This is a genomic window from Sphingobacterium sp. SGG-5 (assembly GCF_011043525.1).
Classification (GTDB): domain Bacteria; phylum Bacteroidota; class Bacteroidia; order Sphingobacteriales; family Sphingobacteriaceae; genus Sphingobacterium.
This window is the reverse complement of the sequence record NZ_JAAKGO010000001.1, coordinates 461,371-519,041: the sequence shown is the minus strand read 5'-3', so window position 1 is coordinate 519,041 and position 57,671 is coordinate 461,371. Positions and strand designations below refer to the sequence as shown.

The window sequence follows — 57,671 nt, the reverse complement described above, 5'->3', positions numbered from 1 at the left end:
CTTGTAGAAATGAATGTAGTCAAGGAAACTTACTTGAGTAAGTTTATCGACTTGTGCGCTGAATATATCGATAAGCTGGATGTTTATCGCATGAATCTCAAGAGGTTAATGCAAGATAGCAAGTTTGAAACTGTGTTGAGAGAATTGCAGTCGGCGCAGTATATAGAAGATGAATTCAAATATTTCTTAAGTAATTTTGATGAAACTTTTTTAAAGATTTATCCAAGTTTTGTGGATGAATTCAATAGGTTGTTCCCAGAAGGAGAAAAGCAAGCCTTAAAAAACAACGAGTTATTAAACACCGAATTGCGCATCTTTGCTTTGATCAGATTGGGCATCAAGGATAGCAATAAGATCGCTAAGTTTTTACGGTGTTCAATTACAACCGTATACACCTATCGATCTAAGACTAAAAACAAATCGTTATGCCCAGATGAGTTTGAAGACCGCATAATGGAATGCTCCCGAGAGGAAGTTTTGCTGTAATTTTCGTTATCACATGTCTCCATGTGACGTTTCTGTATTTAGATATTATCCTTCCGTTTGTTTGCAGTATACTGTAATTCAGTTTGTTGTGTTTTTGTTATTTTGATTTTTACTCGGATACTCTGGGAGTGAGATGATTTTTAGTCGAAATTATTGAACTTTAAAATTGTGTTTCGGGACCTGTCAAAATATGAATTAAGGGACTTAAAAATTGATGAGTATTTTATGTTTTTGAATGATGATATATAATTAATCTTTTATGAAGAAAAAACTATTGAATCAAAAACTTTCTGGTGGCATAGGCTTGTCATTGCTGTTGTCGGTGGCACTCCTTTCCTGTAAAGAAGAAGGAGACAAATCCCGGATAGTTGAACATGACCCAAGCAGGCCGGTCGTTTTGACTTCCTTTATGCCTTTGGAGGGTGGGGTGCGAGAGAAGGTCTTGTTGAATGGTGAAAATTTTGGTACCGACCCGTCAGCGATCAAGGTTTATTTTAACCATGCCCGTGCGGCTGTTATATCTTCCAGTGGTGACCGTCTATATGCTCTGGTTCCGAGGTTACCGGGGGAGATATGTAAGGTTGCTGTGGTTGTCGGTGAAGATTCAGTCATCTACGATCAAACGTTTACCTATCATACGACATCCAATGTCAGTACTATAACGGGTAATGGCTCAACGGAATTTCGTGCCGGTACATTAGCGCAAGCTCAGGTTTATGCGCGCTATCTTTGTGTAGATAACGAACAGAATCTGTTTGCCTCCGTGAGGGATGCCGGTTCCTACGGTGTAGTACGTATCAATGAAAAGGAAAATATAGTGTCGCCTTTAATTATGAACACATCGAATAGTCCACTCAATCCCAATGCACCGGCTGTGGATCTCACCACGGGTATATTGACCGTTCCGCACGATGGTGCCAAAGAGGGCTTCTTTAATTTTGATCCCAAGGAAGGGTGGGCTCCTCGACAGCGCAGCATGAAGTTTAGCCCCGAGGACTTGGCTGCTATCACGGTCAATTACAAATATACGATGGCATATAGTGCTCATGACGGCTGTTTTTATGCGAGATATGGGGACGGATCTATTGTCAAAATGAATGCGACGACATATGAGTCTGAGCTGGTTTTTAAAACAAATTCAGGTGCGGGTTATGGTCTGATATTCGACCCGCAACGGCCGTATATTCTTTACATGACTTTTCACAGCAACGTTACGGGCTATCAGAATAGTATCTGTACGTTGGACATACGGGATCCTTCGGCACCGGACGCTTTCAAGAAAATCAGTACACCGCTTACCGGTGCAGGACATCGCGATGGCCCCATCGAAACGGCACAGTTCAACTTGCCAAGGCAGTTGGCATTTGATCAGGACGGCAATCTTTTTATTGCCGACTATGGGAACCATTGTATCCGCATGATGTCATCCGATGGTGTTGTACAGACTGTAGTGGGGCAGCCGGGTGTAGCCGGAATGCAGGATGGAGGTCGGTTGGAAGCTTTGTTTCGCAATCCGTGGGGCTTAGCCGTAGGTCTGGACGGTACGGTATATATATCCGATTATGGGAATGCTCGTATCCGGAAGTTAACAATCGAATAATCAGCATAAAAACAACCTAGATGAAAAGATTGATCCAAATTTTATTGCTTTTGTTGGCGATATCCAGTTTTACACTTTATGCACAAGAGAAAACAGATTTTGTCATAGAGGGAACAACTTATAACGAAAAAGACGAAATATTGTCGGAGGTGACTGTTTTTGTCAAGGACAAAGTTACCATCGGAACATCTTCCAATACACAAGGGAAGTTTAGTATTAAAGCCACCTACGGAGATATGTTGGTGTTCAGTTATGTCGGGTATGAATCAGTAGAGTATCTTGTTACTAAGGAGGAGAAAGAATTGAAGATAACGTTTACGCAACAGGCCCAAGAGGTAGAGGAAGTCATGGTGGTAGGAATTATGGGAAAACAGCGTAAGATCAGTTCTGTCGCGGCTATTACAACGGTCGATGTCAAAGATCTGCAAAGTCCTGCTCCGTCTATCAGTAATCTGTTAGGAGGTCGTGCCGCAGGCGTTATTTCCATGCAGACTAGCGGCGAACCCGGAAAGAGTATTGCCGAGTTTTGGGTACGTGGTATAGGAACCTTTGGCGCCAATAGCGGTGCACTGGTTCTTATCGATGGATTGGAGGGCGATCTGAATTCCGTTGATCCGGCAGATGTGGAAAGTTTTTCTATCTTAAAAGATGCATCCGCAACCGCGGTTTATGGGGTGAGAGGGGCTAATGGTGTCGTATTGGTCACCACAAAGAAAGGGCTGGCAGGAAGGCTACAGATCACTGGACGGGTTAACTCAACCTTATCCCATCTCAATAGAGTGCCCCAATTCCTGAGTGCCCATGACTATGCTTCTTTAGCTAATGAAGCCCGGATGGTACGGGGCGATGCGCCATTGTACAGTGCTATAGAGATGGAGATTATTAAGGATGGGCTAGATCCCGACATGTATCCTGATGTCAACTGGCAGGACCAGATATTGAATCGTAATTCCTGGCGTCAATCGTATTATGCGAGTGGCCGCGGTGGTAGTGAAATGGCACGTTATTTCTTGAGCTTGGGAGGAACTGGAGAGAGTGCTGCTTACAAGGTCGATAAGAATAGTGTGTACAGTTCGAATGTTGGCTATAAGACGTACAACTATCGGATGAATTTGGACATTAATCTGACGAAGACAACGAGTGTGTTTTTAGGAACAGATGGGTACTTGTCGGTGTTAAATCAACCGGGTATGGCTAATACGGATTACATCTGGGAAGCACAGTCACAGATTAACCCGTTGGCATTGCCGACACAGTATTCCAATGGTATGCTGCCTGCCATAGGTGAAGGCGCCGGATCGTCTCCATATGTGCTTATCAACAGAACTGGGACCGCTTCGGATCAAGCTTTCAAGGGTAAGACAACCTTAGCCATTAATCAAGATCTTTCCAGTGTATTGGACGGGTTGAAATTTAGAGTTCAGGGCGCTTACGATATACAGAGTTATTTTGAAGAACGTCGCCGCATACAGCCGGCCCTTTTTCAAGCACTTGGTCGCAGTGCTGCCGGTGAACTGATTATGCAAGAGATGGTGCAGGAACAAAAGGCTTCCTACAGTAGATCAACGCAACAATACCGGAAGTACCATTTAGAGATGGTTACCAATTATGACCGGCTTTTAGGTGCGGACCATCGTGTTTCAGGACTTGTATACTATTATGTCAGTGATGCGAAGCACACGAAAGATGCGACGAGCAATATGGCTGCAATCCCATTACGTTATCAAGGGGTATCAAGTCGCCTGACTTATGGATTTAGAGACACTTATCTCCTGGACGTCAATTTTGGATATACGGGCTCTGAGAACTTCCAGCCCGGAAGACAGTATGGTTTCTTTCCTTCCGTAGCACTCGGGTGGGTACCGTCCAATTATAAGTTTATCCAGGAGACCGCCCCATGGCTTAATTTTTTCAAGATCAGGGCGTCTTATGGTACAGTAGGTAATGACCGTATTACGAATCAGCGTTTTCCATATCTGACCCGCGTGAATGTGGGGAGCGGGTCACCGTGGGGAACCTCTTCGGTCGAGACCATTAGTGAATCCCGTATAGGAGCGGACAATCTTGCTTGGGAACGTGCGATCAAGGCTAATCTTGGTTTTGAAGGCAAGATGTTCAATAATAAGTTCGATTTTGTGGTAGACATCTTCAACGATCAGCGTAATGGTATTTTCCAACAGCGCGTCCAGGTGCCTGATTATGTAGGTGTTGTGACCATGCCATTTGGGAATGTGGGACGTATGAGGAGTTATGGTGCAGATGGGAATGTGAGTTTTACGCAAGAATTGTCGCCGAATTTCGGCATTACGGTAAGAGGTAATTTTACTTATTCCAAGAATAAAGTGCAAAACTGGGAAGAGGCCTATTTGGAATATCCGTACTTAGAAAAATCAGGATATCCATACGGGGTAATACGAGGATACCAAGCGCTTGGGCTATTTAAGGATCAGGCCGATATCGATTACAGCCCTACCCAAACCTTTGGTGATGTGATGCCAGGCGATATCAAATATAAAGATGTCAATGGCGACGGTGTAATCAACACGTTAGATAAAGTTCCTTTGTCTTACAGTTCCTATCCGCTCCTGATGTATGGTTTTGGAGGTGAGTTCAGATACAAGCGGCTAACCTTAGGGCTTTTATTCAAAGGTACGGGTAATACCGATTTCTTCCATGTGGGTCAATCTGTAAAACAGGCTAGCCGTACCTACGACAATGGCATGGGTTATGTGCCTTTCTTTGATGGACCTTCGGGTAATGTATTGTCGCTTTCTTCCGACCCCAGTAGCCGCTGGATACCGCTGGAATATGCACTTGCAAATGGAATAGATCCGAAGTTGGCTGAAAATCGAGATGCCCGTTTCCCGCGTCTTCAATACGGGATGAACAATAATAATGCGCAGCTATCAACTTTTTGGCAAGACAATGCAAGATACTTGCGTCTCCAGGAGATCACATTGAATTACAATTTGAGTAAAGACTTCCTCCGTAGGATAGGTATCGCTTCGATGGATCTGCAGTTTGTGGGAAGCAACCTGCATGTTTGGGATAAGGTCAGATTGTTTGATCCCGAGCAAGCGCAATTTAATGGAAGTGTGTATCCGATACCGGCTACTTACTCTATTCAAGTATATCTTAATTTATAATTTTTGGCTTAAATCCTCGAACATAATATGAAAGCATTGATAAATTTCAAAAATAGATTAAGCATCGTCCTCTTGCTGATACCCTTGGGATTGGTCTTTTCCTGCAAGGACTATTTAAATGTAGACCGGTATTTTGACGATGAATTTAATATTGATTCCGTTTATACCTCTAGCCGGTATTTGGAGTCTTATATGTGGGGAGCGGCTACCATGTTTCCGGATGAAGCGGCTACTTCCCGTGCCAACCATACGCCCGGCGTACTGGCAACAGATGAGGGATTTATGACCTTTAGGGTATCCAATAACTGGTATCCTGGACTGGACTTTTCGGCCGGTTATATCAATCCCGATTTTTATGGTGTATCCTCACCCAACTTAAACCAATGGGGTAACTATTATAAGATTATCCGTAAGTGTAATAATATCCTCAATCATTTGGATGATCCTCATGATCAGACCATCAGTATGAGAAATTATATAGAAGGAAACACGCGGTTTATCCGTGCATATGCTTACTATAACCTCCTCGTGGATTTTGGCCCGCCGATTTTGTTAGGTGACGAAGTCGTCAATACTAATGAAGACCTGTCTTATTATGACAGACCTCGGAGCACATATGATGAGGCGATGGAATATGTATGTGCTGAATTTGAGAAAGCAGGAGGTTTATTGCCTGCCCAGGTCTCGATGTTGGATTTTGGACGACCCACGAAGGGAGCGGCTTATGCATTGGTTGCTCGGTTGCGTCTAATGCACGCCAGTCCGCTTTTTAATGGCGGAGCAGTTGCCCGTTCGTATTTTAGTAACTGGAAACGGAAGACTGACGGTGTGTTTTATGTATCCCAGACCTATGACGAGAGCCGATGGGCGGTGGCAGCAGCGACGGCAAAGCGTGTTATGGATCTGCAAGGACCGGGTGGTCCGCTATATAAACTATATACTGTAGTGGCCGATGCCGAGACAAAGGAATTGCCAACAGGCGTGACGTCTGATCCCAATTATTATGAAACTTTTCCGGCAGGAGCAGGAGGTATCGATGCGTTCAGATCTTACTCCGAGATGTTCAATGGTGAAGCCGTAGCCACTATTGTTCCGGAATTTATCTGGGCAAGGAATACAGATTTTATCAATGATTACCTTAATAAAGGGGCTTTCCCTGTATCTATGGGGGGATGGAGCCGGTTTAGTGTTACCCAGAAAGTAGTCGATACTTATCTGATGGACGATGGGCGCACCAAAGAGGAAGCCATGAGTGACAGTTATTATTCGGAAACAGGGTTTACCACTTCTCCAAAGAACTTTTCAGGCTATCAACTCAATTCGGGGATATATAATATGTATGCAAATCGGGAAATGCGTTTTTACGCATCTGTCGGTTTTTGTGAAGCCGTATGGCAGGCGGGATCGAGTGCTGAAAACAACAACCATGCAGCGAACTATTACTATGGAGGGCCGGATGGGCGTACTGCGGCTACGGATCCGCTGAATTATCCGGTAACAGGCTATGTGATTAAAAAGTTTGTCCATCCTATGGATGCCTATCAAGGATCGGGCAATCGTCGTGTCAATAAAGCTTATCCGATTATCCGCTACGCCGAAATCCTGCTGTCATACGCCGAAGCGTTGAATAATTTAAACGGGAGCTATACGGTCGAAGTAGGGGGTGTTTCACAAACTTTTTCCCGGGATGTTAATGCTATTAAAGAAGCTTTTAATCAGGTACGCTATCGGGCGGGTCTTCCGGGGCTGACGCCGGGACAGTTGAGCAGTGCCAACGTGGTACAGGAACAAATCGAACGTGAGCGTATGGTAGAGTTCCTATGGGAAAATAGAAGATATTATGATGTACGGCGATGGGGTATTTATGAACAAACAGAGCGTGAACCGATTATGGGAATGAACTTAGATGGTGGTAAAGGGACATTCTATCAACGGGTAATTCCAAGTACATCACAGATCCGAGGGCGTCTGGTTGATAAAAAATTAATTTTCGTGCCCATCCCTCGCGCCGAGCTTAATCGTTTGCCTTCTTTGGACCAAAATCCGGGTTGGTAAGTTATGGTTGGATTATTTAGTAAAAAGGAAATGAAAAAACACTATATCATAATATTATCACTGCTCGGTTCCGTTGTCCAGTTCTCTTGCAATGACAACGCTATTTTCGAAAAAGAACTTTATAAAAAGGTATTTGCATTGGTAAGTGATGGAGAATATAACGTCTTTGAACAAACATTCCAGCTCAATGGCGGAGAGTCTGTCGGATACATCGCAGCAGTTACCGGGGGTACAGGCCTTTTAGATGAAGATATTGACATTACACTCATGGAGAGTAGAACACAATTCGATATCTATAACCGGTCCATTTACGACGCAGACGAGTTTCGCTATGCGAAGTTGTTACCGGCAGATCATTATGATATCGACGACTATCATATTCATATACCTGCAGGTGAGCGTCAGGGCAAGATGATGGTACGGGTACGGCCGGAAGGGTTATCTCCCGATTCCACGTACTTTATTTCCCTGATCGTCAAAGATTATTCAACCTCGGAGGTTAATGAAGAAAAGCGGAATGTACTCTATCGAGTCGTGATCGAAAACGAATACGCCTCCCAAGCTACCGAATCACTATACAGGATGAACGGTATATATGATGGTGTAGTGACGGCCGGCAATAAACTTGTGCAACCTCTTGCGTGGAACAAGGTCCGTATTATGGCAGGGACTGAACCTTTTCAGGCAGACCTACCTCTCATCGAGCGGGGAGCGATTGTTCTGGAGGTAGCACATGATAATCGCGTGCGTATTCACCCTTATCGTGACATTACCGTTCGGCAGGTCAATACGGATCCGGATTACCCCAATATTTATAAAAAGGAGGAAATCGACGGAAGAACCTATAATGTGTTTCTTATACATTATGAATACGTATTGGCAGGGACCACCCACACGATGAAGGAAGAGCTTAGAATAGAGGTTAAAAAGTAAAAATTATGGCAATGATAAAAACAAGTATCCGGATATTTTTAATCTGTATTGTGGCAAGTTTCCTTTCTTGTGATAAGGAAAATGAGACCTATGAGAAAGGAGAAAAAGGAACGTTGTCCGTATCGAGGGAAGAGCTAATCATAGAAGCGGAAGGTGCTACGGAATATGTCACCGTGACCTCCGATAAAGCCGTCTCTTTAATTTCTTCAAAAGCATGGTGTTATGTAGCGTATAATGAAGAGCAAGCAGACAACAATTTAACCATTACGGTGGAAGAAAATGTGTTGGAGCGTGAACGTGTTGCAGCACTATTGGTTAAAGTGGAGGGCGGTCCGCTGGCCGAGATAGTTATTCGACAAAAAGGTAAAGCCTCTATACCGGATATAGAAGAAGAGGGTATTCATGTCAAGGCTGCAAGTTACAATATCCGCTATGCGGCAGCTGCGGATGAAGGCACTGGCAACGGGTGGAATAGTCGGAAAACACCGTTGGCGAATCTAATTCGTAACCATGGGTTTGATATTGTCGGTACACAAGAGGGTAATTTTAGCCAGATGGGTGACTTAATGGCACTTTTGCCGGAGTATGACTATATAGGGTACCCCTATGCAGGTAGTACCTCGAGAAACCATACTGCCTCGATCGTGTATAAGAAAGCTGTGCTCGAGGTGGTGAATCAAGGTGTATTCTGGTATAGCGAGACACCTGATGCCGAAAGTATAGGATGGGATGCCACGGATACGCGGATCTGTACCTGGGCCAGAATGAGACATAAAGCTACCGGGCAGGAGTTTTATTTCTTTGCGTCACACTTTTATTATCAATATGTAACGGCCAAACGTAATTCTGGTGAAGTTATGGTACAAAAGATACAGGAGATAGTTACAGATAACCTACCTGTCATCAGTACAGGAGACTTGAATTCGAATCCTTCTACCCCACAGATATTAGATATACTGACTTTGTTGAGCGATTCGTACGATCTGACAGAGACACCTCGTTCGGGGCCTGAAGGTACTGGCTTCGCCGGTGGCGTGTTCGAGGGGACTCCGGGCTCGCGGATAGACTATGTGTTGGTCAATGATAAGATCCGGGTGCTGTCTTACGCCGTATTGACGGATAGCTATAACAACGGACGGCATCCTTCGGACCATTTGCCAGTAAGTTGTGACTTGTTCTTGAAAAAGTAATAAATACGGATAAATACGTCTGAGAAGAGATAAGAAATTTTGAAATAATAAATACATGATGAGAACATATATTCATATATTTTTAGGTGTAGTGATGACCTGCTTTCTGTCCTGCGGATGGATGGGCGCCGCCAAAGGGTCACGAGGAAAACCATCTGCAAAAGAAGGCATACAAGTCAAGGTAGCAAGCTATAACATCCGTTATGCCGCGGCAGCAGATGAGAAAACAGGCAACGGATGGGCTATTCGTAAAGAGCCGTTGGCGAATCTGATCCGTAACCACGGATTTGATATTGTCGGTACACAAGAGGGTAATTTCAGTCAAATGGCTGATCTCATAACACTTTTGCCCGAATATGATTATGTCGGTTATCCGTATGCCGGCAAGACTTCTAAAAATCATACGGCGTCGATTGTCTATAAAAAGGCCGAATTTGAGGTGTTGGACCATGGGGTGTTTTGGTATAGCGAAACACCGGATGTAGAAAGCATCGGTTGGGATGCTACGGATACACGTATCTGTACTTGGGCGAGGATGAAACATAAAGCCACGGGACAGGAGTTTTACTTCTTTACGTCCCATTTCTATTACCGATATCGTACCGCGAAACAAAATTCAGGGAAAGTGATGGTTCGGAAGATAAAGGAAATAGCCGGGAATAACCTGCCGGTGATTAGTACGGGAGACCTGAATTCAAGTCCGAGGACCAGTCAGATTACCGATGTGTTGACGTATCTTGGAGATTCTTACGTTTTGAGTGAGGCACCACGCTCTGGCCCTAAAGGGACGGGTTTTCCTGGTGGTGTATTTGAAGGTGCGCCCGGTTCACGTATCGACTATGTACTCGTCAATGATCGTATACGGGTGCTATCGTATACTGTGTTAACGGATAGTTATAACAACGGTCACTATCCTTCAGATCACTTGCCGGTAGTTTGTGATTTGTTCTTGAAGAAATAAGTATGTTTTATGACTCTGAAACCTAAATGGAATGAAACGATTGTATAAAATAATAGGATATGTATGTAGTATCTGTCTGTTGTTTATAGCTTGTAAAAAAGAAACCGCTGAGCCAGGATTTTTAAATTTGGATGATGAGCAGCTGACGGTGCTTCAACAGCCCTTTATCCAAATGGCGGGCAATAGAATGGTGCCTTTAAACACAAATTTGGATGTAGTAAAGGTATCCTCTTCAGCCGAGTGGTGCAAAGTATCTATCGTTGATGATAAAGGCACTTTTCTTCGTGTAGAAGTGTTTCCTAACGAAGGGTTTGAAGAGCGGATTGCTCAGATTACGGTATCTGGCCGGGATGTACAAGGTTTTACGATCCCGGTGCAGCAATGGGGGACTGAGCCATCGTTGGTCGTGGCAGAGACCGAGGGGATAGATATCATTGACGGTGAGCTGGATTTTACCCTACACATTACGAGCAATGTAGACTTCACATTGGAGCTGCCGGTTTGGGCTACAAATGCAGGAGATAATACACCGTATATAGGAAGTAAACTATACACATTCGTAGCGTCGCCTATAGCTCCGGGTGACCGGATAGGGTATATCAAAGTCATGACTGATGGGCATCCCGATCTGGATCAGATTATTGAGGTGTCGCAACATCAGAATGTCTTGCAGCCTGTTTTGGGCGATTTCGCTCCGCTTTCCGGTGAGAAAGAAAGTACCGTAGTACTGAATGGAGCAAATTTCGGAACGAATAAAGATCTGGTCAAAGTGTATTTCAATGCCTTGGAAGCAGAAGTTGTCAGCGTAGCCGACGATGCAATTACGGTCGTCGTCCCACGTGCGCCGGGTAATCCTTGTACGATAAAGGTGAATATTCTGGGCGAGGAACTGACCTACCCGACCACTTTTGATTATATCAAGTCGTGGGGTTTATACACGGTTACAGGTGATGGGAACGGCACCTTTAGAGGAGGCACATTGGCACAAGGTCGTCTAAAAGCTCGGTACATCAGTCTGGATGGCAATGGTAATATCTTTGCGACGCATAGGGATGAAGGAACTAACCGACATATCGTCCGTATCAACGAAGCTGAAGATATTGTAGAGTCCGTCGGTACTTTTGCTACTCCCAACGGATCTACCGTTGGAGCTAATAATATCGTATATGTTGCGAATGATCAAAAAAACGGTACAAGCTACTACGAGTTAGATCCGGCTAATAATTGGACACCGGTGGAAAGGACAATTACCTATCCGCCGGATGATGGTCCTCCGACAGCAAGTGCATACATGTATCGCTTAGTTTATAACCCGCATGATGGCTATTTGTATGGTGTACTTGGACATGCAACCGGACCTGTATTAAAGGTGAATCCGGATACCCAACAGGGGGAAGTTATTTATAGATTAGGAACAGTGAACCCGACTTGGTATGGGCTTACGATCAATCCTGCCGACGGAACGAAGTTGTATGCCATGACCAATACACAAGCCGTTGGCTATGGGCCATATATAATGGATTTAACCAACCCGGTAGATGGCTTTACAAAATTAAACCATGCAACCACCACACCTGGAAATTCAGGAGTTAGTGGATTGACCAATAATTTAGAGACCAGTGGTTTCGGGCAGGCTTGGGATATACAATTTGGGCCTGACGGATACTTGTATGTATCTGATAATAATAATCATATTATTCGGAAAATTAATTTGACTACCAAGACTATAGAGACTGTTATCGGTGTGGCTGGTCAATCGGGAACTACAGATGGAAAAGCGGATAAAGCCCGCTTAAGCAATCCGAGAGGTTTGGCCTGGAATAGTGAGGGTACGACCTTATACATTTCCGATTTTGGTAGTAGTCGCATTCGTAAATGGACACTCGATTAATATAACATTTGTAAATCAATATTTTTACGATATGAGCGTACTTCGATTATTAATCCCCGTATTTGCCATCATGGCAATATTGGCCTGTTCGAATAAAGAGATCGATCCGATAACAGATCCTATAGATGACGACAATGCTAATAATAAACCGCCGGTTGCAGTCTTTCAGGTTTCCCTCGATAAGTACAAGACAACCTTGTATAAAGGCGAGAGCACAAGCCTTGTATCTCACATTTTTCCGGAAGTAGCCGAGAATAAAAAAATCACATGGGCGAGTAGTGACGAGGCTATTGCAACAGTGGATGAAACCGGCAAAGTAACAGCCGTCGCTGCCGGAGAGGCTACGATTACGGCGACTTCTGAAGATCAAAATAAGACAGCCACCTGTCATGTTGTCGTTACAGATACGTACAACGTTCTCTTTATCGGCAATAGTTTTACCCAAGATGCCATTGAGAACCATTTTCTTTCATTGATTACTACAGCAGGGTTGAAGGATAAGATAAACCTGCATTGGATGCACCTTGGCGGGAGAACCATGGCACAACATAGTGCGGCATATATTATTGGAAGTGCGGACTACTATTACAATATTCCCAATTATAATACGTTGAAATGGACCAATACAGGGCTTACTCCGCTGCCTCAGACAGCTGCGGCGTATGAATGGAATTTGGTTACGATTCAGGAACATACCGGAAATAAAGATGCTTGGGCGTGGGATAAATACCATAAAGATAACATTGAGAGCCTGATAAAAAATATCACAAATGACCAAAAAGGAGCACCTGCATTTATGTACGTGATGGCTGTCGCGTATGGCGATCCGGCATTTCCAGATATTCAGTCGTATAGTGGTAAACAGTCTATTTTACAAAATAACTTTGGATCCGATCAGATACTGATGTACAATACCATCGCCGACCGGGCTAAAAAAGTGCTATCCGAAACCTCGGTCGATGGAGTCATCGCCACCGGTACGATGTTGCAAAACCTGCGGACCACCTCTGTAAACAACAATACATCTCTCCTGCTTCCACGAGCTGATTTGACCCGGGACAGTTACCACATGGACAAAGGTATTTCTCGATTTGGAGCGGCCTGTACATTCTTTGAAAGCATCTTTACTCCGATATTCGGTGCAAAGGTTCCTGTGCCATACACAGATCTGGACGGGTCCGTAAGTCTCACCGTCGATTACCGCACCCCGGTTACAACAGAAAATGCGGCTATTGCTCTTGAAGCTGCTCGGAATGCCGTTGAGAAGCCCTTTGAAATAACAGATATGTCAGATCTTTAATCGAAAAAACATGAAAAATTTGAGTTATGTATGGATACTTTTTACGCTTGTTCTGATAGTCGCTTGCGGAAAAGATCCGGAAACAGAACCATCTGGCCAGGATGACAATATTCCGCAGCCGGCTTTGGTGTCGGGAGTCTCTATCGATCAAAGCGAAGTCACCCTATTCAAAGAGGGAACAGTCTCTTTGGTGGCGACCATTGCTCCCGAAGATGCTGAAAATAAAGCAGTTTATTGGAATAGCAGCGCTCCGGATATTGCCTCTGTTGATGATGACGGAGAGGTAACAGCACATAGTGAAGGCGAGGCCATCATAACTGTATTGACTGCCGACCAAAGCAAATTTGCGACCTGTAAGGTCCTTGTTAAGGGACTTTATAGTGTCCTTTTTATAGGTAACAGCTATACACAAGAGGGAATAGAAACGCATTTTCTGGATGTACTTCGTCAAACAGATGTACGTAATAAGGTACGCATTACCTGGATGCATAAGTTTGGCAAGACGATTAAAGGACACAGCGACACATACGCTTCAGATAAGTCATACAACCGCCACAGATATGCCCCAGGCTCATCGGCATGGACGAAAGACGCAGGAGCGGCCTGCTTGCAGGATGTGTTGCAAGGCACTGAATTTGATCTGGTTGTTCTTCAGGAAAATCCGGTGAGTCAAGAGGGGTGGGTATGGAATAACATCAGAAAGGGCGAAGTGGAGGAGCTGATGAATAAGATAAAAGCCGATCAAAATGGACAACCTAAATTTGCCTGTATAATGGGACAGGCCTACGCCGATCCCGATAAAGTGCAGGCTGGCTATAATACAAATGCAAAAAATATACTGACCAATACTTTCGGAAGTCAACAAATGAATATGTATAATGCGATCGTCGGGCATACGCAGGCCATGGTTATAGCTTTGCCTTTTGAGTTTGTCATTCCTTGGGGTACAACACTTCAGAACCTTCGTACTTCGTCGCTGAACACCACTCACAAAATGGACATGACGACAAATGGCGTATTTGCCGATTTGGGAATAGGGCGTTATGCCGCGGCATGCACTGTATTTGAAAGTATCTTTACGCCTGTTTTCGGGGTAAATCTTGATGGAGTAGACTATACGAATAGCACATCGCTGAGTGAAGATACGGGCAACAGCAAATACAAAACCGCCGTTACCGCCGAAACGGCTCCGATTGCGCTAAAAGCAGCCCGACTGGCAATTCAGAAACCCTATAAAATAAGTGTGGTGGCGGATTAAAATCAACGGTTCCCCACATTTTGTGGAAACTTTCCTTTTAAAAGAATAAGGCAATTGCTGCATATTTGTAAATATTCACATTTTACTTATATCATGTCTTTATCTGATTTCTTTGCCCCGATAGCTATTCCACAAGCCCATTCTTCGAACGGGGAATTTTATAATTCCCAATTTGGACAGGTTATTCGTGCTTTTGTTTCCGAATTCCCGTCATGGGGTAAGGACAATAAACCCAATCTGGCTATTGTCGGTGTGGAAGAGGATCGGGCGGCGGTGGGGAATAAAGGCTCAGCAAAGGCACCTGATGCGGTGCGCAAGCATTTTTATAACCTTTATCAGGGCGATTATGCGGTTCATATCGTTGATCTGGGTAATATCAAAGCAGGAAAGCAGGTTTCTGATACTTATGCGGCGCTGAAATTGGTCGTGGAGGAATTGGTCAAGGAGGATATCGTGCCTATTATTATCGGTGGAGGGCAGGATCTGACGTATGCACAATATCGGGGTTACGAAAATCTGGAACAGCGTGTGGAGCTGGCTGTTATTGATTCCCGGTTTGATTTGGATCAGGATAATGATGAAGGCACGGCATTGGATTCGCAGACTTACCTGAATAAGATTATTCTTCATGAACCCGATTATCTTTTTAATCTGAGTAATGTAGCCTATCAGACCTACCTGGTCAGCAAGGAGTCGATCAATATGTATGATAAGCTTTTTTTTACGACACAACGTATAGGAGCTATTACGGGGCGGCTGGATCAGGCAGAACCGGTAATCCGCGCGGCAGATATCGTGAGCTTTGATATGGGGGCTATCCGGGCTTCCGAGGCGCCCGGCAATGCAAACGCCCAACCCAATGGTTTATATGGTGACGAGGCCTGTCAGTTGGCGCGCTATGCCGGCATGTCGGACAAATGCAGTTCTATCGGTTTTTATGAGTTTAACCCCACGTTTGATCCCATGGAGCATACCGCTATGTTGCTGTCGCAAATGGTGTGGTGTTTTGTGGATGGCTATTATAACCGTAAACACGATGCGCCGCTTTATCCCAAATCGGCCTATATCATTTATCGTGCACCGCTGGAGAATGAAGACCATGAGCTTGTCTTCGTGAAAAGTAAAAAGTCAGATCGCTGGTGGATGCAGGTGCCTTATTTTGGCACAAAATCCGTCAACGAAAGGTATTACATGGTACCCTGCCGTTATGAAGATTATCAGTTGGCCGTCTCCGGCGAAATGCCGGATCTGTGGTGGCGGACACATCAGAAGTTGCAGTAACACATCAACGCAAAAGGATTTTCTATGGAGATTTTTTTTCCTGTCATCGTCGTATTTTTAGCTGTCCTATGTGTCTACCTTTTTTGGCGACTGGGTCAAGGTGTTTCGCGGGAAAAGTACACGTTATTGGATGAGGCAAAACGGGAGATTGATCTGGCGTTGGCCCGGGCACTGCAAAGAGGTGATATGCTGCAGCAAGATGCAGACTATCTAACGGAGCTTCTGAGCAAGGAGACAGCAGCTCGTCAGTCCGTTGAGCGGACATTGGAGAGTACGAATGCCTATTTGCAAGCACAGCAGGAGAAATTTCAAGAACAGAAGGAAGAACTCCATCGAATTCGGACACAGTTCAATACCGAATTTCAAGTCTTAGCCAATAAAATATTGGAAGAGAAATCCCAAAAGTTTACGGATCTGAACAAGCAAAATATCGGTTTATTATTAGACCCCTTGAAGGAACGGATCAAGCATTTTGAAGATAAGGTCGAGAAAACCTATCATCAGGAAGCGGCCGAGCGTCATGTCCTAAAGGGAGTCGTAGAGCAGCTGATGCAGCAAAGTATGCAGATTCAGACGGAGGCGCACAATCTGACGAAAGCATTGAAAGGCGACAACAAGCGGCAGGGCAATTGGGGGGAAGTTATTTTAGAACGCGTACTGGAACGTTCAGGACTGATAAAAGATCAAGAGTACAGCCTGCAGGTGTCACTTCTGCAGGATGGAGGAGGACGGGTACAGCCCGATGCCATCATCCATCTTCCGGACAACAAACATTTGGTCATCGATTCGAAAGTGTCGTTGATTGCTTATGAGAAGGCGGTCAATCATCCCGATGAAGCAGAGCGGGCCCTATTTCTGAAACAACATGTGCTCTCTATTGAGCGCCATATTAAAGAGTTGGCGACGAAAGATTACCAAAGTTTGTATGGAATCCATTCCCCGGATTTTGTCTTGCTTTTTATGCCGATTGAGCCGGCGCTGAGCTTAGCCGTCACGTACAAACCCGAACTCTTTAGTGAGGCTTGGGAACGGAGAGTCGTGATTGTCAGTCCTTCGACTTTGCTGGCTACCTTACGTACGGTAGCTTCTATATGGAAGCAGGAACGTCAAAATAAGAATGTGTTGGCCATCGCTCGTGAGGCCGGGGCCTTGTATGATAAGTTTGTCAGCTTCTTGCAGGATATGGAGCAGATCCAGAGTCATCTCTTCAAGGCTTCTGAAAAACATCAGGACGCCATGAAAAAGCTCTCCTCCGGGCAAGGGAATGTCATTCGGAAGATCGAAAGCTTAAAAGTTCTAGGTGCAAAGGCGACGAAGCAGATTGACGATAAGTATTTGGAGTGAGCTTAGTGCGTGTTTGTTTATTGCAGCTTCTCGTTGTTTTTGTGGCGATCGGCGTCACGCATATTCTTTTTATCTAAGTTTTTTTCCAAAGCCTCCGTAAGATCAATGCCTGTTTGGTTGGCCAGGCATATCAGTACAAATAATACGTCCGCCATCTCATCGGCAAGATTGACTTCCTTGTCTGATTTTTTGAAAGATTGCTCGCCATATTGCCGGGCCATAATACGGGCGACTTCACCGACCTCCTCCATCAGCATAGCTGTATTGGTCAGTTCATTGAAATAGCGGACACCTGTGGTGTTGATCCATTTATCGACGATTGCTTGTGCTTCTTTTATAGTCATTCTATTTTAGTATGGAGTATTTAGATATTAGTATTTAGATTTTTACAGCTTGCCAGTAATTCGTAATTCCTAATTCCTAATTTAAAAGTTATCCTTGTCCCGTGTGTTCATCATAATCGTAACGGGGCCGTCGTTGCGCAGATTGATCTTCATGTCGGCACCAAAGATGCCCAGCTGTACAGGCCTGCCCAACAGGTCCGAAAGTATTTTTGCCGTTGCTTCATACATAGGCTTTGCTTTATCCGGTTTTGCAGCACGGATGAAGGAAGGCCGGTTTCCTTTCTTTGTCTGTGCAAGAAGCGTAAATTGTGATATGAGCAAAATGTTGCCTCCGATGTCTTGTACAGATTTATTCATTAACCCCTGCTCGTCCGAAAAGATACGGAGGTTGACAAATTTTTGGGCCAGCCATTTTAGATCTTCCTCCGTGTCGGATTCTTCTACACCTAATAAGATAAGTAAACCTTGATCTATCGCTCCTGTCACCTTGCCCTCTACGGTGCAAGACGCCTTCGTGACTCGTTGTATGACTGCGCGCATAGGGTTAAAAGTAAAAATTAAATTTCAGACAACAGCGGTATTCTCCCTTTTTATAGCGATGATCTGGCAAAACACCTAAATATTTGATCCCAACACCGCTATGCTTCACTCGGGACGATAGGTGTTTTTTCTTTTTACATAGATGTGCTGACAGTATACCTATGTATCCGACTGGGATACCTATATTTTCTTTCCTACAATAGAAGTGTTCTGTCTTATCCCCTCGGTATTTCAGCAAAATACATAGATGTTTTTTGCCAACACCTATCAAACGGAACAGGACACCTATGTGTTATGTTGGAATGTATAGATGTTTTCGTCTAATGTTTATGTGTTTTTGTTAAACGCCTATCAAATGAGATAGGATACTTATGTGTTTTATCAGAACGTATAAATGTTTTTGTCAAACACCTAGGTGTTTTAACAAAACACATAGGTGTCGTATATCCGGGAATATCGAGTTTATTTCATAAAAAAACAGCCTTAATGATAGTTATAAAGCTGTTTTTCGATCAAAAAAAGTCTTTTTTTTGATCGAAAAAAGTTCGCTTTTGTGCCAAACAAGTTTTTGGGGGTACCCTGAAAGTTGGCACAAAAACGAACCTTTTTATGCTAAAATCTTATATTAAGCCCCAACATAAAGTTCGTGCCCGCCTGCGGAAACAGCATGTTATAGGATAGTGGGGCACCACCGCCCATGTCCGGTTCGTACCAGATATAGCCATTTGTGGCATATTTAGTATTGAGGATGTTATTCACCAGAAGGTTTAACGCGATGTTTTCAATACCTATGGCGCTAAAGCTATAGACAGCCTGTACATCATGTACAAAATAAGGGTTGATGCTCTTGTAATCGGACGACGTATTATCCAGATACATCCGCGACACATATTTGCTCAATAAACTAAAAGATAGCGGCTGTACAGGCTTGTAGGTGAAATTGTTGGACAATATAGTCGAAGGAGACATCGCAATATCCGTTGTTTTATCATCCGTTACGACTTTATTTTGGCTCAATGCGGCTGTAGCCTTCCAGGTAAACTGCGAATTGATTTTCCATGCACCGTCAAACTCAATACCTGCACGGTAGCTGTAAGGTTCATTTTTCCGTATGCCGCCGCCGACATCATCTATGGCACCCGTAAAGATAAGCTGATCTTTATAGATCATTCCATAAAGGTTTGCTCCGATGTTGAACTGTTCGTTACGAAATCGGTATCCCCCTTCAATGTCGTGCAGCTTTTCGGGTTTGGGCAGTGTGCCACCAGTACTGTTGACGTAATCTTTCCGCACGGGTTCCTTGTTGGCAAAAGCGTAGGAGAGGTACACGTTGGAAAGATTGTTCAGGAAGTATGTCACACCGGCTTTCGGATTAAAGAAATTCAGGTTGGCCTCAAAGTCGACCGGATCGTCGCCGTCTTCCACACCGTTCCCTTTGTAATATAAATTCCGGTATTGGAGGTCCAGATTAGCCAACCATTTCCCAAAGCGGTAATCGGCTTTCCCATAGATATTGAAGTCGTTCTTCTTTGCATCGTTGAAGTAATACTTGTCACCCAGATTGCCGTTTGACGCATATTGTGCCCAGATGACTTCCCCATAGTGATCACCTAAGTATTGGTTGTAAGCACCCCCGAGTATGAAATTAAAATTGGCACTCGGCGTATAATTCACTGAATATGTCCCCCCATAAAAATGGTTGTCCAGCCAGCGGCGGCGCACCAGATTAGTCTGCTCGATGGTTTCGCCACCAATATTGATATTGGAAAGCCCGTAGTATGCTAAATCCTCATTCTCGTAATATTCTTCATAGTAGCCTGCCCCTCGGGTGTAGTGCAATGCCGCCTGTATATTCCATTGTTCTGAGAGTGTGCTTGTATAATGAAGGTGAGCGTGTGTCTGGGTATAGTTATCCGTTTGGTTGTCGTATGTAAACATATTGTACGTTCTGCCCGATTCCAGCAAACGAACGTATTCCGGACTGCCTTCTGCATATCCCAAACCGTTGACGGCAAAATCTTTCAATCCGCTTTCATCTCCCTGTACCAACGGCTCAGGAACGCCGTTCCACGCCTGATAGGTTTTTTCCTTACCGGAGAAAATAGTGGCCTTCAAGGTATGTTTTGCGGTGTATAGACCGCCGTCGACATAAAAAGACTTCAAGTCTGAGCTCGCCCGATCCACGTAGCCATCGGAAGTAATGCGGGACAGGCGTGTATTGAAAGCATATTTGTTGTTGATGAGTCCTGTTCCGGCTTTTACGGTGTTTTTCCAGGAGTTGAACGAACCAAAAGAATTGTTGAGTTCAGCATAAGGCTGCTGTTCTAACGCATCCGTCTGTATATTCAACGAAGCGCCGAAAGCCCCGGCACCGTTCGTGGACGTGCCTATACCACGCTGTATCTGTATACTTTCCGCGCTGGAAGCAAAATCCGGGAGATTAACAAAGAACGATCCCATGCTCTCGGCATCATTTAAAGGTATTCCATTCAGCGTCACGTTGATACGCTGGTTGTCGGATCCGCGAATACGCATCGACGTGTACCCAATACCTGCGCCGGCATCTGATCCGATAACAACGCCGGGCGTTTGATCCAACAGATAGGGAAGGTCCTGGCCCAGATTCTGGACCGCTATATCTTCTTTAGACAGGTTTTTAAACGTCGTTGCCGAATTTTCTTTTGCCCGTGTGGCATATACGAACACATCCGCTACCGCAACGAGATTAGGCTGGAGGACAACTTGCACATGGTTCGTGCGCGAGGGGTTAAATTTCAGGTTGTTTTCCCGATAGCCCACGAAAGATACCTGAACGGTATAGTTTTTATTTTCCAGATTCTGGAAAGAAGCCATTCCGTCCTCATTCGTCAATCGTGTCGTGGAATGGATGGTTACATTGGCTCCGGCCAATGGATTTTTGTTCTGATCCAGTACCCGGATCGTTACATGGTCTTGTGCGAAGCCTAGCATCGCAATCAGGCACAAAGCCCAAGTAGCATAAAGCTGCTTTAACATAAAAAATTTTTAATTTGAGTTAAACACAACTACTGCAAGGGGTCACAGTAGCACCTATTTAACCGCCCTTTCCCTACGCTGGCATTATCCAGATCAGGTATGTCTCACCTTTTGCAAATGAGACAGGGTATAATCTCAGCCTTTATTCGTGTTTCGAAGAACAAGGCACCCCTATTTGATGGTGCAAAGTTAATTTATTTTTTTGTTATAAAAAAAATATTCTAATAATTTCAGTTTGGAACCTTTTTTGCTGTGTTAATTTAAAATTAACAGCTATTTTTGATAGGAAACGGAAATAGTAATTGACAACAGGTCATTAAAACTAAAATGTTAAAATATTATTCAGCAGATTATGTATTGCCTATTTCTTCCCCTCCTATAAGGAATGGAATCGTAGCAATCGACCAAAATGGTGTTATAAGAGGTCTCTATAGCAGTGGAGAGGCACCCCTCGATGCCGAAGTTACCAGGCTTTCAGGTGCCCTCATACCCGGTTTTGTCAACGGGCATTGCCATTTGGAATTATCACATTTAAAAGATAAGATTCCGCCAAAGAGCGGGTTGGTAGATTTTATACTTCAGGTGATGCGTCATCGGGACGATGAAAAAAAGGGTGTGGAAAAGGCGATGAAAAAGGCGGACGATATGATGTATGCCAATGGAATACAGGCAGTAGGGGATCACGTCAATTCTTCGGTTTCTGCACCGATTAAAGAAAACAGCAAAATGATGTACCACACGTTTGTGGAGGTGATTGGTTTGCAGGATGATTTGGTGGAACAAAAAATTGATGAGGCAAGAGATGTGGAATATTATTTTGACCCGGACCACTCTTCCATTACACCACATGCACCTTATTCTTGCTCAAAAGCGTTATTGCGGGCTTTTAAACGGTCGGTATCCGAACGTAATATCATCAGTGTCCATAATCAGGAGAGTGAGGAGGAAAATAAGTTTTTCCGCTATAATACCGGCGATTTTCAACGTTTTTACGCGGAGATCGGAATAGATTTGTCCGTTTTTAAAGCACAGGCCCGAAACTCGCTTCAATCTTACCTGCCTTATTTGCCGACCAATAATAAAATTATCTTAGTACATAATACATTTACGACTGTCAAAGACCTGGATTTTGCACAGCGGATGGGCAAAAAGGTTATATTGTGTATCTGCCCGAAAGCAAACCTATATATAGAGGATACGTTGCCGAAGCTGAATCTTTTGCAGCAGGATGCAGATATCATCATGGGTACGGACAGCTTGGCATCTAACGATACGCTGGACATGCTCGAAGAATTGAAAGTACTGCATAAGCACTATCCGGAGCTGAGTTTTGTAACCACCATCCAATGGGCTACCCTCAATGGCGCTAAAGCCTTAGGGATGGACGAACAATTGGGTTCGTTGGAGGTCGGTAAAGCTCCCGGACTTATTTTGTTAAAAAATATGAAACAACTTCGGCTTGTGGATGCGGTAAAAGTAGAACGTGTTGTTTAAAGCGTTACCTTTGTTTTCATGAAGCATTGGAATATTACAGTCCGGGGAAAAGTACAAGGTGTTTATTTTAGATTAACGACGAAGGCTGTAGCTGACCAATTGGGTGTCAAAGGCTTCGTTCGCAACCAAGAGGATGGTTCGGCCTACATCGAGGCTGAAGGCGATGATTTTGCCCTCAATTCATTGCTGGAATTCTGCCGGGAAGGTCCTGAGCGTGCAGAAGTAGATGATATCAGCTGCATAGCGGTGGATGATATTAAGGGTTTTCAGAACTTTGAAGTACGTAAAAGAAAAATTAACTAAATTTTGAAAGGTGTCTAGTGTAAAAAAATTCGTTAGTGATACCGTGATATACGGTTTTACCACCATCGTATCACGTATGCTGAGTTTTTTAATGACGCCCATTTATCTCAAAAAATTCAAAGATGCTGCGGTCTACGGCGTCTATTCGAATTTTTATGCCTGGGTATCGATGTTGAATGCGCTATTGGCATTTGGTATGGAAACGACCTTTTTTCGGTATCTGCAAAAAGTAGAGGAAAAAGATCAGCGTAAGGTCTACAACAACAGTTTTATGGTCACGTTGATGACCTCTATATTGCTCTTGTTTTCTGTATTTTTATGTATAGGACCGTTATCCCGATGGTTTGCCGATGGAGATCCGGTGGATGATTATACACAGTATATTAAATATTTTGCGCTGATACTGGTGACAGATGCTTTGGCCGTGGTTCCCTTCGCGAAGTTGCGCGCACAAGGCCGGCCGATCCGATATAGTTATCTCAAATTTGTCAATATTCTTATCACGGTATTTGCCAATCTGTTTTTGATTGTATTTTTACCCTCCTGGGTGCATCAATCCACCTTTTGGGCCGGATTTGCGGAAGGGTGGTTTATCGAAGGATGGTTGGGGTATGTGTTTCTTTCCAACCTGTTGGCAAGCAGTGTAACCTTGCTCCTGTTGTTGCCGGAAATTTTAACATTACAACTACGAATCGATAAGGTCCTGATGAAAGACATGCTGCGCTACAGTTTTCCTATTCTCGTCGCTAATATATCGTTTATCATTAATGAGAACCTTGATAAAATGTTCTTTCCAAAGCTTTTGCCCGGAGACACGGGCAAGATGGAACTTGGTATTTATGGAGCAGTGGCCAAGATTGCAGTTTTCCTGAGTCTGTTCGTAACGGCTTTTCGCTTGGGATCCGAACCGTTTTTCTTTTCTCATGCCAAGAATAAAGATGCTCCGCGGACCTATGCACAGATTATGGAATATTTCGTCATTTTCATGGTGTTGATTATGGTTGCGGTGACGGTAAATCTGGATTGGCTGAAATATTATATTGAAGGCAATGAAGCACAGCCGGATGTTTATTGGTCGGGACTCAAGATTGTTCCCATACTATTGTTCAATTATGTGCTGCTTGGTGTATATATGAATTTATCGGTGTGGTATAAGCTGACCGATCAGACGCAATATGCCTTATATATATCGGGCCTCGGTGCGTTGATTACGATTGTATTAAATGTTCTTTTAATTCCCAGATATTCTTATGTTGGCGCTGTAGTTTCTACGACTGTCGTTTATCTGGTGATGGTCGGGTTATCGCTATTCTGGGGACAGAAATATTACCCCATCCCTTATCGATTTGTGAAAATAGGTGCCTATCTGGTTGTTGGATTGCTGCTATCGTGGGTTAGCTATTTTGTGTTTGATAGCAATTTTTGGATAGGTAACGGGATGTTGATGGCCTTGTGTTTGGTTGTTATCTTTCTGGAAAGAGATATCCTTCGTCGGGTATTATTTAACAGAAATAGATTTTAAAAAAGAGAGGGTGTCCAAACACCCTCCTCCTGTTACAGCTCTTTTATTTCGCCGACTAACTTGGTAATCGTTTGCTTGGCATCGCCGAAGAGCATGAGGCAGTTGTCTGCGCCGAACAATTCGTTTTCGATACCTGCATATCCTTTTCCCATACTTCGTTTACTTACAATCACAGTTTGTGCTTTTTCGACATTTAATACAGGCATACCAAATATAGGGCTACTTGGATTGGTCTTCGCGGCAGGGTTAACGACATCATTTGCACCAACAACGAATACCAGGTCGGTATTGGCAAAATCGTCATTGATCTCGTCCATTTCGATCAATTTGTCGTAGGAAATATTGGCCTCCGCTAATAATACATTCATATGGCCGGGCATTCTACCTGCTACAGGATGGATCGCAAAACGGACATTTACACCTTTCTTTTCGCATAACTCACTGAGCTCCCGGATAACGTGTTGTGCATGTGCTACCGCCATTCCGTAACCCGGTACGATAATCAGAGAAGATACGGAATCAAAAATCTGTGCAGCTTCTTCAACGCCGACTTCTTTGACGGTGATCTGCGGCCCATCGGCTTGTCCTCCACCGGCGGCCGAAGTTTGTCCAAACCCGCCCAAAAGTACATTCATCAGCGAACGGTTCATCGCTTTACACATAATCTGGGTAAGGATAATACCGGAAGCACCTACCAGTGCCCCTGACACAATAAGGACATTGTTGTTAAGTACGAAACCCGTTGCACAGGCAGCCATCCCCGAATACGAGTTTAATAGGGATATCACAACTGGCATATCTGCTCCTCCAATGGGAATGACAACCAGGACGCCGAGCACCAATGCCAGTACGCCTAATATAATCATGTAATTGGGATTGGAAAAATCGGTTAAGGCGAAAACTGTAATACCGATCGATAGAATCAACAGAATCAGATTAATCAGATGCTGCCCCGTAAATACGATCGCACGGCCGGAAATGCTTCCGCTCAGCTTCATAAAAGCAATGAGTGATCCCGTAAACGTAATCCCACCGATAAGGATACTTAAGGCAACACTGATGCCCGTTATGTTATCCACGGCAACCCCTCTTTCTTGCGTGTTTAACCAAAAGTCAGACAAGGCTACAGCTAGGGAGGCCAACCCCCCAAAACCGTTGAACAGTGCAACCATTTCAGGTATTTTGGTCATCTGAACTTTTTGAGCAATGATTAGGCCTATCGCAGAGCCGATGACGATACATATTAGGATATCGACCAGAGAGATGGCCTCCACCTGAATAACTGTGGCCAAGATGGCAATAAACATACCGACAGAAGAAACCATATTCCCTTTGCGGGCAGTTTTGGTCCGCCCCAACATTTTGATGCCGACTATAAAGAGTATAGAGGCGATTAAATACGATAATTGTATAATGATATTCATTGTTTCCTTTATTTTTTCTTAAACATTTTCAACATCCGGTCCGTTACGGCATAGCCTCCGACAACATTGATCGTCGCCAGAATAAGTGCGGCCATACCGAGCCACTTACTTACCGATAAGTACCCCAGCTCGTTACAAGCGATAATTGCCCCGACGATGGTAATACCGGATATGGCATTGGACCCTGACATCAATGGGGTATGCAGGGTGGGAGGAACCTTGTTGATTAATTCAAAGCCGAGATAGCTGGCTAGTATTAATATGTAAAGTAGAATGATAAAAGTTTCAGCAGACATAGCTTAATCGTTTACGTTTAATTATTTGGATAAAATAGATTTTGTGAACTCGTGAACCAATTGTCCTTGATGGGTTATCAACGCACCTTTTGTTATTTCTTCGTCCATTTCCCACTTAAAGCCTTCTTTGGTGGCTAAGTGGAGGAGCAGTGTGCTCAGGTTGGTCGCGTACAATTGGCTGGCATTTATCGGCAGTAGCGAAGGTATATTCGATTCGCCTATGATCATGACACCGTATTTTTCAACGGTTTTATTGTACTCCGATATTTCGCAGTTACCGCCTGATTCAACGGCCATATCGACGATGACAGCACCAGGTTTCATGGACTTAACCATTTCTTCTGTTACCAAAACAGGCGATTTCTTGCCGATGACCAAAGCCGTAGTGATGACCAGATCGGCGTCTTTAATTTTATCTTTAATCAGTTGTTGCTGCTTTTGTAAAAATTCTTGTGAAACTTCTTTGGCATAACCGCCTTCTGTCTTGACATCCTCATCCGTTTCGACCACTAAAAAGCGTCCGCCTAACGATTCGACTTGTTCTTTTGTTTCGGGACGTACATCGGAAACTTCCACAACAGCTCCGAGGCGTTTTGCGGTGGCTATAGCTTGGAGTCCCGCTACCCCGGCTCCGAAGATAAGCACTTTTGCCGGTGTGATGGTGCCCGCGGCAGTCATCATCAGCGGAAAGATTTTGCCGAGGACATTGGCGCCCATAATCACCGCTTTATAGCCGGCCAGATTGGCCTGGGAACTTAAAGCATCCATTTTTTGGGCACGGGATATCCGTGGCACAGCATCCATGGCGAATGACGTGATCTGACGTGCATTAAAGACATCAAGAAGTTCAGGTTGCGTATAGGCGTACAATAGTGAAATACTGACGGCATTGTTTTTAAATTGAGAAGCTTCCTCTATGGTAGGGGCGTTCACCTTGACGATAACGTCGGCTTGATAGATTTCGGATTTGGATACGACCTCAGCTCCCGCTTGTACATAGTCCTCATCCGAGAAGTTGGACCCGGATCCGGCACCGTTTTCTACCTGAACACGAAATTCTTTCTTGATAAGCAGTTTAATCACTTCCGGGCTGAGTGCAACACGCCGCTCGTTTGCTTTAGTTTCTTTAAGTACTCCTAAGATCATTTCATTGTTTGTTTAGATTGTTGTTGTTTTGCATGTTAAGGTTAGTGCGTTTATAATAGGCACAAATAACAAAAGTAAAATTTAAAATTAATAACAAGTACAAATAATTTTCATTTTCTTTATATTTATTTTTATGGAAATTAATGATGTCAAAATATCCCGTAAAAAGCCTATTTATCCAGTGGGTAGGGGGCTGGCAAAATACCTGAAGATGTACCAGCGGGATGCCCGGCTTCCTGTTTCTTATTTCGAGCTGCTGAATTTTCAGGAAACTGTTCCCGTTATGGATAAACTTGGGAACGATACCCTTTGGGAAACACCGTTATATCCACCTTATCTGCAGGATCGCCTGTATGATGGGTTAAAAATTATCTATGCGAAACTTAAAGCTTCGGGGAATACGCGGATCGTTGAGCATAAGATCATCGATAAGATAGAATATTGTGCTTTTGGGAATACACGTCCTTTCCGGATTCGTATTGTGAATAAGCTCAATGACGTATATGACTATTTCTACATTAAACAGGCTGATGCTTCCCGTATATATGGCTTGGAACTGGAACAGATCTTATCGCCCAACCCGGTCAACTATATCGCCGATGCAACGACGTTAGTAGAAGAGCATATCGTCGGCATTCCGGGGGATGTATTTAGTCAAGGAAGTATGTATACGGTCGAATATAACCAGACACGGATTGCGAAGGAATTCGTGAAATTCAATGAGCGCTGCATCATTTCACTGTTAGGCGATATGCGTTCCTACAATTTTGTAATGCAGATTACGGCCGACTTTGATGATTTTCAATTCCGTATCCGAGCGATCGACTTTGATCAACAGTTTTATGAAGGCAACCCTAAAGTATATATGCCCCAGTTTTTTAAGGAAAACTATCCGTATGTCAAGCTGAGTATGGAACACCTGAATGAGCGGACCGTATCTCAATATCAACAAGAGGAACATTCCTCTATTGTGCATCGTGTTCGTAGTGAACGCCACCGGATAAAAGATCTGCGGGATGCTTCACAGACGCAGCAATTGTCCACGCCGGAAAATATCAAACAGCTTCGGGAAGGATATGCGGACTATTATAATAATGACGCCTACCGCCGTTGTAAGTCGATGACGGATATTGTGGAGCTGAATGTCAAGAATGTCATTCGGCGCGTAAAGATTTAACGCACACGGTTTTGGTTGTCTTTGACAAAGGCTGACCAGCCGGAATAACTTTTGGTGCCCGTAGTTGTCTGCTGTTGGAAAGCATGACAGACGGCGACAGCCAGTCCATCCGTAGCGTCCAAAAATTCGGGTGTTTCGTTGAACGTGAGGAGGCTCTGTAACATGGCGGCCACCTGTTCTTTGCTGGCATTACCGTTGCCCGTTACCGATTGTTTGATTTTCCGTGGAGCATATTCAAATATGGGTATATCTTTATTTAACGCCGCAGCCATGGCAACGCCTTGTGCCCTGCCCAGCTTAAGCATGACCTGTATATTCTTTCCGTAAAAGGGAGCTTCCAGTGCAACACAGTCGGGCATATACTCCTCCATTAATGCGGTGGTTTTTTTGAAAATACGCTGGAGCTTTAAAGCGTGGTCGTCCAAGTGGCCCATCTTGACGACCCCCATCGTTATTAATGACACTTTGTTGCCACAGGCTTTGATTACGCCATAGCCAAGTACCACTGTACCCGGGTCGATACCCAAGATGATCCGCTCCTTTGCCTTTTCTTTCTGCATCGTACAATATTACGAATTTATAACCTATCTTTTTATTCACTCGTGTTTGCTTTTTTCGGCATTCATGAGCACTTCGTGGTTTTCCGCAAAAAAAGTAACAAAAAACTCGCTGCTTAAAAATTTGGACTGTACGGATAGTACTTCCCACTGCTATTGTCCAAATTTTTGAGGCAGCATTTATTGTATTTCTACAGATCCTACTACTATCTTTTCTCCTTCCGTCCTTTCTCGTTATATCTCCATTACTTATCCCAAGCCCCAGTTATCCTGTCGTAACCCGGTAACTATACAAAGGATAAAATCTCAACCGAATGCCTAAGGTTTTCATCCGACAATTGAGCCTTGTCGTCATGTTATGAGGTTATAGAGTTACATGAATAATGAGATAAGAGAAGAAAGATAAAAAGGCAGGATCTGTACAAATAATTAAACTGTCGCCTTAGCCAGATGTGGTTTGCAGGAGGAAGCATTAGCTTAGTAGCATCTGGGTACAGCGACGAGTTTTGTTTACTTTTGCGGTCAAAAGTAAAAAAGTCTCATCGCGGCTCGAGCTATAAAGAAGAAAGATCAGAATAAAAGATAAAGAGAGGAAAAATGGCTATTTTTGCTGCAAATTCAGTAACATTGTGTCCAAAATTACCTAATTGACAAAAGCACAAAAAAAATATCTGGCTATAGCAATCAAATTATTGGTATTTGGTCTGGCTGCGGTCTATATCATCGTTAAAACGACCGACCGACGCAATCTGGATAAGTTTGAGGCTTTGATCCATGGCCTGGAACACCGGTCGGTTGTCCTTACGCTGACGACCATTATCCTGCTGATGTTTGTCAATTGGCTTTTGGAGGTGGTCAAATGGCAGTATCTTTCCCGTCGCATTGAAAAAATTTCGTTTTGGAAAGCTTTCCAGTCTGTTTTCTGTGGATTGACGTGGGCAATTTTCACCCCCAACCGTCTCGGCGAATATGGTGGCCGTGTCTTGTTTTTGAAACCTGAAAACCGGGCAAAGGGGGCTGTAGCTATGGGCGTGGGGTTATTCGCTCAGCTTGTCCTGACTAGCATTGCGGGATCGTTAAGCATCGCCTGGTTTGTGTGTCAGTTTTTAGATCCACCTTTGTCGGTTCAATTTGGCGTATGGGTATTAGCTGTATTATACGCTGCAGGTTTCCTCGTGCTTTACTTCAACGTAAGCTGGGTTGATATGTTGGTGGGCAAAATACGGTGGTTACGGAAAATAGAACCTTTCTTTGCCGTATTAAAAGATTATACGCCGAAGGAACTGGCAGTTGTCTTGTTCAATGCTTTCGCCCGGTTCGTTATCTTCACGTCACAGTATATCATTCTGATGGAGGCCATGTTGCCCGAGCTGCCTTTTCTCCCGATGACATTAATGATTTTCATCCTATTCTTTGTACAGTCGGCTTTGCCGACATTGGATATTTTTGATTTTAGTGTACGGAGCTTTGTCGCCAGCAATTTATACAGCTACATCACCACACAGGAAATCGCGGTGATGGCCATCGTTTCGTGTATATGGTTTGTGAATCTGATCCTGCCCGCTATCTTTGGGGCTGTTTTTGTATTTAAAATTAATTTTTTTGGTGATTCTAAGTCTTCAAATTAGCCTGTTTCTCTTGACTTTGGTCTACATCCTGCTCGTGCTCTATATGCGCAAGGGATGGAAGATATTGCGGCAGCCCGATGCGTTGCCTCCCCCAACAGTGCGCGTTGCAGTCATCATTGCGGCGAGAAACGAAGAAGAAAATATTGGCCGGACGATCGAATGCTTGTTGCGTCAGGATTTTCCGGAAGCTCTACGGGAGATTATTATCGTAGACGACCATTCGGACGACCGTACTTCGACTGTTGTACGTTCGTATGCTGATCGTGGCATACAGCTGATTCAATTGAACGAATCGGATAAACTCAATTCGTATAAGAAGAAGGCTATTGTGACAGCTATCCAGTCCTGTACGGCCGACATCATCGTCACGACAGATGCCGATTGCCGCATGGGACCAGCGTGGTTGCAGACGGTTGTGGGATATTTTGAACAGCAGGATCTCTATATGCTTTCGTCACCGGTGGTGTATTCCGAAGAGAAGAGTTTTTTCGAAAGGTTACAAACCTTAGAGTTCCTCTATCTCATCGGACTTGGGGCTGCGGGAATAGGGCATAGCAATCCAACAACCTGCAATGGTGCCAACCTGGCCTACCGCAAAGATGTCTTCTTGAGGTTAGGGGGGTTCAACGGCATTGATGACCTGGCCTCTGGAGATGATGAATTGTTTTTACATAAAGTCGCGGAGCAGTATCCCGATAAGATAGGCTTCTGTAAGTCGCGTGATGCGATTGTTTATACAGATGCCAAAGCCACTGTGAAAGCTTTTATCAGTCAGCGTAAACGATGGGCATCGAAGAGTACCCGTTATAAAAGGAAAGAAGTAGTGGTGCTGGGCATATTGATCTGGTTATATAATGCAACACTTTTAGGCGTGTTCTTTGGTGGTGTTTTTATCTCACTGTGGTATTTAAAGGTGTTTGTGATCTCTCTCGCAGCCAAGCTGTTGGTGGAGTTTCTGTTCATCAAGCCTCTGGCCGATTTCGCAACGCGAAGAGCGTTGTTGTCCTACCTGCCCCTACTGACTTTCCTGCACATTCTTTACTTGGTATATATCGGATTGCTGGGCAATATGGGTAAATACGATTGGAAAGGCCGTCGCGTAAAATAGATCTATGCCTCTACTTTTGCCCGGATAACTTCTTCGGCACGTTTCACGATCTCTTCTGCTGTTTGGCCTGCTGTATCAATCGGATTGAGCACCTCCCATGTCATATGCACAAAGGGCTTGAGCGGAAACAGGCCGTACCGAACCATTTGGTAAGAGTGGTTGATGGCGATAGGGACGATCAGTGCGTCTGGGTTTTTCTTTAATAGTGTAGCGATACCGCCGACATGAAAACTCTTCATTTTCCCATCCTTGGCACGTGTGCCTTCGGGAAATATAAAGGCCGACCAATGTTTGGTTTTCATGTTATTGGCCAGCTTTAGGATTTCTGAGATCGATTGTTTTGGATCTTTCCGGTCGATATTGGCGGCACCCCCGTGAAGGAGATTGAAAGAGATACTTGGAATGTGCGCATTCGCCAGCTCTACTTTAGAGATGAACTTTCCATGAAAGCGGCGCAGAAAGTAAATCAGCGGTGGAATATCGAATGTACTTTGATGGTTGGCTACGAAGATAACAGGAACGCCTACCGGAAGGTTTTTATTGTCTCTAAATGTGACCGTATTAAACAAGGTATAGTTGCAGGCCGTGAGAAAGAAATTAAGGACATCGACACTTTTCTTATGTGCACCGTAGCCCCCTAACCGCAGGCACAGCCATTGAATAGGATGGAAAACTAAAAGTGCTGTCGAAAAACAAAGGTAAAATATCGGTGTAAGGATAAATCCAAAAAATTTTCTCATACGTTCATTTTAACGCTACAAACTTAGATAAAATGCTCTGTATTCACGAACGGAATATTAAATGGCTTTGGCTGATGTATAATTGCTGTGACATTGCGTATAAAAAGGGGAATAATCACTCAAACGTTTTAGTATAGCCAAAGATATAGAAGACCATGTTTTTGGCGTTGAAAGAAAGAATAAATAATGTCAACGGATACGCTTCGGGTTTTATTTTGACGGGTACAGCCTTTATATTTGCTGTTTAAACCTTCATAAAAAATGAGAATTGTAACTGTATTTAGCTTGTTATTTATCTTACTCGGTTTATCGGTACACGCCAGAGAAGTCATTCCATTCAATAAAGATTGGGCTTTTAAAAAAGGACCCTTTACGACCGATCCGATGACATACAACCGTATTTTTCAGGGTAAATGGCAGTTGGTTCAAATTCCGCATACCTGGAATGCACGCGATATGCAGGTCTACGAGACGCGTGTGGGAACATTCCGCACGAATGAACGGTTTTATACAGGCGATGCCTATTATCGGAAATCCTTTACACCAAGTGCGACATGGAAAGATAAACGGGTCTTCATTAAATTTGAAGGTGTAAATACAAATACAGAAGTATACGTCAATAATGCACCTTTACCTACAAAAATCGGTAAGAATGATGTCGTGTATAACGGAGATAGCGTAAATGGTAATTATAATTTTGTCGGGCGCCATCAGGGTGGTTATTCGGCGTTTGTTTTCGAACTGACTGCATTGCTGAAATATGGTGAGGAAAACGAAATTTTGGTCAAAGTCAATAACGAAGCAACGCCAGAGGTTATCCCGATAAACCATGTTTTGTTTCCCATGTATGGTGGGATTTATCGCCCGGTAGAATTGATCGTCACCGAATCGATCAACATTGCAACCAACGATTTTGCATCCCCGGGAATCTTTATTACCCAGAAGAATGTCTCGAAAAAGTCGGCCGATATCGGCGTAAAGATCAAGTTGGAAAATAAGACCGGAAAGGTTCAGCAGATCGAGGTCGGCACGACAATCTATGAGAAAGATGGGTCAGCCAAAGCCAAAAATAGCACAAAATATACCTTACGTCCGCAGGGGCGACAAGAAGTGTTTCACAATATAGCAGTGAAGAGTCCACATTTATGGCATGGTTTGGAAGATCCGTACCTGTATAAGCTGGTGACTCAGGTCCGGAAAGACGGCATCGTCGTGGATGAAGTCACACAACCTCTGGGAATCCGTAAATTTGAAATCCGTGCCAGTGAGGGCTTTTTCTTGAACGACGTGAAGTATCCATTATATGGTGTGTGCCGCCACCAGGACCGCTGGGGTAAAGGATCCGCGCTAAGCACGGCAGATCACGATGAAGATCTGGCGATTATTCAGGAAATAGGCGCCACATCGATACGTTTGGCGCATTATCAGCACTCGGATTATTTTTATTCCAAATGCGACAGTATCGGTCTGATTATATGGGCCGAAATTCCTTTTGTCAACCGGGTTTCTACCCGGGAGGAAAATAATGCATTACAACAGTTGAAAGAGTTGATTCGTCAGAACTTCAATCATCCTTCTATCTATATATGGGGTGTACATAACGAAGTGTATACACCGAACACGTATACGGTAGCCTTGACCACCAAGCTAAACGATCTGGCCAAGACAGAAGACCCCGATCGGTACACGGCACAGGTCAGCGGTTACAATGTGGTCGATCACGCTGTGAATAATAATACAGACGTGCAGGGAATCAACCACTATTTCGGCTGGTATAACGGGGAGCTGGAAAATTTGTCGGAAAAGAATGATGATGTGGAAACCTGGGCAAAGCGTATATCTAAGGAATTTAAAGATTATAAAATTATCTATTCGGAATATGGTGCAGAAGCCAAGATCGAGGATCAGGCAGAAGTAACCGGCAATTTTGGCAATCAGTTTAGCAAGCCGGCTTTTTTTCCGGAAGACTTTGCGACGCGTTTTCATGAAATCAACTGGGGGGTAATCGCGAAAAGTCCGATATTCATCGGATCCTACGTGTGGAATATGTTTGATTTTGCGACACCAATGACGGCGTTGAATGTGAATCCGAGAAATTACAAAGGGTTGGTTACTTTTGACCGGAAGACAAAGAAGGATCCGTTCTATTGGTATAAGGCCAACTGGAGTAAAGAGCCTGTCGTCTACATCACGCAGCGTAGGGTGGTTAATCGCGGAAATGAGTTGACACTGATAACCGTCTATTCTAACCGGGGTACACCGACATTGACAGTGAATGGGCGGGAAATAAAAGGGTATAAAAAAGGCCAGACGGATGTACACTATATCTTTGAAAATGTACGATTGGACCGGGGCGAGAATACGGTTGTTGCCAAAATTACCGATAAAGGCGGTAAGGTGCTGGAGGATACGATCAAATGGAACTATGACCCTTCATTCAAACGTGAAATTGGAGAGCCTTCGGTCACGAAAGACGAGCACATAGGCCTATAGACTATTCGGAAGATTAGGGCGTTGTATTCGACACTGGTAATACTTTGCCATTGTAGTATTTGCTGCCATTTTGTGCAAACTCGGCGATATACCTGCCCATTTCAAAAGCCAGGGTACCCGCTTCGACACCAGGAAAGGCGGCCTCGAACATTTCGGTCTGCGACGAGCCCAGTGCCAGGCAATTGACCTTGATTCCCTTGTCTTTGAGTTCTTCAGCCAGGCATTCGGTCAATATGGACAACGCTCCCTTGCTGGTGGAATAGGCACTTAATCCCGAAAATTTAGCTGACCCCTGAAAGCCGCCCATACTGCCAATGTTGACGATATGCCCGCCTTCGGACATCAGCGGAACGACGTGTTTGATCATATTGACGTGGCCAAGGACATTAGTCTGCAGCATATACGCAAACTCTTCTGCCGATGTGTCCAGAAAGGGCTTATTCACCAAGGCGCCGGCATTGTTGATGAGTATATCGACCTTATCAAATTTCGATTGAATAAAAGGGATGAGGGAGTTTGGGTAATTGTCGTAAACAATATCAAATTGCGCCGGATACAGCTTGCCGCCGTCGTGATTTAAGGAAGAAGCGATCTCATGCAGTTTGCGAAGTTTGTCTGCCGAACGGGCCAATGCAATGACCTGATGGTCGGTATTGGCGGTTAAGTCCAATACAGTTTCGAAGCCTATGCCACTACTTGCTCCAGTAACGATTATATTTGCCATTATTCCTCTTCTTTTAATACGTCTTTGTCTATTTCCTGTTCGACCTCGTTAACGGTCGGCAGGTGGTCTGCTCCCAACTGTTGCGGTCTGAATATATAATATATTCCTGACGACGCTACAGTGATCGAAATCAGATTGAAAAATAAGCTGACCAAAACAGCGGTGTGTTCATCGATCTGAAAGTATGTCGCTCCATATATCATGACCAGTTCGCGTAACCCAACGCCCCCTCCTATGGAAGGAATAATGGCGACAATGGTTGAAACTAAAAATATCAATAAATAAGGAGAAAATTTTCCATCAAAGTTCAGCGAATACAAAATCAAGATCGCCGCCAATACCTGAAAACCCTGAACAGCCAATGCTTTCAGGTGTGTACGGACAAATATCTTGGCAAACTGCTTGAATAATAGACGTAGGAAAAAATAGTAGCTCACCGTACCGATGCCTGCTACTGCAATAGTCAGGGCATTGGGAATGGCTAATCGGGGCATAAAGATAACCAATGCACAGGTAATAATCGCCAATGCCCACAAACCACTTAAGCGATCGAAGAATACGGCACTTAGTATTTTCCTGCCGGAAATCTGGTGGTTCTTTTTTAGAAAATAGATTTTATAACCATCGCCGCCGATGCCGCCGGGCAAAAAATAATTGTACAATAGCCCGAGCTGATAAAGCCGTAAATTATAGCGTTCGGACAAATAAAGATGTATCGCTTTGAAGAAGCTGTTGAGCCGGGAGGAAGCAACGATCTGCGAAATGACATAACTGCACAATGCGAGAAAAAGAAATAACCAATCGCAATTCGTAAGAGCAGTTTGTAATTCACTAAAATCGATCTTTCTGGAAACCCAATACAATGCGGTAATGGTGATAATGGATTTCAGGATGTTCTTGATAATATTTGATCGTTTTTTATTGCCCATATGCTGTCTTCCTATCGGGTCCGTAAAAGTACACATAAATCTTATCTCTACCTTACTTGTGGTATGATTTTTGGATATCATCGTGAGAAGATAGTAAGTTTTATATCTTTGACGAATTCAATACTTATAAATTATATACTATGCGTAGACATATTCTTTCTTTTGCAGCGCTACTGGCGGTGATTATGTTGACGGCATCCTGTGGTGCCCAGAAAAAAGGTGCTTCCGGCACAGAATCCGGACCTTCGGCTTCCCAATGGCGATCGGGAATTAAAGGTACATGGGTGTTAAATTCGGTGACGAGGGAAAATATTCCCGGCGCATATACCGTGAAGAATATTTTTGATGAGGCTCCGGTCGATTGTTTTATCGGCAGCGTGTGGAATTTGCCCGGCGGGAATTATCGGGGGAGCATTACCTTCAATACTTCCGGAACTTTATGTGCAAATGGTGCTGTGCGTACGATTATCTGGGATGTCTATAATCCGAAAGATGCTGGAGAACAACCTCAATTTCAATTCAAAAAGCTATATGCCGGCGATAAAGCATCCAACGTGACCAGTGGTTACCGTATGGATCTTTCCTATGCGAATGAAGAATCGTTAGTCATGCGGATGCCTATTCCATTGGATAATGGTGTGACCGGGTATTTGGTGTTTAATTATTCGAAGCAAAAGTAAAACAAGGATAAAATGGAATAAAGAAAAGAGGCGCGAGCCTCTTTATTTATTTTGTTAGTTCCAGCGCCTGAACGATATCCTCGATAATGTCATTTTGATCTTCCAGTCCGACCGACAGGCGTATCGTTCCCGGGCGGATCCCTAGAAGCAGACGTTCATCCTCGCGTAGCTTGGAGTGTGTTGTGGAAGCTGGATGCGTTGCGATCGTCCGTGTATCACCGAGATTAGACGTATATTTTATCATTTTCAATGAATCGATAAACCGGAAGGCTCTTTCTTGCCCGCCCTCTACTTCAAAAGTCACTATTCCTCCGCCGGCTTTCATTTGCTTTTTTGCCAGTTCATATTGTGGATGGGAGGGTAGGAAAGGATATTTTACATCGAGAACCTCTGCATGTTGCTCCAGTGTTTCGGCCAAGGCTAAGGCATTTGCACAATGACGGTCCATACGAAGATTTAGCGTTTCTAAACTTCTGGATAATACCCAAGCGTTGAAAGGAGACATAGCGGGTCCGGTATGCCGGATAAAAAACATCATCTTGTCGATGAGGTCTTTTTTGCCCACCGCGACACCCCCTAATACACGCCCTTGGCCATCCATGTATTTGGTGGCCGAGTGTACCGACAAGTCAAAACCGTAAGGTAATGGCTTTTGCAAATAAGGTGTTGCGAAACAGTTGTCAATGGAAAATATAACATCTGGATATTTCGCTTTGAGTTGACCTAACTTTTCTAAATCATACAACTCCAACCCGGGATTGGATGGCGATTCGAGGAAAACGATCTTGGTGTTTGGTTGTATGGCCTTTTCCCAATCGGCAATGTCAGCCGTCTCTACGTAGGTGTGTGTTATGCCCCAACGGGGGAACAGTTGTGTTAGTAATTGGTGCGTAGAACCAAAGATAGCACGACTGGATACAATATGGTCACCATGTTGGATAAAAGCTGCAAATGATACAAATACCGCTGCCATACCGGAGGAAAACGCTAATCCCGCTTCGGCTCCTTCCATCGCGCAGACACGATCAATAAACTCCGCCGTGTTAGGGTTGGCATAACGCGAGTATACCATTCCTTCCTCTTCGTCTGCAAAAATAGCGCGCCCTTGCTCCGCACTGTCAAAAATAAAACTTGAGGTGAGGTATAATGGAACGGAATGTTCCCGTGTCGCTGACCGTGTTGCCTGCTCTCTTATTATTCGGGATTGGTCTTCTTTCATGATCGACAAACTTAGATATTTTTCATTTTATATACAATAAGATTGCATGGACCAAACCATAGATTTTTGATGAACGATCCTGATGGAGAGGAGAAATAGTTTGTAAATGAAAAAATAAAATCTGATATTGGATTTTTATTCCTCCGTAACGTTAACTCGTATGGTTGTTTTAGAGACTCTTTCTGATGAAGAATTGTTTGAATTGGTGAAGGATTCAAGAAGGGATGCCTATGAGGAAATCTACCATCGTTTTAAAGGGATATTATATGCTCATGCTTATCGCATGCTCGGCGACAGAGAAGAGGTGAGAGATCTGTTACAAGAAGTTTTTGTAGCCCTATGGTCCAAGCGAGAGGAGCTACTTATTCGAAACGTCTCGGCTTACTTATATTCATCAATAAGGAACCGTGTTATCGATAGGGCATCCCGTCATCGTAGTCGAAACAAATATTTAGAGTCCATGTCTTTTTATGCGGAACATCATAGCTATCAGGTGCCCGACCGTATACTCTATGAAAAAGAACTCCGGACGTTGATAGAGAAAGAAGTGAATGCTCTCCCAGAACGCATGCAGCTTATTTTTCAGATGAGCCGGAAAGAGCATTTGTCGCATAAGGAGATTGCTGAAAAACTGGGAATATCAGAAACGACCGTCCGCAAGCAGGTGAATAATGCGTTGAAAATATTACGTTCAAAGTTTACCAACCGGGATACTTTTATTTTTTTTCTTTTTATCTACTCCCTCCCTTACGCACATACGTCTTGTATATAATGGTTCGCAGAACCAGCAAGACAGAGTATGAAGAAACGCCAATTTAAAAAACTTCTGAGAAGGTATAAGAAAGGTAAAGCAACGGGTGAAGAAAAAGCCCTTGTTGAGGGTTGGTATAATTACCACGCTACGCTTGAGGACAGGTCTTTGCCGGAGGAGATGCTGATGGAGACAGATCTTCATGCCGTTTGGCAACAAGTTGTCGCAGACAACACTGTACCGGTCAAACGTATAAGCTTTAGGAAGCTTTCCACGGCGGTTTCTATCGCCGCGGTATTTCTTTTGTTCGGATCGGTTACGTTCTACTTTACAAAGTTTTATCAAGAAAGGATACTCTCGGGTTCGATGGTATCCCAGCCGCTATTTATGAAGCTCGGTTCGAAGCAACAGGATATAGGTGCGTATGATGCGTATGTGCAGTTGGGGTCGGGGGCAACGATTAACTTAGATAGCGTAAAATCAGGAAAGGCATTTTCTTACGACAAAGTTAATCTTCGTAAAGAAGAGGATGGTACCATTGTGTATAAACCTGATGTAAACAAGTGGGACGAGACATCTGCCAGCCGTAATATCCATACGATACATGTCCCCAAAGCGAAACAGTCTAAACTCATCTTATCCGATGGTACTAAAGTATGGCTCAATTCAGAATCATCGATCTCTTTTCCAGAAGTATTTGCCTGGAATGAACGTCATGTGGAAGTCAGTGGAGAGGTGTATTTTGAGGTAACCAGAGATGTCTCCAGACCTTTTTATGTAAAAACAAAAGATGCGGTGGTAAAGGTGCTCGGCACGAGCTTTAACGTGAGTGCATATCTGGATGAGAATATTTCGTCGACAACGTTGGTAACGGGTTCGGTGAACGTATTTGTACCTACTGCGGAAGATGATGTTGCATCCGAAACAAGTAGAACGCTAATCCCGGGGGAACAGTGGGCAATCAATAAAAGCAATCGTCATGTTTCTGTGAAATCGGTCGATATAAAGGATATCATTGCTTGGAAAGATGGCTTAATTGCATTTACTAACCTGGATCTAAAGTCGATTATGAAGAAAGTGGCCAGATGGTATGATGTAGAAGTCGAATATGAATCCTATAATCAAAATAAAAAATTTACAGGAGGTATCTCCTCTCGTACGACGCTGGACGAGTTTATCCAGATCATGGAACTTTATCAGGTAAAAATAGAGAATCAGGGCAATGGTAAACTGGTGGTAAGGGATAAATAGGACAGCTTTTCGAAAGGTCCAAACTTCGGAAAGTTTGAGAACGTAAAATAATATGAACACCTAAATTATAAAGTATGCAGATTACTTTTGTGAATCAGCCAAAGCATTTGGCACATTATGAAAAGAGGGGGAATCCATGTTCACGTTGGTTTCCATTACGATTACGGGTAATTACATGGTTATTGGTAACGTCAATTTCGTACGCAGCGGCGAATACTTTGTTTGCACAGCAGTTGAATTTGAAATTAGAGAAGGTTTCGTTGCAACATGCTCTGAACGAAGTTAAGAGGCAGAGCAAGTACATCAACTGGTATGAAGGCGGGGCTATTGTGTCGGATGTACCGGTGACCATCAATGCCAAAAGGATAACCTTGAGAAATGCACTGCATAAAATCTTCGACGGGCAACCCTACACCTATGATATCGTAGGAGAGACGATCGTGGTCAAAAGGAAGAATGAAGATGTACCGGTTATAGCTACTGCCTCGCCGTTGCAAGAGGTCGTTACGGTAGAGGGTAGGGTAAGACTGGCCGGTAGGCATGCCGATGCAAGCCATGCTGGGATTAGTGTACGTGAAAGGGGAAGTCATTCTTCGGCTATTACGGACAAAGACGGGAACTTTAAAATAAGGGTCCGCAAGAATGCTACCTTAATATTTGCGATGCTGGGGTACAGCACTCGGGAAGTTAATATCGGTGTAGTCGAAAAGATTGATATCGAACTACAGGAAGAACTCAGTAAACTCGATGAAGTGGTCGTGACGGGCTATACGGTGCAGGAACGACGGGAAATCACGGGAGCAATATCTCAGATCAAAGCCAAAGATATCGAAAACATGCCGATCCAGACTTTTGATCAAGCCATGCAAGGGCGTATGGCAGGGGTAAATGTTTCTTCGGCGACGGGTGTTCCAGGTGGAGCAGTACGTGTGCAGATTCGTGGAGAAGGATCCATTTCTGCAGGCAATGATCCCTTGTATATTGTGGATGGTATTCCGGTCAACTCGGAGGATGCAAGTACGGTCACGTCTAGTAATCCCTTGTCTTTTTTGAACCCCAAAGATATTGAATCTATTGAGGTGCTGAAGGATGCTGCCGCGGCGTCTATCTATGGTGCACAGGCGGCCAATGGCGTAGTGCTGATTACGACTAAAAGTGGAGCGGCGGGGCCTACAGTGGTCAATGTCGAGTACAACCAAGGGCTGGTGGCCCCCATGCCCTTAATCGAAACCATGAATGCACAACAGTTCATTCAAGGAAGGATGGAGGCTAAGAGAAATTACTATCCTGAATATTCTTACGAGCAGGTTCGTAGTGAAGTGCTGAGTGAACTACAGTTGCCTATAGGTATGACAGATGCCGAGATTATGGCATTACCGAGCTACGATTGGCAGCGTGCTGCCTTTAGGAATGGTCTTTCCAGCTTGCTGAACCTATCAGCACAAGGAGGGGCGCAGCGGACCACCTTCCGTGTAGCCGCATCTTATGAAAATAACCAGGGAAGTGTAGTCGGTACGAAATTCCAGCGAGGTACAGCTAGCCTTCGGCTGAATCATCAGGTAAATAGTAAATTATCCTTCCGCGCCGATGCAGATCTGACCATGCTAAAACAAGAAGGTGCAATAGGTACGAGTGGTTCATACCTATATCTGTCGTCACCGCAATATACCGCACCATTGATGCTGCCCTTCCTTCCTATTTATAATAGCGATGGATCGTATAACCTGACTCCTCAAGGATTTCCGGGGACATTTAGGTATCACGCTATTGCTGCAGCTGATATGAATGATTACATAGGCAAGACCAACACGATATTAGCGCGGTTGCGGGCCGATTATAAAATTAGAAAAGATCTTAATCTGAGATCGTATATAGGTGTACATTACTCGGTCAATGTCGACAACCAATTCCAAGATCCCAGAACGAACGAAGCACAGGGTAGACGTGGTATCCTGACGATCAATCAACGTTACCCGGTTTCTTTTACAACGACGCATCATCTTACCTACAACAAGACGTTTGCCAAGCATCATAAAGTGACGGCACTTGGTGGATTGGAGTATAGGACTTATTCCAATGAAACGTTTCGGGTACAGGGAGATGGTTTCCCCAGCTATCGGTTCAGAACCTTACAATCTGCTTCTACTATCAATAGTGCGACAGGTTCCTATACGGCTGTAAGACGTATGGGGGTATTTGGGCAGGTCAATTACAATTATCGAAAAAAATACATGTTGAGTGGGATCCTACGCTATGACGGTTCTTCCCGTTTTGGCGATAACCATCTCTTTGGTTGGTTCCCCGCCATTTCGGGTGGATGGGATGCTGCTCAGGAAGATTTCTTGAAAGATGTACAATGGCTCAACCAACTTAAGTTACGTGTAGGATATGGTGAGACTGGCAATGACCGTATTGGAAACTTTACGGCACGTTCGCTGTATGGTACAACACAATACGATGGGCAAGGGGGTACGGTGCCGACCCGATTGGGCAATGACGATCTGCGATGGGAGCGCAATACGACGACCAATCTCGGAATAGATTATTCGGTGTTGAATCGGAGGATCTATGGTAGTGTCGATGTTTATCGGCGGATTAGTAAGGATTTGCTCTTAACCCAACCCATCCCATGGGTCAGCGGTTATGCCGAAATCAGCCGCAACGTGGGGGAAGTGAAGAATGAAGGTGTCGAGTTTGAAATCAATGTCAATCCGGTACGCACACCTCGCTTTAACTGGACTTCGGGATTTAACATCAGTTTTATAAAGAACCGAGTGACCAAATTGTATGGCGATCTAGCTTCTTTACCAGGACGAGCGTCGATTCGGGTGGGCTATTCCTTACATACGAACTTCTTAAACCAATATGCTGGGGTCAACTCCGCAACAGGGCGGCCAATGTGGTATGCATCTGATGGTAGCTATAGCTACCGCCCGGGTGCACAAGGGTCGACAAGTTATACATTGCGCGATAGAGGCAATCGTTTATCCTCTTATTATGGCGGGTGGAATAATAACTTCAAATATAAATCTTTTCAATTGGATGTACTGGTCCACTTTGACATGGGACGTGAGTTGTATAATAATATGGCGCGTATCATGTCCAGAAAAGGTGATGTCTTGGTCAATGGTGCGGCATGGTATTATGACAACCGTTGGGCTATGCCGGGGCAGATTACTTCGGTACCAAGACCTATTGATGGGGCTACCGAGCTCAATGCGCTGGCTGCAGATGGCTCTTCTACGCGTTTCCTGGAAGATGCCTCCTATATCCGTTTGAAACATATTAACTTCTCTTACGATATTCCATCCAGTTTTGCCAGTAGATTCAAGATATCTAATGCACGGGTATTTTTCCAAGCATTGAATGTGATGACTTGGACGAAATGGACAGGATACGATCCGGAGTTTTACATCGATGAAAGCAACTTTGAATCCAATGCTGGTATCGTACCACAAACGAGAACGTATAATTTGGGAGTCCAGTTTAAATTCTAAAAGAAATGAAGATATATAATTTTTTAATCCTACTGTTATCGCTCACTTTTGGGCTGATATCCTGCAAAGAAGCCATCGAAGTCGATCCCAAGCAATCCATTCCATCTGAGACGGCCTTGGAAACCATGGAGGATATACAGGCGGGTGTGTTTGGGGTATATGCCACCTTACGTGATGTTAATCTATATGGTCGGGATTTAATTGCTGTTGCCGAGGCCTTGGCAGATAATACCGTGCATACGAATGTTAGTGGTTTGCGCAACGAGTGGAACAATAACATAGGCGCGCATATGGACCCCTGGGAGGTTGGTTTTTACGGGGTCAATCGGGCTAATCTGGTGCTGGACGCTATAGATCGTATTGATGCACCTGGCTCGTGGAAAGATGCATGGGCAGGACAGGTTTATTTTATTCGTGCCTTGCTGTACTTCGATATGGCTAAGGTATACGGTTATGATCCTACAGCTGTGATAGGAGCGAACGATAGAGGTACGGTACCTATTTATGAGAAGGGCGTCGTCAATATCGATGATCTGGAATTGGTACCTCGAGCCCCCATCGCTTATATGTATGATTTTATATATAAAGATTTGGATAGTGCATACGCCAAATTATCCAGAAACACAGTTGGAGCTGGTCCTCATCGGGTGACGATAGATGCTGTAAATGCGCTTTATTCTCGGGTAGCCTTGTTTCGCGGAGATTATGAACGGGTAGTGAACAAAGTCAATGCGGCTTTGGCCAATGTGGTTGGTTCCTTTCAGTCCAATGAATCTTATGTGAACGCATGGCGGGCGGAAACCCACCCCGAGTCTATCTTCGAAGTGAAATTTAATGTCAACGAAAACGTGGGAGCCAACAACTCTTTGCGGGCTACATTTACGACACGTGCCTTCCTGCAGGATCAGATTCCCTCTACGCATGGCAGCCTTGCGGTACACGAGGATTTGATGGATTTGTACGAAAATAATGATGTAAGAAAGCAATTGATTATCAAAGGATTGGGGAATAATATCAACCGTAATGAGATGACCAAGTTCATGAGCCGTGGGGGTGTCAAGGATTTGGACAATGTGCCTGTGATCCGGGTGTCCGAACTTTATCTCAACCGTGCTGAGGCTTATTTTCGTCTGGATGAACCGGGACTTGCCAGAGATGACGTGAATACGATCCGGCAAAGGGCAGGGCTGGCAGCTACGACCAAATCCGGATCAGACTTGTTTGAGGAAATTTTATTACAACGAAGATTGGAATTTGCGTTCGAAGGACATCGTTGGTTTGACTTGAAGCGGTTGGGGCGCAATATCGTCAAATCAGGCAGAACATTGCCTTTTACTGATCCACGCATATTGGCGAGAATTCCTTTCCGCGAGGTCAATGCTTCAGAAAATATGATTAGACAAAATAGGGGGTATTAGCGAGATTGGATATTAGATATCAGACATTAGATAAGATGAAAAAGATTATTATTATACTAACAGCGGCGTTCATGTTGACGTCCTGTTTCAAGGATTACAATGAGGATTTTCTGATTACGAAGAAAACAGTGGAGTTTGAAGATGCAGTGGTCAATTCGAATGCTTCGGGCAGAAATTATCCGCTTTTAGGGCATATTTTTGAGTTGAACGGGACGGTGTCGTATCGCGTCAATATGTTTGGTGAACAATCCGATGTGCCCCAGCAAATTGCGTACCGTGTCGTGGAGGAGCAAACTACCGCTGTAGAGGGGACGGATTTTCGGTTCGTAACGGGCAACAGCTTGACTGTGCCGGCTCACTCCAGTTTTGGTTACCTACAGGTGGAGGTCTTACCGACAATTGCAGGCAGTAAGCTGTTGGTTATCGAACTGTTGGGCAACGATCAGGTCGAGGTATCACCGAATTATAGGATGGTCGGAATTCCGATGAGTGACGCTGTGCTCAAGCCAGATCCAAATGTAGTCGTGGATCATGGAGACTATTTTCACGTTACAGAGTTGACGCTTGGAGGTGATAATAATACCGATTTGGGCTGTTTCTTAGATATGCAGACCGGTAATATTTACAATTGGGAAGCTGCTGCACTGTTTCCGGATAAGGCAAATGTGGCTTATTTTCATTCGGGACCGAATTATGCCAACTTTGTTTTTCCAGGACTGTCGAGTATGTCGACAGCATGGGGACCTTATTATAATCGTATTCGAAACTGGTCGGTAGCACCTACCGGAACGGTGGTGCGATACACCAATATCCAACCTGCCGACGATGCTATATTTGACAATATATCTTCGGCCGCAACTATTGAAGCAGCTGTATTGGCTGCACAGGCTAATGTAGGTGTACGGCATGGATCGGCATCTACCTATGGACCCGGAGAACGTGTTCGCTCATTGGCCAATGGGGATATTGTCTTCCTATATTCATCTACACACGACTTCTATGCAGTAATACGAGTAATAGAAGCTGTGCAGGGTAGTAGCACGGATCCGGAAGTCTCTTCAAAATACACGATGAAATTTGAATATAAGGTTCAAAAATAATGACTTAAATGGATCATAAGATGAAGAAGATATTTTATTTAGGTGCTCTGTTTGGAGCAGTGTGGACAGTCGGCTCGATACTGTCGTGTGACAAGGACAAGCAATTACCTCCTGAAGATAAAGTGGAGCGCGTGCTTCCACCTATTCAGGATGAGGATGGCGGAAGCGAAGGTGAAAATCCGGACGAGCCAAAAGATTATGTGTATGCTATTGCTATTATGCCGGCAGAAGATGTTGATATGGGAGGAAGTGGGGTTAATTTAGCAACTGGCGAAGTCTACCGTGGTACTCATGCACATAATTACCCACATGCCGTGGATTTGCTCTATCTGGACTATGGCAATGCAACCAAAGGCAATATTGCTCTGCCCGAATCGAAAGAGCTTTCGGTCAATGTGTTTGGTGAGGATATACAATATGGTTGGCGATATAAAAACTTGGGAGTGCTGTATCGTTTGAGCGATGTGCAGCCACGGGATGTGGAGTGGTTCAACGGAGCGAAGTCAGCTGCCCGTATTAGAGCTGTTGTAGATTCGATGATCGCGGTACTGTCGGTCAACCCGGACGACCAAAAAATGCGATACCGCGATGTGAAAGGAGATGAGATCTTCATCTTTAAATCAACGACAAGGAATATCTCCAGCATCATCTATGTCAACCAACAGATTGCGACTAGCACCGGTTCGCAGTGTCGGTTGGTCATCAAGAGTGATGCTACGCAGCTGCAGGAGGTCGCTCCCGTGACGGGTGGCCTGTTAAATGCAAACGGTAACCATGATGAGGATGTGATCAATGCTACGTTTAGTACAGCTGCCAATGGGGAATTGTTCTTCGATTTTATGAAAAAAGAGGTTTATACCCGGGCCGAATTAGAGGATTTAGAAGATTTGTCAGGCATCCACTTGATGTTTGCCTATAAGTCCAGTACTAATTCCCATTATATCTATACACCGACCAGTAGTTGGATGTATGGAGGGTCAGGTAACAGCTCGAGCCATTATACTCCTGGTGACCGTACGTTGTATAACTATCTGAATGCTTCGGGAACCAATATCAGTACCATGTATTTTTGGAGAATAGATAATTTCACATCGCCTTTGTATACGAACAATACCTTTGAACAGGTTCGTTTGAATAATCCTGCTTTGTATACCTACTACTATTATTGGAACACAGGATCTTGGGGTTCGAATGGTATCAATCCTGGTGTTGGTTTGACTTATCGTATTCGCAACGTGACACACGGGGGAAGTGGGGCATTTAAAATATTGAATGTCAATAAGACTATCGGAGAGATCAGTGTCGGTGTTAAATATTGGAATTCATTGGATTAATCTTAACGTTATGAATCATATCAAAATAAAATATTATGCTGCCTTCGCTTTCTTAGTATTGCTGACAGTATCCTGTGAAAAAGATCTGGCCATTTCTGAGGGCAATATTGTCACAGAATTTTTCAAGAACGGGGATGATATTTCCCGGATTTATCTGAAGCCAGGGGGTGGCGACAACAGTACCGGAGGCTATATGGATTTCCGGTCGGGGAGTATATACACGTTTGCGCAAATGGGAGATCACTATCATGAAGTCGATTTGGCTTATACGTATGGTGAGATGTCGGGAAACAACCTACTGGCTATGGATGCTAAGAATGTTTCCTTTACCGCTGTCGGAGAAGAGGTAGAGCATGTATTTCCCTACAAAAATAAAGGTGAACTATATGTTTATACTAATACGACTATTAATGATGCGGAATGGTTCTTGTCTTTGTCTTCTGCTGCTGACGTACAGCGAGGCTATGATTCCCTATTGAATGTGCTTGAAGAACGAGGGGACACCCCACTCCAACCTACCAAGCGGGTGGCTAACTTACGACGTGGAGATATCGTCTTGTTTCACGGTATCAACCGCAAAGTTAAGAGCCTTATCTATATCGAGAGCGTGGCGACATCAGCAAATGGAACGATGGGTATGCTGATCAAATCCGATATGGGGGAGCAAGTGTATTTTCAGAAACCTGATCTTCCATTGAAAAATCCGGCGTTATGGGCGGATACCTTGATATTGGAAGTAAAGGCGCCACTTACGGGCGAGAATTATATGGACTTGTTGCGCAGAGAGGTGTATAAAGCTGAGGAGCTGGAAAATGATGACGTTTTGCAGATCACCTTATTGCATGTTTTTGATGGAGTAACGTCGAACTTCTATACTATGACCAGTAGTTATATAGGTTCTACCTACAGACCTGAATTATGGAACTGGATCAGTACGCTTCCGGGAAGGAAAGAGATGCATCTGTACCGTATAGACAACCACATCAAATATCTACCTGGGTATACTTTTGAGGATATCCGCAACAATAATGAAGCCCTTAAGGCATATGGAGATTATATTGGGGGAACAGGTTGGAATTCACGCTATACAGGATCAAGTATAGCGCCGGGCTTTGTGATGCGTATCCGCAACGCCGCTGATGAAACCCAAGGTTTTCTGAAGGTGCTGGAAGTAGATAATAATACAGGGATGTGTAAAGTGGTGCTAAAATATGTACACGACGAATAGTATCTGGGGTATGAAAAAAATAATTTTATGTATTCTTTTACTTTCCTTGGGTATAGCGCAGGCACAGGATGTACCTTTGCGGACATATAGGGTCAAGCTGACGGCCCAGAATGCCGATCCTGCCCGTAATTTTTTGGATCTGAAGTCCCGCAAGACGTTTGATTTGATTGGCGCTAGCTACGAACCGGAGCGTATAGATATGTTCGTATTGTTTGGCCGCAATACCCGGGTCAACCTGATGCTTCCATCCAGCAATCGAATCGAATCTTTTGGGGAACATTTCAAAGTTAATATACAGGATGGTTGGGATGTGCGGAATAAGGGTGTGTTAGTCAATGTGGGTAACACAAAAGAGATGAAAGATAAATTTTCTGCTTCCCGTGTGTTGTCTGACCTGACATCGTGGTATACGAAAGCAAAACAGAATATCAATGAAATCGAAAATTACCAACACCGAAAAAATGGTCCTATCGATAATTTGATTCGAGTGGAAAAAGGTGATGTGATCTTATTCCGGTCCGAGGATAGAAACTTTTATGCTGTCGGGTTGGTGCAGCATGTGGAGGAATCTCATCAGGGCAAGATAATCATTGTGTGGAAGGTACCCCGTAATTTTTAATGTCAATAGAGAAATAAAGAGAATTAAAATAATTTTTAAATCGACATGATGATGAAAAAATATAATAAAATAGGACTGGTTTTGATCCTGATCGGCCAAATGGTCATGGGACATGCATGTAGCAGTGGGATAGAAGATGAGCTCACGATCAAGAAGGACCCCGATCGATATGAGACATCGAATCCTGACCCTGATCCCGATCCGGAACCTAATCCTAGTCAGGCCAAACCTTTACCGCAAGAGTTGGCTGAAATAGCACGAAGTAACAATATACCAGGTGTGCAGATTGCTCATATCAAAGGTGATCAAGTCGATTCATATGTATATGGTGTGGCGGATATCGCTAGTGGAACCCCGGTTAGAGAAGATCATCTCTTTCAGGCAGCTTCAATAAGTAAAACTGTTGCAACCTATGCGTTTTTACGATTGTACGACAAAGGGGTCTTTGATCTCGATGTGCCACTAAACCAATACTATATTTATGATCGTGTAGCGAGGGCCAATAATCCAAAGAATGACCTTGTCACTGCGAGACACGTACTGGCACATTTGACCGGATATCCAAACTGGGTCATGGACGCGAATACACTTGCCTGGCGGAATTCGGTTTTAGAACCTGGGGCCGCCTATACCCCAGGTGTAGACTATCGCTATTCTGGGGAAGGATTTACTTATTTGCAGGAAGTGTTGAAGCATCTGACCGGAAAAAGTCTGCAACAAATCGCTAAAGAGGAAGTTTTTGATCCTTTTGGCATGGCGAGTACAAGTTATCAGTGGGAGTCTACCTTCGCTGGTAAGAATACAATAGGACATACGGTTACCGATGGTGTTTTAAGAATGATGACCGGTTGGGGTATGATGGGTTATACACAGAACGGTGCGAACAGTGCTTATTCTATGTTGACTAATGCCAAAGATTTTGCCAAATTTGTCAAGCGTGGGTTGATCGATGGCGAAGGCCTGAAACCGGAGACTTATGCACTATTGAGCACGACGATAACCTGGTCAAATGGTGTAAATAATCCAAATATGTCGCGTGGATTGGGGATGGTGATCCATAACAACGAGAAAGGAATGAGTTTGTACCATAGTGGAAGTAACCCGGGATATATTGCTTATTGTATAGCTTATCCCGATTTGGATGAAGGTCTAGTGGTATTTACCAACGGCAATCCTGAGGGACGTGCTATGGGTGGAAGTGCTTTTTCGTTCTTTTTAGGGGCGGATCAAACGTTTCATATGTTTGAATAATTACATACAAATTAATTTTAAGAGAGCATAGAAAATGAAAGGTAAGGGGCAGACATGAGATTAATAAAAAGTGTACTGATGTTGGGGTTGTTTGTTTGTATGGTTGGATCTGTATATGCGCAGAGGAGCGACCTCCGTGTGTACACACTTACCGTACATTCCCAACGTAGTCCATTGGGCGGTAATATGATGGATTTGGACAAACGTCATGCTTATCCCTTGGATGAAGCTGGCTACAACCCGAAGCGGATTGACTTTGGTTATATGTACGGACGCAATACCGGAGGCAATCTGATGGTGCCTATCAGCCAAGGATTCTTGACTTTTGGCAACCCGTTCAAAGATGCACTGTTGTCTTGGGGGAATAATCGTAACAATGGCTATTTTATTAATATTGGTAACGATCAAAAAGCACAAGACACCTTCAATACGGTGCAGTATGCGGATTCTTTAGAGACGCTGTATCAAAGATGGTTCGATAAGATTATGGAGATTCCGAATTACGAGCCGAGCAAACATGGGCCAGGGCAACGGGTTCGCAACATGACTATAGGTGATGTGCTGCTATTCCGTTCGGAAAATAAGGATACTTATCATATTTTTCGGATTACCAAGCTCGTGCTTAGCAATAATGGATTGATTGAGCTGGAGGTAAAATCTCCGAAAAACGTAAAAAGGAAGAAAAGAAAATAGCGTAAAAAATGAATCAGATGAATAAACTAACATATATTTTAATAGCTTTTCTGTTGCCTCTATCGCAGCAATTGTCGGCACAGCACAAGATGGTATTCCCGGGAAAAACATGGGAGATAGTGAAAGACCCCGAAGAATCCGGACTGTCCAAAGACAAATTGTTAGAGGTCAAAAAGCTGGTGGAGAAAGATAATACCTCGGCGCTGATGATTGTAGTCAACGGCAAAGTGGCTTACCAATGGGGTGAAGTCGATCGGAAATACAATACGCATTCTATGCGTAAAAGTGTTTTGAGTGCTATGTACGGCAAATACGTACGTGAGGGAATAATTGATTTGGAAGCTACAATGGCCGATTTGGGCATTGATGATAACGAGGGATTGTCCGAAGAAGAAAAAAAAGCAACTGTTCGCGATTTGCTTAAGGCACGTTCGGGTGTGTATCATCCGGCTTTGTATGAGTCTTCGGGTATGAAAAGACGAAAGCCAGCACGATTTTCCGTGCGAGCAGGTACACATTGGTATTACAACAATTGGGATTTTAACGTACTGGGCACTATCTTTGAACAAAAGACGGGTAAACGTTTTTTTGAGGCATTGAACGAAGATATTGCTCAACCTATCGGTATGGAAGACTATGGGCCTGCGGATGGTACGTATATCAGTGGAAAAGAGTCGAGACATAGAGCATACCCTTTTAATATAACCGCGAAGGACTTAGCACGATTTGGTTTGCTTATGCTCCATATGGGAAATTGGAATGGAAAGCAGGTTATTGATAGTGCATGGGTTGCCGAAAGTACCCGCTACCATTCGGATGCCACCCTGTATGGATCTTCGGGCTACGGATATATGTGGTGGGTAGCGCGTGACTTTAACAAATACCCTTTATATAAAGGAGCGGATCTCCCCGAAGGGTCGTATGCTGCACAAGGCGCAGGGGGGCACCATCTGATTATCATTCCAGCTTATGATATGGTCGTTGTACGTCGGGTGAATACCGATATACCCGGTAATAGAGGGAAAGATTTTGGTCCAGTGCTAAAATTGATTTTAGAGGCAAGAATGGATAAATAATGGACGATTAATAATTTTATGATAAAACTAACATACAAGCCTTATGATGTGCAACTGAAGCACATCTTTCGCATATCGAGGGGAGCACGTCAAAATGCACCTGTGGTGTTGATTAAGTTGAGTTACGAAGGTGTGGACGGTTATGGCGAAGGTTCTATGCCGCCGTTGTACGGTGAATCTTTGGAAACAGCGCAGGCATTCTATGCCAAAGTAGACCTGTCACAATTTGATAATCCATTTGACACCGAGACTATTTTGTCGTATGTCAATAGCGTAGCACCGGGAAATCAGGCGGCTAAAACAGCAATTGATATAGCCTTGCATGATCTGATCGGAAAACTGCTGAACATTCCGGTGCACAGCTTGTTTGGTCTGCCGACGGTTGCGCAGCATACCTCAATGACGATTGGGATAGATGAGCCGGAAGTAATGGCAGAGCGGGCCTTGGAGTACAAGGATTTCAAATATTTGAAAATAAAGCTTGGTACGGATCGTGATAGAGAAATGATCGAGGCCATTCGTCGGGTCAGCTCACAACCGTTTTTTATTGATGCGAATCAAGGCTGGAATAATAGGGAAGACGCTTTGGATTTTATCCATTGGCTCAAAGAGCAAAATACTGTTTTTATCGAGCAGCCTATGCTGAAGGAGGATAAAGCCGGGAATGCCTGGTTGACCGAACGAAGTCCTTTGCCGATTATTGGGGACGAGGGCTTTCAACGCCTCACAGATCTAAAAGAAGTGTCAGGTATCTATCATGGTATCAATATCAAATTAATGAAATCCACAGGATTACGGGAAGGGTATAAGATGGCCATTACAGCCAAGGCCCTCGGGATGAAAGTGATGTTGGGTTGCATGACCGAAACTTCCTGTGCCATATCTGCGGCTGCACAATTAACTGCTTTGGCCGATTGGATTGATTTGGATGGTAACCTGGATGTGGTAAATGATCCATATCAAGGCGTGCAGGTTTTAAATGGTGTGCTCCATCTTTCACCAACGCCTGGAATAGGGTTGATCAACCCCGATTGGGATAGCATCGCATAAAAAATTCATGTAGATACATGCATGATTGCGTGTGTCTACATGAATTTCTTTTTATCATGGTGCCACCAACGACATCAATACTCCACATAGATAAGCTGCATAGGTGCCTATGGCATAACTAAATACGGATATAATGACGGCTACTGAAATGAGTGAAGGGTGGAAGGCAGCTGCTGTCGCAGATGCCGATGCTACGCCGCCTACATTGCCCATGCTGCCCATAGCGAAGAAAAAGAAGGGAGCACGAATGATCTTGGCCACGATAAATAACAATAGGGCATGGAATGCAATCCAGATAATCCCGACGACAAACAATAGGGGATTAGCCAAAATAGCCAATATATTCATTTGCATGCCGATGGAAGCGATCAAGATATAAAGAAATACGGTGGCAAATTTGGAAGCGCCGGTACCTTCGTATTGCTTTGCTTTGGTAAATGAAAGCGAAATCCCCAATAGTGTCGTGATGAGAATGAGCCAAAAAAACTTTGATGTCAGGCTAAAACGTGCGAGTTCTGGTGCTGTCCGTTCGACAAGCCCGGCAACTTGATCTGCCAGAAAATGTCCAATGGCGACAGCACCAAAAGCTAAAGCCATCATAATAAATATATCTTTGACCGCTGTCGGTCGGACATTATTTTTAGCAATGGCATCCATCCGGTGGGTGAGGGCTTCGACCGAAGAATTGTCGGCCTTGAAATAGCGATTGAGCGCATTCACTTTGCTTGCTCCATAAATCAGAACCGCCATCCAACCATACGCGACAAATACATCCACGGCCAATGTCGCTGAAAACTCTTCAGGTGATGGTTGTAAAATGGTGTATAGGGCAGCTTGATTGGCTCCTCCACCTATCCAAGAGCCGGCAAGGGTAGCAAGTGCTTTCCATGTGTCACCAGAGACCACATCAGGAGCAATAAGCGACATTAGCCATACTGCAAAAGGTCCACCTATGATAATGCCCAACGTTCCTGCGAAGAACATAATGCCCGCATTTTTTCGCATGGCCCACAGCTCCTTGAGATTAAGATTCAAGGTGAAAAGTACCAAGCAGGCCGGCAGTAGATAATTGGAGCTAACAGAACCAATATTTGATTGTTGGCCCGAAATGATGCCAAAAGAATTGAGCAACCCAGGAAAAAAATAACACAGGAGAAGCGGGGGGATGATGGTGTAGAATTTTTGGGAGAATCTGTTTTTAAGATTGGATGTATAGAATACTAATCCCAGTATTCCCATCAGGATTCCAAAGACAACGGCATCGTCTGTGATAAGGGCTGTAGAAGAATTTTCTAGCATATAAATCGTTTAATAGTGTTGTTTAAGTGTTGAATATAGGGATATTTTTTTTGAATAAGGTTGGTCTTTTTACAATCTGGCATCTAAAATGAGTTGAAACAATTTACCTATATTGGCATTAGAAACACTGTGGTCGGCGTCTGTGTCTACCCGGTGAGTAATGACCATATCATAGTCGGGAATCACAAGCATCACCTGCCCCCCGACACCACTGGCCATGAAGGCCCCATTGGGCAAGGATACATTGGGCAATAAGGGTTTTGGATTTTTAGTATCGTTGATCCACCACATATAACCATACCCGGAAGAATTTGAAACTGAAGCATCAGAGTAAGAACGTGTGCTTTCTGTCACCCAATCCGCAGGGATGATCTGCTGATTTTTCCATTTTCCTTTGTTAAGCATAAGCAAACCAAACCGGGCTAAGTCACTTGCCGATATACGAAATGGATAGGCTTTATGTCGGGAGCTGATGCCGGATGTTGTTGCATACCATCCATCACTTGTTTTGAAATCCATTTGCAGCGGGATCGCAAACTCCTCCTCTATGGCTTCGAAGATATCTTTTCCTGTCTGTTGTATGAAAATCGTGCCTAAGGCATTGAAATCCCAGTTGTTATAATACCAAAATTCGCCCGGATCATGACTGTATCGATCAGGTTTTTGATTGGTCATACCCTCAGATTCGTAATGGGCAGGATGGTATATTCCCGAACGGGCCATAATCAGATCCCGGACTGTAGCTTGTTTTTCCGTATCCGACAGGCCTTCGTCGTCATCGATCAGTAGATCAGCCATTGTTGAAAGGAGATTGATGTCTCCATTTTTGACATAATTGCCATAAAGGGCGCTCAGAAAACTTTTACGTAGGGAATGACTCTTGTATTTGTGATCAATGTCACCTCGTTGGTATAAAATCTTTCCTTTATAGACGACGAGTAATGCTGCGGATTGATGTTTTATGTATTCGTAGGCGACCAGATCCAATTTTGATGAGGAAAAGCCCACATCTTCGGGTTTGTCTATTTTTTCCCAACGTGCGTGGGGAAATGTGGCCGTTGTCCTATCAACAGGAGGCTCATCGGTAGGTTCGGGAGCCGTAGGGGTACAGCTTAAGAAAAGTGTGCCGAGTACAAACGATAGTAACGACTTTTGATATAATCTATGCATAATTTCTATAAGACGGTTATAAGAGGAATAGGGAGTATGAAAAAGTTTTATTTCTTCTGTGTTATTTATTTTTTCATGAAATGATTTTTATTCTTTTTTTAAAGAAATAAAATAATATATTTGTTATATATTAATATTTTTTAACTTATTAAATAATTTATTCACAAAAACAATTATATTATGAGCTATTTATTATATTTTGAGCAAAGATGGTTCTTTGCTTTTATGCTGACACTGAGTATTGTATCGTGCGGTAAAGATCGAATCCCCATTGAAGAAAAAGACGAATTGTATACGTTAAATTTTAAGTTTGAGGGATTTACGGCGACGAAGCAGCCGTTGAATGCAGCTTTTAAGCATTCTTCAAGGAAATTAGCGTCTACCTCGGGAGATGTGGAAACACCGGGTTATCTTTATTTCTGGGCTTTTAATCAGGGTAGTCTATATCCTGATATTCAGATACCTTCAGGAAGACAGACCGTGATTACCTATAATCAGGGTATAACCCCGGGCAACTTTGTGAGTTCAACGTATACTTATACGGGGTTTGAGGCGGGTAAAGCGCTCAGTTTTCAGGGGGCAGAAGAAATTATTTTTGAGATGCCTATCAAGGGTGTCCAGCAGATTACCAACCTAGGCTTTGATATAGGAAGCTCTGGCAAAGGCCCTAAAGACTTTGAGTTGTATTATAGTATAGATGGAGAGAATTATTCGGTACTCCAGCAGGTCAACCAATTTGAATCGGCTACAGCTAATGCTAAGAATTCTTTTATATATGATTTGCAGGAAAAGGCAATTTTTGCCGATCGGTTGTGGATTAAGATTATTCCCCAGGCCGGCGATCGTATGGGGGGTGATGAATTCAATCGCGGTATGGGCACTTGTCGTTTGGATAATTTCTACTTGGAGGGAATTTATGATAGGAGTCAAGCGAATCAAATGTCAAAGCTGTATTATTTTATCTATCACCGTGAAAATAAAGATATTTATCAGATTGGTGAAGTGAATGAGGAAGACCTCGCCGACTTTGCGCTTCAATTGCCTTTCGGGACCTATGACTTGATGTTTGTGCTCAACCAGTCTGACTTTGATCTGATCCTGTCTTCCAATCCTGAAAATTGGACAAATGTGTTCGTTGGGAACTATTTTT

Annotated in this window: 46 protein-coding genes and 1 riboswitch (2 of these 47 only partly in view); of the genes, 33 read left to right on the top strand and 13 right to left on the bottom strand. The window is 43.9% G+C overall.

What is annotated here, in order from left to right; translation table 11 throughout:
- The 12 genes from G5B30_RS02135 to G5B30_RS02080 all read left to right on the top strand — a co-directional run.
- Positions 1-486, top strand: the final stretch of a protein-coding gene (locus G5B30_RS02135; RefSeq protein ID WP_165318302.1) for a DUF6377 domain-containing protein. It extends 1,266 nt beyond the left edge of the window; the window shows 486 of its 1,752 coding nt (coding positions 1,267-1,752); its start codon lies off the left edge, out of view; the stop codon is at positions 484-486.
- Between the two features lie 259 nt (positions 487-745).
- Complete coding sequence (locus tag G5B30_RS02130; RefSeq protein ID WP_206366975.1) at positions 746-2,086, top strand: IPT/TIG domain-containing protein; 1,341 nt, start codon at positions 746-748, stop codon at positions 2,084-2,086.
- Positions 2,087-2,106: 20 nt separating this feature from the next.
- The gene (locus G5B30_RS02125) at positions 2,107-5,232 is read left to right on the top strand and encodes a SusC/RagA family TonB-linked outer membrane protein (protein ID WP_165318301.1); all 3,126 of its coding nucleotides are present in this window, start codon (positions 2,107-2,109) and stop codon (positions 5,230-5,232) included.
- Between the two features lie 27 nt (positions 5,233-5,259).
- The gene (locus tag G5B30_RS02120) at positions 5,260-7,287 is read left to right on the top strand and encodes a RagB/SusD family nutrient uptake outer membrane protein (RefSeq protein ID WP_165318300.1); all 2,028 of its coding nucleotides are present in this window, start codon (positions 5,260-5,262) and stop codon (positions 7,285-7,287) included.
- Between the two features lie 30 nt (positions 7,288-7,317).
- The gene (locus G5B30_RS02115; RefSeq protein WP_165318299.1) at positions 7,318-8,220 is read left to right on the top strand and encodes a BT_3044 domain-containing protein; all 903 of its coding nucleotides are present in this window, start codon (positions 7,318-7,320) and stop codon (positions 8,218-8,220) included.
- A gap of 5 nt (positions 8,221-8,225) precedes the next feature.
- Entirely contained in the window at positions 8,226-9,410 is a 1,185-nt protein-coding gene (locus tag G5B30_RS02110; protein WP_165318298.1) for an endonuclease/exonuclease/phosphatase family protein, read from the top strand.
- Positions 9,411-9,465: 55 nt separating this feature from the next.
- Positions 9,466-10,371 (top strand): endonuclease/exonuclease/phosphatase family protein, encoded by a 906-nt coding sequence (locus tag G5B30_RS02105; RefSeq protein ID WP_165318297.1) that lies wholly within the window; start codon positions 9,466-9,468, stop codon positions 10,369-10,371.
- Positions 10,372-10,402: 31 nt separating this feature from the next.
- A complete protein-coding gene (locus tag G5B30_RS02100; protein ID WP_165318296.1) occupies positions 10,403-12,262 on the top strand; it encodes an IPT/TIG domain-containing protein in 1,860 nt (619 codons plus the stop codon).
- 31 nt (positions 12,263-12,293) lie between these two features.
- Positions 12,294-13,562 (top strand): DUF4886 domain-containing protein, encoded by a 1,269-nt coding sequence (locus G5B30_RS02095; protein ID WP_165318295.1) that lies wholly within the window; start codon positions 12,294-12,296, stop codon positions 13,560-13,562.
- Between the two features lie 10 nt (positions 13,563-13,572).
- Complete coding sequence (locus G5B30_RS02090; protein WP_165318294.1) at positions 13,573-14,820, top strand: DUF4886 domain-containing protein; 1,248 nt, start codon at positions 13,573-13,575, stop codon at positions 14,818-14,820.
- Between the two features lie 93 nt (positions 14,821-14,913).
- Positions 14,914-16,101, top strand: coding sequence for a formimidoylglutamase (locus tag G5B30_RS02085; protein WP_165318293.1), 1,188 nt, complete (start codon positions 14,914-14,916; stop codon positions 16,099-16,101).
- A gap of 24 nt (positions 16,102-16,125) precedes the next feature.
- Positions 16,126-17,445, top strand: a complete 1,320-nt coding sequence (locus G5B30_RS02080) for a DNA recombination protein RmuC (protein ID WP_165318292.1) — start codon at positions 16,126-16,128, stop codon at positions 17,443-17,445.
- A 17-nt stretch (positions 17,446-17,462) separates the two neighbouring features.
- Here G5B30_RS02080 and G5B30_RS02075 read toward each other — a convergent pair whose 3' ends face one another.
- The 3 genes from G5B30_RS02075 to G5B30_RS02065 form a co-directional block, all read right to left on the bottom strand.
- The gene (locus tag G5B30_RS02075; protein WP_165318291.1) at positions 17,463-17,789 is read right to left on the bottom strand and encodes a nucleotide pyrophosphohydrolase; all 327 of its coding nucleotides are present in this window, start codon (positions 17,787-17,789) and stop codon (positions 17,463-17,465) included.
- A gap of 81 nt (positions 17,790-17,870) precedes the next feature.
- Entirely contained in the window at positions 17,871-18,329 is a 459-nt protein-coding gene (dtd, locus tag G5B30_RS02070; RefSeq protein WP_165318290.1) for a D-aminoacyl-tRNA deacylase, read from the bottom strand.
- Positions 18,330-18,941: 612 nt separating this feature from the next.
- The gene (locus tag G5B30_RS02065; RefSeq protein ID WP_165318289.1) at positions 18,942-21,344 is read right to left on the bottom strand and encodes a TonB-dependent receptor; all 2,403 of its coding nucleotides are present in this window, start codon (positions 21,342-21,344) and stop codon (positions 18,942-18,944) included.
- A 53-nt stretch (positions 21,345-21,397) separates the two neighbouring features.
- Positions 21,398-21,527, bottom strand: a riboswitch (TPP riboswitch).
- A 144-nt stretch (positions 21,528-21,671) separates the two neighbouring features.
- On the opposite strand from G5B30_RS02065, the gene G5B30_RS02060 reads away from it, so the two are divergent.
- The 3 genes from G5B30_RS02060 to G5B30_RS02050 are packed head-to-tail and all read left to right on the top strand — an operon-like array spanning position 21,672 to position 24,663.
- Positions 21,672-22,838, top strand: a complete 1,167-nt coding sequence (locus G5B30_RS02060) for an amidohydrolase family protein (protein ID WP_165318288.1) — start codon at positions 21,672-21,674, stop codon at positions 22,836-22,838.
- 18 nt (positions 22,839-22,856) lie between these two features.
- Positions 22,857-23,141 carry an acylphosphatase gene (locus G5B30_RS02055; RefSeq protein WP_165318287.1) on the top strand — a complete coding sequence of 95 codons (285 nt, stop codon included), beginning with the start codon at positions 22,857-22,859 and terminating at the stop codon, positions 23,139-23,141.
- Positions 23,142-23,151: 10 nt separating this feature from the next.
- Positions 23,152-24,663, top strand: coding sequence for a polysaccharide biosynthesis C-terminal domain-containing protein (locus G5B30_RS02050; protein WP_165318286.1), 1,512 nt, complete (start codon positions 23,152-23,154; stop codon positions 24,661-24,663).
- Between the two features lie 32 nt (positions 24,664-24,695).
- Here the strand turns inward: G5B30_RS02050 and G5B30_RS02045 are convergent, their stop codons facing one another.
- From G5B30_RS02045 to G5B30_RS02035, 3 genes are read right to left on the bottom strand one after another with little or no spacing between them, the layout of a single operon-like run.
- A complete protein-coding gene (locus G5B30_RS02045; protein WP_165318285.1) occupies positions 24,696-26,087 on the bottom strand; it encodes an NAD(P)(+) transhydrogenase (Re/Si-specific) subunit beta in 1,392 nt (463 codons plus the stop codon).
- Between the two features lie 8 nt (positions 26,088-26,095).
- Positions 26,096-26,383 (bottom strand): NAD(P) transhydrogenase subunit alpha, encoded by a 288-nt coding sequence (locus tag G5B30_RS02040; protein ID WP_165318284.1) that lies wholly within the window; start codon positions 26,381-26,383, stop codon positions 26,096-26,098.
- Positions 26,384-26,404: 21 nt separating this feature from the next.
- The gene (locus tag G5B30_RS02035) at positions 26,405-27,529 is read right to left on the bottom strand and encodes a Re/Si-specific NAD(P)(+) transhydrogenase subunit alpha (protein WP_165318283.1); all 1,125 of its coding nucleotides are present in this window, start codon (positions 27,527-27,529) and stop codon (positions 26,405-26,407) included.
- 133 nt (positions 27,530-27,662) lie between these two features.
- On the opposite strand from G5B30_RS02035, the gene G5B30_RS02030 reads away from it, so the two are divergent.
- Entirely contained in the window at positions 27,663-28,706 is a 1,044-nt protein-coding gene (locus tag G5B30_RS02030; RefSeq protein ID WP_165318282.1) for a hypothetical protein, read from the top strand.
- Here G5B30_RS02030 and ruvC read toward each other — a convergent pair.
- Positions 28,703-29,266: a crossover junction endodeoxyribonuclease RuvC gene (gene ruvC / locus G5B30_RS02025; RefSeq protein WP_165318281.1), complete on the bottom strand. Its 564-nt coding sequence runs from the start codon at positions 29,264-29,266 to the stop codon at positions 28,703-28,705. The genes G5B30_RS02030 and ruvC overlap by 4 nt on opposite strands.
- Before the next feature lie 644 nt (positions 29,267-29,910).
- On the opposite strand from ruvC, the gene G5B30_RS02020 reads away from it, so the two are divergent.
- Both G5B30_RS02020 and G5B30_RS02015 read left to right on the top strand, forming a co-directional pair.
- The gene (locus tag G5B30_RS02020; protein ID WP_165318280.1) at positions 29,911-30,891 is read left to right on the top strand and encodes a lysylphosphatidylglycerol synthase domain-containing protein; all 981 of its coding nucleotides are present in this window, start codon (positions 29,911-29,913) and stop codon (positions 30,889-30,891) included.
- Positions 30,869-31,999: a glycosyltransferase family 2 protein gene (locus G5B30_RS02015; RefSeq protein ID WP_317164306.1), complete on the top strand. Its 1,131-nt coding sequence runs from the start codon at positions 30,869-30,871 to the stop codon at positions 31,997-31,999. Before G5B30_RS02020 ends, G5B30_RS02015 begins: the two co-directional genes overlap by 23 nt.
- Before the next feature lie 2 nt (positions 32,000-32,001).
- Here the strand turns inward: G5B30_RS02015 and G5B30_RS02010 are convergent, their stop codons facing one another.
- Positions 32,002-32,739, bottom strand: a complete 738-nt coding sequence (locus tag G5B30_RS02010) for a lysophospholipid acyltransferase family protein (RefSeq protein ID WP_165318279.1) — start codon at positions 32,737-32,739, stop codon at positions 32,002-32,004.
- A 261-nt stretch (positions 32,740-33,000) separates the two neighbouring features.
- Here G5B30_RS02010 and G5B30_RS02005 point away from each other — a divergent pair, with 261 nt between their 5' ends.
- Positions 33,001-35,232, top strand: a complete 2,232-nt coding sequence (locus tag G5B30_RS02005) for a glycoside hydrolase family 2 protein (protein WP_165318278.1) — start codon at positions 33,001-33,003, stop codon at positions 35,230-35,232.
- 13 nt (positions 35,233-35,245) lie between these two features.
- Here the strand turns inward: G5B30_RS02005 and G5B30_RS02000 are convergent, their stop codons facing one another.
- On the bottom strand, positions 35,246-35,956 hold the full coding sequence (locus G5B30_RS02000) for an SDR family NAD(P)-dependent oxidoreductase (protein ID WP_165318277.1): 711 nt from the start codon (positions 35,954-35,956) through the stop codon (positions 35,246-35,248).
- Positions 35,956-36,885 carry a lysylphosphatidylglycerol synthase transmembrane domain-containing protein gene (locus tag G5B30_RS01995; protein WP_165318276.1) on the bottom strand — a complete coding sequence of 310 codons (930 nt, stop codon included), beginning with the start codon at positions 36,883-36,885 and terminating at the stop codon, positions 35,956-35,958. Before G5B30_RS01995 ends, G5B30_RS02000 begins: the two co-directional genes overlap by 1 nt.
- A 140-nt stretch (positions 36,886-37,025) precedes the next feature.
- Here G5B30_RS01995 and G5B30_RS01990 point away from each other — a divergent pair, with 140 nt between their 5' ends.
- On the top strand, positions 37,026-37,565 hold the full coding sequence (locus G5B30_RS01990) for a hypothetical protein (protein ID WP_165318275.1): 540 nt from the start codon (positions 37,026-37,028) through the stop codon (positions 37,563-37,565).
- Positions 37,566-37,611: 46 nt separating this feature from the next.
- On the opposite strand, the gene G5B30_RS01985 is transcribed toward G5B30_RS01990, so the two are convergent.
- Positions 37,612-38,784 carry a trans-sulfuration enzyme family protein gene (locus tag G5B30_RS01985; protein ID WP_165318274.1) on the bottom strand — a complete coding sequence of 391 codons (1,173 nt, stop codon included), beginning with the start codon at positions 38,782-38,784 and terminating at the stop codon, positions 37,612-37,614.
- Between the two features lie 160 nt (positions 38,785-38,944).
- On the opposite strand from G5B30_RS01985, the gene G5B30_RS01980 reads away from it, so the two are divergent.
- The 12 genes from G5B30_RS01980 (at position 38,945) to G5B30_RS01925 (ending at position 54,052) form a co-directional block, all read left to right on the top strand.
- Complete coding sequence (locus G5B30_RS01980; protein ID WP_165318273.1) at positions 38,945-39,556, top strand: RNA polymerase sigma factor; 612 nt, start codon at positions 38,945-38,947, stop codon at positions 39,554-39,556.
- 27 nt (positions 39,557-39,583) lie between these two features.
- Positions 39,584-40,786: a FecR family protein gene (locus G5B30_RS01975; RefSeq protein WP_165318272.1), complete on the top strand. Its 1,203-nt coding sequence runs from the start codon at positions 39,584-39,586 to the stop codon at positions 40,784-40,786.
- A gap of 74 nt (positions 40,787-40,860) precedes the next feature.
- Positions 40,861-44,283 (top strand): TonB-dependent receptor, encoded by a 3,423-nt coding sequence (locus G5B30_RS01970; RefSeq protein ID WP_165318271.1) that lies wholly within the window; start codon positions 40,861-40,863, stop codon positions 44,281-44,283.
- 5 nt (positions 44,284-44,288) lie between these two features.
- On the top strand, positions 44,289-45,701 hold the full coding sequence (locus G5B30_RS01965) for a RagB/SusD family nutrient uptake outer membrane protein (RefSeq protein ID WP_165318270.1): 1,413 nt from the start codon (positions 44,289-44,291) through the stop codon (positions 45,699-45,701).
- A gap of 35 nt (positions 45,702-45,736) precedes the next feature.
- Positions 45,737-46,801, top strand: coding sequence for a membrane lipoprotein lipid attachment site-containing protein (locus G5B30_RS01960; protein WP_165318269.1), 1,065 nt, complete (start codon positions 45,737-45,739; stop codon positions 46,799-46,801).
- A gap of 20 nt (positions 46,802-46,821) precedes the next feature.
- Positions 46,822-48,135 (top strand): hypothetical protein, encoded by a 1,314-nt coding sequence (locus tag G5B30_RS01955; RefSeq protein ID WP_165318268.1) that lies wholly within the window; start codon positions 46,822-46,824, stop codon positions 48,133-48,135.
- A gap of 10 nt (positions 48,136-48,145) precedes the next feature.
- Positions 48,146-49,363: a hypothetical protein gene (locus G5B30_RS01950; protein ID WP_165318267.1), complete on the top strand. Its 1,218-nt coding sequence runs from the start codon at positions 48,146-48,148 to the stop codon at positions 49,361-49,363.
- 10 nt (positions 49,364-49,373) lie between these two features.
- A complete protein-coding gene (locus G5B30_RS01945; RefSeq protein ID WP_165318266.1) occupies positions 49,374-49,982 on the top strand; it encodes a hypothetical protein in 609 nt (202 codons plus the stop codon).
- A gap of 45 nt (positions 49,983-50,027) precedes the next feature.
- Positions 50,028-51,233, top strand: a complete 1,206-nt coding sequence (locus G5B30_RS01940; RefSeq protein WP_165318265.1) for a serine hydrolase domain-containing protein — start codon at positions 50,028-50,030, stop codon at positions 51,231-51,233.
- Between the two features lie 54 nt (positions 51,234-51,287).
- Positions 51,288-51,926 carry a hypothetical protein gene (locus tag G5B30_RS01935; RefSeq protein ID WP_165318264.1) on the top strand — a complete coding sequence of 213 codons (639 nt, stop codon included), beginning with the start codon at positions 51,288-51,290 and terminating at the stop codon, positions 51,924-51,926.
- Between the two features lie 17 nt (positions 51,927-51,943).
- Positions 51,944-53,002 carry a serine hydrolase domain-containing protein gene (locus tag G5B30_RS01930; RefSeq protein WP_206366974.1) on the top strand — a complete coding sequence of 353 codons (1,059 nt, stop codon included), beginning with the start codon at positions 51,944-51,946 and terminating at the stop codon, positions 53,000-53,002.
- 18 nt (positions 53,003-53,020) lie between these two features.
- Positions 53,021-54,052, top strand: a complete 1,032-nt coding sequence (locus tag G5B30_RS01925; RefSeq protein WP_165318263.1) for a dipeptide epimerase — start codon at positions 53,021-53,023, stop codon at positions 54,050-54,052.
- Between the two features lie 54 nt (positions 54,053-54,106).
- On the opposite strand, the gene G5B30_RS01920 is transcribed toward G5B30_RS01925, so the two are convergent.
- Together G5B30_RS01920 and G5B30_RS01915 are read right to left on the bottom strand one after the other, a co-directional pair.
- Entirely contained in the window at positions 54,107-55,351 is a 1,245-nt protein-coding gene (locus G5B30_RS01920; protein ID WP_165318262.1) for a DUF819 domain-containing protein, read from the bottom strand.
- A 69-nt stretch (positions 55,352-55,420) separates the two neighbouring features.
- Complete coding sequence (locus G5B30_RS01915) at positions 55,421-56,521, bottom strand: serine hydrolase domain-containing protein (RefSeq protein WP_165318261.1); 1,101 nt, start codon at positions 56,519-56,521, stop codon at positions 55,421-55,423.
- Positions 56,522-56,701: 180 nt separating this feature from the next.
- On the opposite strand from G5B30_RS01915, the gene G5B30_RS01910 reads away from it, so the two are divergent.
- Positions 56,702-57,671 carry the 5' portion of a hypothetical protein gene (locus G5B30_RS01910; RefSeq protein ID WP_165318260.1) on the top strand. It continues 491 nt past the right edge of the window, so the window shows 970 of its 1,461 coding nt (coding positions 1-970); it begins with the start codon at positions 56,702-56,704; its stop codon lies beyond the right edge, outside the window.

Coding starts and splice junctions, on each gene's coding strand:
- G5B30_RS02125 (WP_165318301.1), top strand. CDS start 2,107: ATGAAAAGATTGATCCAAATTTTATTGCTTTTGTTGGCGATATCCAGT.
- G5B30_RS02045 (WP_165318285.1), bottom strand. CDS start 26,087: ATGAATATCATTATACAATTATCGTATTTAATCGCCTCTATACTCTTT.
- G5B30_RS01960 (WP_165318269.1), top strand. CDS start 45,737: ATGAAAAAGATTATTATTATACTAACAGCGGCGTTCATGTTGACGTCC.
- G5B30_RS01925 (WP_165318263.1), top strand. CDS start 53,021: ATGATAAAACTAACATACAAGCCTTATGATGTGCAACTGAAGCACATC.
- G5B30_RS01970 (WP_165318271.1), top strand. CDS start 40,861: ATGCAGATTACTTTTGTGAATCAGCCAAAGCATTTGGCACATTATGAA.
- G5B30_RS02060 (WP_165318288.1), top strand. CDS start 21,672: ATGTTAAAATATTATTCAGCAGATTATGTATTGCCTATTTCTTCCCCT.
- dtd (WP_165318290.1), bottom strand. CDS start 18,329: ATGCGCGCAGTCATACAACGAGTCACGAAGGCGTCTTGCACCGTAGAG.
- G5B30_RS01995 (WP_165318276.1), bottom strand. CDS start 36,885: ATGGGCAATAAAAAACGATCAAATATTATCAAGAACATCCTGAAATCC.
- G5B30_RS01940 (WP_165318265.1), top strand. CDS start 50,028: ATGATGATGAAAAAATATAATAAAATAGGACTGGTTTTGATCCTGATC.
- G5B30_RS02105 (WP_165318297.1), top strand. CDS start 9,466: ATGATGAGAACATATATTCATATATTTTTAGGTGTAGTGATGACCTGC.
- ruvC (WP_165318281.1), bottom strand. CDS start 29,266: ATGCAGAAAGAAAAGGCAAAGGAGCGGATCATCTTGGGTATCGACCCG.
- G5B30_RS01915 (WP_165318261.1), bottom strand. CDS start 56,521: ATGCATAGATTATATCAAAAGTCGTTACTATCGTTTGTACTCGGCACA.
- G5B30_RS02110 (WP_165318298.1), top strand. CDS start 8,226: ATGGCAATGATAAAAACAAGTATCCGGATATTTTTAATCTGTATTGTG.
- G5B30_RS01930 (WP_206366974.1), top strand. CDS start 51,944: ATGAATAAACTAACATATATTTTAATAGCTTTTCTGTTGCCTCTATCG.
- G5B30_RS02075 (WP_165318291.1), bottom strand. CDS start 17,789: ATGACTATAAAAGAAGCACAAGCAATCGTCGATAAATGGATCAACACC.
- G5B30_RS01935 (WP_165318264.1), top strand. CDS start 51,288: ATGAGATTAATAAAAAGTGTACTGATGTTGGGGTTGTTTGTTTGTATG.
- G5B30_RS02080 (WP_165318292.1), top strand. CDS start 16,126: ATGGAGATTTTTTTTCCTGTCATCGTCGTATTTTTAGCTGTCCTATGT.
- G5B30_RS02100 (WP_165318296.1), top strand. CDS start 10,403: ATGAAACGATTGTATAAAATAATAGGATATGTATGTAGTATCTGTCTG.
- G5B30_RS02005 (WP_165318278.1), top strand. CDS start 33,001: ATGAGAATTGTAACTGTATTTAGCTTGTTATTTATCTTACTCGGTTTA.
- G5B30_RS01920 (WP_165318262.1), bottom strand. CDS start 55,351: ATGCTAGAAAATTCTTCTACAGCCCTTATCACAGACGATGCCGTTGTC.
- G5B30_RS02030 (WP_165318282.1), top strand. CDS start 27,663: ATGGAAATTAATGATGTCAAAATATCCCGTAAAAAGCCTATTTATCCA.
- G5B30_RS01985 (WP_165318274.1), bottom strand. CDS start 38,784: ATGAAAGAAGACCAATCCCGAATAATAAGAGAGCAGGCAACACGGTCA.
- G5B30_RS02055 (WP_165318287.1), top strand. CDS start 22,857: ATGAAGCATTGGAATATTACAGTCCGGGGAAAAGTACAAGGTGTTTAT.
- G5B30_RS01990 (WP_165318275.1), top strand. CDS start 37,026: ATGCGTAGACATATTCTTTCTTTTGCAGCGCTACTGGCGGTGATTATG.
- G5B30_RS02120 (WP_165318300.1), top strand. CDS start 5,260: ATGAAAGCATTGATAAATTTCAAAAATAGATTAAGCATCGTCCTCTTG.
- G5B30_RS01955 (WP_165318268.1), top strand. CDS start 46,822: ATGAAGAAGATATTTTATTTAGGTGCTCTGTTTGGAGCAGTGTGGACA.
- G5B30_RS02130 (WP_206366975.1), top strand. CDS start 746: ATGAAGAAAAAACTATTGAATCAAAAACTTTCTGGTGGCATAGGCTTG.
- G5B30_RS02040 (WP_165318284.1), bottom strand. CDS start 26,383: ATGTCTGCTGAAACTTTTATCATTCTACTTTACATATTAATACTAGCC.
- G5B30_RS02000 (WP_165318277.1), bottom strand. CDS start 35,956: ATGGCAAATATAATCGTTACTGGAGCAAGTAGTGGCATAGGCTTCGAA.
- G5B30_RS01980 (WP_165318273.1), top strand. CDS start 38,945: ATGGTTGTTTTAGAGACTCTTTCTGATGAAGAATTGTTTGAATTGGTG.
- G5B30_RS02095 (WP_165318295.1), top strand. CDS start 12,294: ATGAGCGTACTTCGATTATTAATCCCCGTATTTGCCATCATGGCAATA.
- G5B30_RS02035 (WP_165318283.1), bottom strand. CDS start 27,529: ATGATCTTAGGAGTACTTAAAGAAACTAAAGCAAACGAGCGGCGTGTT.
- G5B30_RS02090 (WP_165318294.1), top strand. CDS start 13,573: ATGAAAAATTTGAGTTATGTATGGATACTTTTTACGCTTGTTCTGATA.
- G5B30_RS02115 (WP_165318299.1), top strand. CDS start 7,318: ATGAAAAAACACTATATCATAATATTATCACTGCTCGGTTCCGTTGTC.
- G5B30_RS02085 (WP_165318293.1), top strand. CDS start 14,914: ATGTCTTTATCTGATTTCTTTGCCCCGATAGCTATTCCACAAGCCCAT.
- G5B30_RS01975 (WP_165318272.1), top strand. CDS start 39,584: ATGAAGAAACGCCAATTTAAAAAACTTCTGAGAAGGTATAAGAAAGGT.
- G5B30_RS01945 (WP_165318266.1), top strand. CDS start 49,374: ATGAAAAAAATAATTTTATGTATTCTTTTACTTTCCTTGGGTATAGCG.
- G5B30_RS01950 (WP_165318267.1), top strand. CDS start 48,146: ATGAATCATATCAAAATAAAATATTATGCTGCCTTCGCTTTCTTAGTA.
- G5B30_RS02065 (WP_165318289.1), bottom strand. CDS start 21,344: ATGTTAAAGCAGCTTTATGCTACTTGGGCTTTGTGCCTGATTGCGATG.
- G5B30_RS02010 (WP_165318279.1), bottom strand. CDS start 32,739: ATGAGAAAATTTTTTGGATTTATCCTTACACCGATATTTTACCTTTGT.
- G5B30_RS01965 (WP_165318270.1), top strand. CDS start 44,289: ATGAAGATATATAATTTTTTAATCCTACTGTTATCGCTCACTTTTGGG.